The 43970-nt window shown below is 70.7% G+C and carries 39 protein-coding genes and 1 pseudogene; 25 read left to right on the forward strand and 15 right to left on the reverse strand.

Annotated elements, in window-relative coordinates:
- The 3 genes from ACFT9I_RS30820 to ACFT9I_RS30830 form a co-directional block, all read right to left on the reverse strand.
- Positions 1 to 184: DUF397 domain-containing protein (locus ACFT9I_RS30820; protein ID WP_382569722.1), on the reverse strand; the 184-nt coding region annotated here is incomplete at its 3' end.
- Positions 177 to 386 (reverse strand): DUF397 domain-containing protein, encoded by a 210-nt coding sequence (locus ACFT9I_RS30825; RefSeq protein ID WP_382569654.1) that lies wholly within the window; start codon positions 384 to 386, stop codon positions 177 to 179. The genes ACFT9I_RS30820 and ACFT9I_RS30825, both read right to left, overlap by 8 nt.
- A complete protein-coding gene (locus tag ACFT9I_RS30830) occupies positions 365 to 1210 on the reverse strand; it encodes a helix-turn-helix domain-containing protein (RefSeq protein ID WP_382569656.1) in 846 nt (281 codons plus the stop codon). Before ACFT9I_RS30830 ends, ACFT9I_RS30825 begins: the two co-directional genes overlap by 22 nt.
- 121 nt (positions 1211 to 1331) lie before the next feature.
- Here ACFT9I_RS30830 and ACFT9I_RS30835 point away from each other — a divergent pair, with 121 nt between their 5' ends.
- The 5 genes from ACFT9I_RS30835 to ACFT9I_RS30855 all read left to right on the forward strand — a co-directional run bounded on the left by ACFT9I_RS30835 (position 1332) and on the right by ACFT9I_RS30855 (position 4151).
- A complete protein-coding gene (locus tag ACFT9I_RS30835; RefSeq protein ID WP_382569658.1) occupies positions 1332 to 1514 on the forward strand; it encodes a hypothetical protein in 183 nt (60 codons plus the stop codon).
- Positions 1515 to 1549: 35 nt separating this feature from the next.
- Positions 1550 to 1780, forward strand: a complete 231-nt coding sequence (locus ACFT9I_RS30840; protein WP_382569660.1) for a hypothetical protein — start codon at positions 1550 to 1552, stop codon at positions 1778 to 1780.
- 85 nt (positions 1781 to 1865) lie between these two features.
- Positions 1866 to 2318 carry a hypothetical protein gene (locus ACFT9I_RS30845; RefSeq protein WP_382569662.1) on the forward strand — a complete coding sequence of 151 codons (453 nt, stop codon included), beginning with the start codon at positions 1866 to 1868 and terminating at the stop codon, positions 2316 to 2318.
- 47 nt (positions 2319 to 2365) lie between these two features.
- Entirely contained in the window at positions 2366 to 3001 is a 636-nt protein-coding gene (locus ACFT9I_RS30850) for an RraA family protein (protein WP_382569664.1), read from the forward strand.
- Positions 3002 to 3011: 10 nt separating this feature from the next.
- Positions 3012 to 4151 (forward strand): methyltransferase domain-containing protein, encoded by a 1140-nt coding sequence (locus ACFT9I_RS30855; RefSeq protein ID WP_382569666.1) that lies wholly within the window; start codon positions 3012 to 3014, stop codon positions 4149 to 4151.
- Positions 4152 to 4238: 87 nt separating this feature from the next.
- Here ACFT9I_RS30855 and ACFT9I_RS30860 read toward each other — a convergent pair whose 3' ends face one another.
- Together ACFT9I_RS30860 and ACFT9I_RS30865 are read right to left on the reverse strand one after the other, a co-directional pair.
- A complete protein-coding gene (locus ACFT9I_RS30860; protein WP_382569668.1) occupies positions 4239 to 5069 on the reverse strand; it encodes a polysaccharide lyase family 7 protein in 831 nt (276 codons plus the stop codon).
- 195 nt (positions 5070 to 5264) lie between these two features.
- Positions 5265 to 6680 (reverse strand): VWA domain-containing protein, encoded by a 1416-nt coding sequence (locus tag ACFT9I_RS30865; RefSeq protein WP_382569670.1) that lies wholly within the window; start codon positions 6678 to 6680, stop codon positions 5265 to 5267.
- A gap of 329 nt (positions 6681 to 7009) precedes the next feature.
- On the opposite strand from ACFT9I_RS30865, the gene ACFT9I_RS30870 reads away from it, so the two are divergent.
- On the forward strand, positions 7010 to 9082 hold the full coding sequence (locus tag ACFT9I_RS30870) for a PhoX family protein (RefSeq protein WP_382569672.1): 2073 nt from the start codon (positions 7010 to 7012) through the stop codon (positions 9080 to 9082).
- Between the two features lie 67 nt (positions 9083 to 9149).
- Here ACFT9I_RS30870 and ACFT9I_RS30875 read toward each other — a convergent pair whose 3' ends face one another.
- Positions 9150 to 10442: a sensor histidine kinase gene (locus tag ACFT9I_RS30875; protein ID WP_382569673.1), complete on the reverse strand. Its 1293-nt coding sequence runs from the start codon at positions 10440 to 10442 to the stop codon at positions 9150 to 9152.
- Between the two features lie 89 nt (positions 10443 to 10531).
- Positions 10532 to 11407, reverse strand: a complete 876-nt coding sequence (locus ACFT9I_RS30880) for an NAD(P)-dependent oxidoreductase (RefSeq protein ID WP_382569675.1) — start codon at positions 11405 to 11407, stop codon at positions 10532 to 10534.
- A gap of 383 nt (positions 11408 to 11790) precedes the next feature.
- Between ACFT9I_RS30880 and ACFT9I_RS30885 the strand changes: the two genes are divergently transcribed.
- From ACFT9I_RS30885 to ACFT9I_RS30895, 3 genes are all read left to right on the forward strand, one after another.
- Positions 11791 to 13479 carry an ABC-F family ATP-binding cassette domain-containing protein gene (locus ACFT9I_RS30885; protein ID WP_382569677.1) on the forward strand — a complete coding sequence of 563 codons (1689 nt, stop codon included), beginning with the start codon at positions 11791 to 11793 and terminating at the stop codon, positions 13477 to 13479.
- A gap of 10 nt (positions 13480 to 13489) precedes the next feature.
- The gene (locus ACFT9I_RS30890; protein WP_359771252.1) at positions 13490 to 13888 is read left to right on the forward strand and encodes an RNA-binding S4 domain-containing protein; all 399 of its coding nucleotides are present in this window, start codon (positions 13490 to 13492) and stop codon (positions 13886 to 13888) included.
- Between the two features lie 132 nt (positions 13889 to 14020).
- Positions 14021 to 14407 (forward strand): ATP-binding protein, encoded by a 387-nt coding sequence (locus tag ACFT9I_RS30895; RefSeq protein WP_382569679.1) that lies wholly within the window; start codon positions 14021 to 14023, stop codon positions 14405 to 14407.
- Positions 14408 to 14432: 25 nt separating this feature from the next.
- Here ACFT9I_RS30895 and ACFT9I_RS30900 read toward each other — a convergent pair whose 3' ends face one another.
- Positions 14433 to 16493, reverse strand: a complete 2061-nt coding sequence (locus tag ACFT9I_RS30900; protein WP_382569680.1) for an FUSC family protein — start codon at positions 16491 to 16493, stop codon at positions 14433 to 14435.
- A 250-nt stretch (positions 16494 to 16743) separates the two neighbouring features.
- Between ACFT9I_RS30900 and ACFT9I_RS30905 the strand changes: the two genes are divergently transcribed.
- Positions 16744 to 17067, forward strand: coding sequence for a hypothetical protein (locus ACFT9I_RS30905; protein WP_382569682.1), 324 nt, complete (start codon positions 16744 to 16746; stop codon positions 17065 to 17067).
- The gene (locus ACFT9I_RS30910; RefSeq protein ID WP_382569684.1) at positions 17068 to 17583 is read left to right on the forward strand and encodes an acyl-CoA thioesterase; all 516 of its coding nucleotides are present in this window, start codon (positions 17068 to 17070) and stop codon (positions 17581 to 17583) included. It abuts the gene before it with no gap.
- Between the two features lie 99 nt (positions 17584 to 17682).
- Here ACFT9I_RS30910 and ACFT9I_RS30915 read toward each other — a convergent pair whose 3' ends face one another.
- Positions 17683 to 20961 (reverse strand): BTAD domain-containing putative transcriptional regulator, encoded by a 3279-nt coding sequence (locus ACFT9I_RS30915; RefSeq protein WP_382569686.1) that lies wholly within the window; start codon positions 20959 to 20961, stop codon positions 17683 to 17685.
- Between the two features lie 146 nt (positions 20962 to 21107).
- Between ACFT9I_RS30915 and ACFT9I_RS30920 the strand changes: the two genes are divergently transcribed.
- The 5 genes from ACFT9I_RS30920 (at position 21108) to ACFT9I_RS30940 (ending at position 25836) form a co-directional block, all read left to right on the forward strand.
- Complete coding sequence (locus ACFT9I_RS30920; protein WP_382569688.1) at positions 21108 to 21872, forward strand: SDR family oxidoreductase; 765 nt, start codon at positions 21108 to 21110, stop codon at positions 21870 to 21872.
- A 128-nt stretch (positions 21873 to 22000) separates the two neighbouring features.
- Entirely contained in the window at positions 22001 to 22606 is a 606-nt protein-coding gene (locus ACFT9I_RS30925; RefSeq protein ID WP_382569689.1) for an NADPH-dependent FMN reductase, read from the forward strand.
- 123 nt (positions 22607 to 22729) lie between these two features.
- On the forward strand, positions 22730 to 23761 hold the full coding sequence (locus ACFT9I_RS30930) for an ATP-binding cassette domain-containing protein (protein ID WP_382569691.1): 1032 nt from the start codon (positions 22730 to 22732) through the stop codon (positions 23759 to 23761).
- Positions 23758 to 24618 (forward strand): ABC transporter permease, encoded by an 861-nt coding sequence (locus ACFT9I_RS30935; protein WP_382569693.1) that lies wholly within the window; start codon positions 23758 to 23760, stop codon positions 24616 to 24618. The genes ACFT9I_RS30930 and ACFT9I_RS30935 overlap by 4 nt, the downstream gene beginning before the upstream one ends.
- A 114-nt stretch (positions 24619 to 24732) precedes the next feature.
- Positions 24733 to 25836: a MerR family transcriptional regulator gene (locus ACFT9I_RS30940; protein WP_382569695.1), complete on the forward strand. Its 1104-nt coding sequence runs from the start codon at positions 24733 to 24735 to the stop codon at positions 25834 to 25836.
- Positions 25837 to 25851: 15 nt separating this feature from the next.
- Here ACFT9I_RS30940 and ACFT9I_RS30945 read toward each other — a convergent pair whose 3' ends face one another.
- The gene (locus ACFT9I_RS30945; protein ID WP_382569697.1) at positions 25852 to 26808 is read right to left on the reverse strand and encodes a LysR family transcriptional regulator; all 957 of its coding nucleotides are present in this window, start codon (positions 26806 to 26808) and stop codon (positions 25852 to 25854) included.
- A 72-nt stretch (positions 26809 to 26880) separates the two neighbouring features.
- Between ACFT9I_RS30945 and ACFT9I_RS30950 the strand changes: the two genes are divergently transcribed.
- Positions 26881 to 27837, forward strand: a complete 957-nt coding sequence (locus tag ACFT9I_RS30950) for a 4-hydroxy-tetrahydrodipicolinate synthase family protein (protein WP_382569699.1) — start codon at positions 26881 to 26883, stop codon at positions 27835 to 27837.
- On the opposite strand, the gene ACFT9I_RS30955 is transcribed toward ACFT9I_RS30950, so the two are convergent.
- The 3 genes from ACFT9I_RS30955 to ACFT9I_RS30965 form a co-directional block, all read right to left on the reverse strand.
- Positions 27821 to 31141, reverse strand: a complete 3321-nt coding sequence (locus ACFT9I_RS30955; RefSeq protein WP_382569701.1) for an AAA family ATPase — start codon at positions 31139 to 31141, stop codon at positions 27821 to 27823. The genes ACFT9I_RS30950 and ACFT9I_RS30955 overlap by 17 nt on opposite strands.
- Before the next feature lie 157 nt (positions 31142 to 31298).
- Positions 31299 to 31616 (reverse strand): SCP2 sterol-binding domain-containing protein, encoded by a 318-nt coding sequence (locus tag ACFT9I_RS30960; RefSeq protein WP_382569703.1) that lies wholly within the window; start codon positions 31614 to 31616, stop codon positions 31299 to 31301.
- Between the two features lie 147 nt (positions 31617 to 31763).
- Positions 31764 to 32300 carry a winged helix-turn-helix transcriptional regulator gene (locus tag ACFT9I_RS30965; RefSeq protein WP_382569704.1) on the reverse strand — a complete coding sequence of 179 codons (537 nt, stop codon included), beginning with the start codon at positions 32298 to 32300 and terminating at the stop codon, positions 31764 to 31766.
- Positions 32301 to 32386: 86 nt separating this feature from the next.
- Here ACFT9I_RS30965 and ACFT9I_RS30970 point away from each other — a divergent pair, with 86 nt between their 5' ends.
- Both ACFT9I_RS30970 and ACFT9I_RS30975 read left to right on the forward strand, forming a co-directional pair.
- Complete coding sequence (locus ACFT9I_RS30970) at positions 32387 to 33163, forward strand: SDR family oxidoreductase (protein ID WP_382569706.1); 777 nt, start codon at positions 32387 to 32389, stop codon at positions 33161 to 33163.
- Positions 33164 to 33206: 43 nt separating this feature from the next.
- Positions 33207 to 33560 carry a nuclear transport factor 2 family protein gene (locus ACFT9I_RS30975; protein ID WP_382569708.1) on the forward strand — a complete coding sequence of 118 codons (354 nt, stop codon included), beginning with the start codon at positions 33207 to 33209 and terminating at the stop codon, positions 33558 to 33560.
- A gap of 19 nt (positions 33561 to 33579) precedes the next feature.
- Here ACFT9I_RS30975 and ACFT9I_RS30980 read toward each other — a convergent pair whose 3' ends face one another.
- On the reverse strand, positions 33580 to 34005 hold the full coding sequence (locus tag ACFT9I_RS30980; RefSeq protein ID WP_382569710.1) for a universal stress protein: 426 nt from the start codon (positions 34003 to 34005) through the stop codon (positions 33580 to 33582).
- 187 nt (positions 34006 to 34192) lie between these two features.
- On the opposite strand from ACFT9I_RS30980, the gene ACFT9I_RS30985 reads away from it, so the two are divergent.
- Both ACFT9I_RS30985 and ACFT9I_RS30990 read left to right on the forward strand, forming a co-directional pair.
- Entirely contained in the window at positions 34193 to 34738 is a 546-nt protein-coding gene (locus ACFT9I_RS30985) for a GNAT family N-acetyltransferase (protein ID WP_382569712.1), read from the forward strand.
- Positions 34708 to 35355, forward strand: a complete 648-nt coding sequence (locus ACFT9I_RS30990; RefSeq protein WP_382569714.1) for a GrpB family protein — start codon at positions 34708 to 34710, stop codon at positions 35353 to 35355. The genes ACFT9I_RS30985 and ACFT9I_RS30990 overlap by 31 nt, the downstream gene beginning before the upstream one ends.
- 125 nt (positions 35356 to 35480) lie before the next feature.
- On the opposite strand, the gene ACFT9I_RS30995 is transcribed toward ACFT9I_RS30990, so the two are convergent.
- The gene (locus ACFT9I_RS30995) at positions 35481 to 36701 is read right to left on the reverse strand and encodes a cytochrome P450 (RefSeq protein WP_382569716.1); all 1221 of its coding nucleotides are present in this window, start codon (positions 36699 to 36701) and stop codon (positions 35481 to 35483) included.
- A gap of 327 nt (positions 36702 to 37028) precedes the next feature.
- On the opposite strand from ACFT9I_RS30995, the gene ACFT9I_RS31000 reads away from it, so the two are divergent.
- The 4 genes and pseudogenes from ACFT9I_RS31000 to dnaE all read left to right on the forward strand — a co-directional run.
- Positions 37029 to 38282, forward strand: a complete 1254-nt coding sequence (locus ACFT9I_RS31000; protein WP_382569718.1) for a cytochrome P450 — start codon at positions 37029 to 37031, stop codon at positions 38280 to 38282.
- A 129-nt stretch (positions 38283 to 38411) separates the two neighbouring features.
- Positions 38412 to 39359 (forward strand): GNAT family N-acetyltransferase, encoded by a 948-nt coding sequence (locus tag ACFT9I_RS31005; protein ID WP_382569720.1) that lies wholly within the window; start codon positions 38412 to 38414, stop codon positions 39357 to 39359.
- A gap of 97 nt (positions 39360 to 39456) precedes the next feature.
- A complete protein-coding gene (locus ACFT9I_RS31010) occupies positions 39457 to 40041 on the forward strand; it encodes a TetR/AcrR family transcriptional regulator (protein ID WP_382569721.1) in 585 nt (194 codons plus the stop codon).
- Between the two features lie 15 nt (positions 40042 to 40056).
- Positions 40057 to 43569 (forward strand): annotated as a pseudogene (gene dnaE / locus ACFT9I_RS31015) (DNA polymerase III subunit alpha); the annotation flags it as partial.
- Positions 43570 to 43970: the final 401 nt, after the last annotated feature.

A 43970-nucleotide genomic window follows, 5' to 3' on the forward strand; every position in this document is an offset into this window, starting at 1 on the left:
CGTAGGCGATGAAGTTGCTCCAGGCGGTGGGGGTGAGGAGGAGGACGGGGCCGGTGGGGGTTTTGCTGTCGCGTACGGGGATGACGCCGGGGTAGCTGTCGGCGACCTCGACGCAGTTGCCGCCGTCGGAGTTGCTGTAGCTGGACTTACGCCACTGCGCGGTGCTCAGGTCCGGGCTAGGCATGGGCATGGGTGCCGGCGTAGGCGATGAAGTTGCTCCAGGCGGTGGGGGTGAGGAGGAGGACGGGGCCGGTGGGGGTTTTGCTGTCGCGTACGGGGATGACGCCGGGGTAGTCGTCGGCGACCTCGACGCACTGGCCGCCGTCGCCGTTGCTGTAGCTGGACTTACGCCACTGGGCCGTGCTCAGGTCGGGTCGGGGGCGCATGGGTTTTTCTCCTCCAGCAGTCGCTCGATGAACGCCACGGACTTCCGGGGCGACAGGGCCAAGTCCCTCAGTAGATCGTAGGACAGGCGCAGTTTCTCGACGTCTGACGGATCCTCGATCAACTCTCCTGAGTGGGCGTCTTCCGTGTAGGCGACGGCCTTGCCGTCCGGGAGCCAGAGGACGGTGACCGACGTGCCCAACAGGCCGTGTGGCCCCGCATCGAAAGGCAACACCTGAAGCGTGACGTTTGGCAACTGGCCGGCCTCCAGAAGGTGTTCCAGTTGCCGCGTCCACTCCTGGGGTTCTCGCGTTTTGCGCCGCAGTACGGACTCGTCCAGGACCGCGCGGAAGTGCGGTGCGTTCTCGCGCCGTAGGAGCTCTTGTCGTCCCAACCGCGCCGCGATCTCTTCGGACAGGTCGTGCTCGTCGCGCGGACGTGTTGCCTCGAACACCTCGCGGGCGTAGCCCTCCGTCTGGAGGAGACCGTGAATGGCGCCCACGGAGTACGCGTACTGCACCGTCGCTTTCGCCTCCAACTGCATGAACCGCTTGTACTTGTCCGCGAACGCGTCCTGCCGTGCCAACTGCCACAGCATCATCAGTTGCTCACCCGTCCCGTACACCGCGCTCAACGCGGCGATGACCTCCGGGGACCCCACCCGCACACCCGTTTCGAGCTTGTGCAGATACGCACGGTCATAAGTCGTCTCCTCGCCCAGCGTGGCCAACGACTTGCCCGACTCCTCGCGCAGCCGCGCCAGTTCCTTCGCGAGCAGGAGCCGTGCCGACGGCCTCTGACCTGCGTTCGACTTCCGTTCCCCCATGACAACTCCCCTGTGTCCGACGGCAACCCGGCTACGCCCAAGCCCTTTTGGACACGGCCGCATCTGCCGATTCTTGATGCACGGAACGTAATTGCGCAATGACGGAAGGTGCGTCCTACTCATGTTCGAACCAGACGCTCGAACCGCGTCCCGCGTCGCCGCCGATGTGGCCGAACTCGACGCCGTCGTGCATGGCGGCGGCTTCTGGCGGCTCGTGCCCGAGTCCGTCCCCCGTGTGTACGCACCTGTGACACCTGAGCTGCTTCGGCGCGTTGAGCACGGACTGAAGCGGGTCGCGGAGTGACCGGCAGCGAGGCGCGACGGTTTCTGTCCCGGTTGATGAGTGCGTTCGGTACGGATGGGGTGTTGGTGGTGCGGAAACTGGACGGCTACGGCGAGGGCGACGGCGACACGGAACAGCTTCTCGGACCGGGTGCGGCGCTCGCGTGGCCCAAGTGCGAGTGCGGCAGCCCGAAATGCCCGGACTACGTACCGCCCGCACCGCCCCCGACGGACCTGAGCGTACGACTGGCGGAGCGCAACCAGCACAGTCGGCGGGGGCGGCCGTAAGCGCGTCGCGACCCGCCGCTTGCCCCGGTGACAAGGCGCAGTCGGTGTGCGAAGGTCGAAATCCTTCTCGTATCGGGGGTTTTGGATGGCGATCACCTTTGGATTACCGGTGGTGCTCTTATGGCTGATATTGGGGCTGCTGCCCGTTCGGAACCCCTCCGCGCGGCGGCTGTGGATCGGCATCTACATGGGCATTTCGATGCTTGTTCTGCTGATCGCGTACCTCTACAGCGCGGATAACCAGACGAGCGGTTGGGCCGATTCGGCCGACGATCAGTACTTCATGCTTCTGTACGCCGCCGTGTTGGTGGGACCGGGGATGCTCGCGGCGCTGGTACGTCTCCTGGTGTCCCAGCCCGACCCGCCAGCGCCGCCTCCGTACGCGCCGCAATACCCGCCGCCGTACCCGCCGCCGTATCCGCACCCGCCGCGGAACTACCCGCGGTTGCAATACCGTGGCCCGGAGGGCGGCCCGACTCCGCCGCCGGTGGATCCACCGCCGCCACCGCCTCCGCCGACCTCACCTCCCACGATCTGAGGATCGGGCGCCGCGCGGTCAGAGGACCAGAGGACCAGAGGACGCACATGAGCAACGACGTCACCGGATTCAAGGACATCTCCCCGACCACGCTCGCCGACTCCCTGGGCCGCGAGCAGGTCATGGACATCGGTATTCGCCCGCTCTGGCCCTCGATGCCGCGCATCGCCGGTCCGGCTTTCACGGTGCGGTGTCCGGCCGGTGACAACCTCATGCTGCACGCGGCGATCTACCGCGCGGAGCCGGGCTCGGTGATCGTCGTACAGGCGGGCGACGTGGATTACGCGCTGGCCGGTGGGAACGTCTGCGCCGTCGCGCAACGGCGCGGCATCGCGGGGTTCGTGCTCGACGGGGTGATCCGCGATCTGGCCGAGGTGCGCGAGTCGGGCTTTCCGGTCTTCGCGCGGGGTGTCATCCCCGTCCCGGGGACCAAGGCGGCGGTCGAGCCGCTGAACCGGGAGGTGCGATGCGGCGGGGTGGCGGTGAACGCCGGGGACATCGTGGTGGCCGACGAGGAGGGCATCGTGGTGACTCCGCGCGCCCGCCGGGACGAGGTGCTTTCCGCGTCGCGGGCGAAGCTGGCCAAGGAGGCGGCCGAATCGCTGGACGAGTGGGAGGCGGCGCACCGCGCCCGCATCGACAAGATCCTCGCCGACGGCGGCGGCGACTTCGAGTCCAAGTAAACGGCTGCAGGTGCTCGGTACCGACCTGCCGACCGGTGAGATGCCGCCCGAATGGGCTGACACGTTCAGGGCCGTACCGCGCGCGTGGTTTCTTCCCGGCCTCGTCTGGGCGCACGACATGGCCACCGGCCGCAGCGTCCCCGTGTCCCGTACCGACGAACCCGACGCGTGGGAGCGGGCCGCGTACGCGAACGTGCCACTGGTGACCCAGTGGGACGACGGCCGGCACACCGGCACCGAGCCGGGCGCCGTGCCGACCAGTTCCGCGAGTATGCCGTCGGTCGTGGCCGCCATGCTCCGGGACCTGGAGGTGAGCGACGGCATGCGCGTGCTTGAGATCGGTACCGGTACCGGCTGGAACGCCGCGCTCCTTGCCCACCGGCTGGGTGGCTCCGACGTGGTCAGCGTCGAGATCGACCCGGCGGTCGTCGCGCAGGCCCGCGCGGCGCTGACGCCGGTACGGCCGAGCCCCCAGGTGATCCACGGCGACGGCCGGGACGGGTGGGCGGACGCGGCACCGTACGACCGCGTGATCGCCACGGCAGGCGTACGCGCCCTCCCGTCCCGCTGGCTGGAGCAGACGCGGCCCGGCGGGATCATCCTTGCCCCGTGGGGCACCCACTACAGCGACCAGGACGCTCTCGTCCGGCTGACCGTGGGGGACGACGGGCGTGCGGTCGGGCCGTTCCTGCGCATGGTCGAGTTCATGAAGCTGCGGGACCAGCGGCTGGACTGGGACCGATTCCGGACGTACGTACCGGAGTACCCCGACTTCCCCGGCGACGCGGACGTGTCCCGAACACCGCTCGCGCTGGCCGACCTGGGACGCCGGTACGACTCCGTACGGTTCGTGATCGGGCTTCGGGTGCCTGATTGCGCCCACGTTGTCAACCAGACTGGCGAGGAGGCCGGCAAGGCGTGGTTCTTCGACCTGGGGAGTCGGTCGTGGGCCACTGTCGAGTTCCGCGACCGGGTCGGTGACGCCGCCACGGTCCACCAGTCCGGGCCACGTCGCCTGTGGGACGAGGTGGAGGCCGCCGTGACGTGGTGGGTCGACCGAGGCAGACCCGGCGTTGACCGGTTCGGGCTCACGGTCGGCCCGGACGGAAGCGCGCGCCCGTGGTACGAGGCCCCGTCTGACACGGCCTAGGGGCGCGGCCCGTACGACGGGCAGGGCGAGTTGACGAAGGCGCTCCTGCCCGCGATGGGGCAGGAGCGCCGGGCCACGCAGGACCGGTCAGCTGTGGGAGACCGTGAGGCCGTAGAAGCCGACCTTCGCGCCCTTCGTGGTGCTGTCGGACGACGACTGGTTGTACGAGCCCGCCTTGAAGTACTGCTTGTACTTGAAGAAGGACGACGGGATGTCGTAGTGCGTCGTGGAGCCGTTGACCGTGATGTCGAGCGTGTCGCCGCCCGAGACCGCGATCGTGTACGTCCAGGTCTTGCCCACCGGTACGTTGCCGACCGGGTGCAGCGTCTGGCCGCCGTCGGGCGAGTTCTCCGTACCGACGATGATGTCGCCGTTCGAGCGGTAGTACAGCTCGACCAGGGGCTTGGTGGACGAGCCGCCGCTGCCGAGGTGGATCTGTCCGACGGCGACGTTCTTCGTGACCGACACGACGCGCAGGGTCGCACTGAGCTTGTGGCTGCCGCTCAGTGACCAGTCCGCGGCGCCGCCGCCGCGCTTCATCTCGCGGAGTTCGGAGCGGGCGTACTTCGAGTTGGGCGTGGTGACGCCCTTCTCCGGTGCCCAGAACGTCATCGCGCCGTCGCGGGTGTCCGTGTAGAAGTACTTGTCCTGGAACCCGTTCTTTCCCTGGAGCCGGTCGGACGAGATCGTGGTCGGCGAGCCGGGAGAGCCCACGGGCTCCTGGAGTTGCCACACGGCGAGGTCGAAGTTGCCGCCGGGGGCGACATTCGGATCCGCGAAGACGCCGTTGGTGGATGTGGTGGATTTGGTGCTCTCCTGGACGGAGGGCGCGGCCGGTGCGGCCGGCGCCGCGAGGGCCAGGGCGGCGGTCGCGGCGGTGGCGGTGGCCAGGGAGGTGAGAAGCGGACGCATGCGCATGGGGGGTGCCTTCCCGCAGTCACTCGGTCAGCCTGCAAGTTCAGCATGCTGAACGATGTGTTCAGATATGAACATTGGCTGACGCTAAGGGGCTGGCGTGAGCGCGTCAATGCTGGGTCGAAGCTCATTGCCAAACAATGAGACGCGCCCTCCGTGGTCCACCGGAGGGCGCGTCTCGTGGTGTCTCAGTTGCGATCAAGCTGTGCGGGATGACCGCCAGGCCGGGAGCGCCGCGAGCAGCTTGCCGTAGACCTCCGCGTCCGGGAGGTCCTTCGGGGTCGGTCCCGCGTGGAAGAACGCCACGTTCGGAGCTTTCTCGTCCGCGCCCAGCTTGCGCGCGAAGTCGAACCCCTTCGCCTCGTGCTCGCCGAACGCCACGATCTGCCAGAACAGCGGCAGCTTCGCGGCGTCCGCGAACGACTTCTCCGCGACCTGCTTGGCCTCCGGCGCGCCGTCCGTCTGGAAGATCACCAGTGCCGGGCCGGGGTTGCCCGCCTTCTCATGGAGGGCGACGACCTCTTCCACCGCGCGGTGGTAGTTCGTCCGGCCCATGCGGCCGAGCCCGGCGTGCAGTTCATCCACCTGGTTCTCGTACGAGGAGAGGGACAGCTCCCCCGTACCGTCGATCTCCGTCGAGAAGAAGACGACCTGCACGGTCGCCTTCTCGTCCAACTGCGCCGAGAGCGCGAGCGCCTGCTCGCCGAGGCGCTGGGCGCTGCCGTCCTTGAAGTACGGGCGCATGGAACCCGAACGGTCGAGCACGAGGTAGACGGTCGCGCGCTCCCCGGCCAGGCCGAGGTCCTTGAGCGCGACGCCGGCCGCCTTGTACGCGTCGACGAGGCCGGGCGCGCGGGACTTGACCCGGGCGAGGGAGAGCGCGGGCTTGCCGGCCGCCTCCGGCTCGGGGGCAACCACTGCCACCGGCTCGGGTACGACGACGGGCTCGGCGGCGGGGGTCGGCTCCGGTACGACGACGGGCTCGACCTCGGCCACCGGTTCCGGTACGACGACAGGCTCGGGCTCGGGGGTCGGCTCGGGTACGACGACGGGCTCCGGCTCCGATACGACCTCCGCCACCGGCTCCGGTACGACGACGGGCTCCGGCTCCGATACGACCTCCGCCACCGGCTCAGGCTCCGGCTCGGGTGTGACGACCGGCTCAGGCTCCGCCGCCTTCACCGGCTCCGGCGCGGACTGCTCCTGTGCCTGTGCCTGCGCCGGGACCGTCGCCGTCTTCGGCTCCTCCCGCTTCGTCTGTGCCGGGACGCTCGGCTCCGGCGTCGACGTACGCGGATTGTCGAACGCCGCGGCGACCAGGTCGTCGGCCTTCTCCGCCTCCGACCTCTCGGACCTCTCCGGCCTCTCCGGCCGGTCCGTCTTCGTCGTGGACTTCTCCGCCGTCACTCTCGCAGCGGCGGGTGACGGCTCCTTGGCCGGTGCGGGCACCGTGGCCGCGGCCGTCGTCGTGGTCGTGGTCGTCGTGGTGACTGGCGTCGTGGGCTCTGGCTGATGCGTGCGCTCGGTCTGGGCCGGTACCGTCGTGGCCGCCGACTCGTCACGCTCCGCACGCTCGCGACCAAACACCTTGCGCAGCAAGCTCCGAATGCCCATGGGCGAGGCCTTTCAGATGAGTTGGGTGCGGCATATATCCGCACTTGGAACAGGGGATCCGGGGGCATACCCCGACCGGAACTCAACATCCCTGGCCACGGCGGATACGTAAGGTTAGCGGCCACCCGGCGCCCGCTCCGGCAGGGGCGCCCCGGGACCTGGAATGTGGTGACCGGGTGGCCCCCTCCGGAGCCCGGTCGACTCACATTCATGCCACGTTCACCTTGAGGCCGCTGAACCGCGTGCCTACGCGCATAGCGTCGCCGCCGTACATATCCCGACACATTGTCGGCGCAGGGCGCGCCGAGCATGGCCCATCGGAGGGGAAAGTGCGCAAACTGCTGCCGCTGCTGAACTCGCACCCGGGCGGACGTTCCGCCATGACCTGCCGTTACCGCTGTGGTGACGCGTGTTTCCACGAGACGCCCAACACCAGTGACAACGAGTACGTCGGCGACGTCATAGCCGGTGCCCTGTCCCGCCGTTCGATCATGCGCGGCGCCGCCGTGGTGACCGTCGCCGCCGCCGCGGGTACGGCCATCGTGGCCGGCACCGGCAACACCCCCGCCTCCGCCACTCCCCTCGTCGGAGGCGACAACGGCCACGGCAACGGCAACGGCGGCAAGAAGACCGACGGCGCGCGCGGACTGCGCTTCGCGCCCGTCGCGCCCAACACCGCCGACAAGGTGACCGTCCCCGACGGCTACACGCAGAACATCGTCGTCCGCTGGGGCGACCCGATCCTGCGCGGCGCCCCCGAGTTCAACCCGAACAAGCAGACCGCCAAGGCGCAGGCCGGCCAGTTCGGCTACAACAACGACTTCCTGAGCCTGCTGCCGCTCAAGCGCGAGCGCGGCAAGCAGCTCCTCGTGGCCAACCACGAGTACACCGACGAAATCCTGATGTTCAAGGGTTACGACGCCAACAAGCCCACCCGCGAGCAGGTCGAGATCGCCTGGGCCGCGCACGGTCTGTCGGTCGTCGTGGTGGACGAGCAGCCGCGCAGCGGAAAGCTCACCGTCGTACCGCGTCACGAGCTGAACCGCCGTATCACCGTCACGACCGAGTTCCGGCTCACCGGACCGGCCGCGGGCTCCGAGCTGCTGCGCACCTCGGTCGACCGTACGGGCAAGAAGGTCTACGGCACGCTCAACAACTGCGCCGGCGGCACCACCCCGTGGGGCACGATCCTGTCGGGCGAGGAGAACTTCAACCAGTACTTCGCCAACGGATCGAGCGCCACCGACAAGCGCTACGGCATCGGCACCGCCGCCACCGAGCGCAAGTGGGAGCAGTTCGACAAGCGCTTCGACCTGAAGCAGGAGCCCAACGAGGCGCACCGCTTCGGCTGGGTCGTCGAGCTGGACCCGTACGACCCCGATTTCACGCCGCGCAAGCGCACCGCGCTCGGCCGCTTCAAGCACGAGGCCGCGCAGCCGCGCCTCACCGCCGACGGCCGGGCCGTCGTCTACATGGGCGACGACGAGAAGTTCGACTACTTCTACAAGTTCGTGTCGTCCAAGGCGATGAAGAAGGGCGACAGCCGCGCCGCCCACCAGCACAACCTCACGCTGCTGGACGAGGGCACGCTGTACGTCGCGAAGCTGACCGGCGACAGCCCGGTCGAGGACGTCGACGGCAGCGGCAAGCTGCCCAAGGACGGCGAGTTCGACGGCTCCGGCGTGTGGATCCCGCTGGCCACCGGCGATGTCTCGCACGTGCCCGGCATGACCGCCGACGAGGTGTACGTGTTCACGCGCCTCGCCGGTGACAAGGTCGGCGCCACGAAGATGGACCGCCCCGAGGACGTCGAGCCCTCGCCGCGCACCGGTCGCGTGTACGTCGCGCTGACGAACAACACCGACCGCGGCGCGGCGGGCAAGGCCCCGGCGGACGAGGCCAACCCGCGCAAGGCCAACAAGCACGGCCAGATCCTGGAGCTGGCCGAGAACTGGGACGACCCGGCGGGCGACGGTTTCGCCTGGCGGCTGTTCCTGGTCGCGGGCGACCCGAAGGACCCGGCGACCTACTTCGCGGGCTTCCCGAAGGACAAGGTCAGCCAGATCTCCTGCCCGGACAACGTGGCGTTCGACTCGCACGGCAACCTGTGGATCTCCACGGACGGCGCCCAACTCGGCTCGCACGACGGCCTGTTCGGTGTGGCGACGCAGGGGGAGCGGCGTGGTGAGCTGAAGCAGTTCCTCACCGTCCCGAACGGCGCGGAGACCTGCGGCCCGATCGTTCAGGACCGGCGCGTCCTGGTCGCCGTGCAGCACCCGGGCGAGATCGACGGCGCGACGGTCGACAACCCGCTCAGCGCGTGGCCCGACGGGCGCGGCAAGATGGTCCGCCCGGCGGTCGTGGCGGTCTGGCGCAAGGACGGCGGCGACATCGGCGTCTGAGAAGACGACTGACAGCAGTGTGCTCAATCAATCGCCGGACGGGCTGCTCCAGCCCGTCCGGCGATTGTCATCTGCCCGGCGGTGAGTGCCACGGCAGCCGCGCGCTCAACGTGAACGTGCCGTCCACCGAGCCGTGCCGCAGCGTGCCGCCGTCGAGTTCGACCCGCTCGTGCAGTCCGGTGAGGCCCGCGCCCGCGCCGGGGATCGCCGACGCGGTCACGCCGACCGGCAGCGGATTGCTGACCTCGACCGTCACTTCGGTACGGGGGGAGCCCGCGTACACCCTGACCGTCACGTGCGAACCGGGCGCGTGCTTACGGGCGTTGGTCAGGCCCTCCTGCACCACGCGGTAGGCCGTGCGTTGGAGCTGCGGCCGGGGCGGCTCGGAGTCGACCTCCGCCCCGTAGTCCACCGTCTGGCCCGCCGCCCGCGCCTCGTCCACGAGACCCTTCAGGTCGTCCATCTTCGGCTGCGGCGGGGCGGTTTCGCCGCTGTCCGTGTCGGTGCGGAGCACGTACAGAACGTCGCGCAGCTCGTTCAGCGCCTGGTGCGCGTTGTCGCGGATGACCTGCGCGCTCTCGGCGATCTCCGCGCCGCTCAGCTGCACGCCGGACCCGGCTTCCGCCCGCCGTGTGCGGTACGCGAGCGCCCCGGCGTGCACGGAGAGCAGCGAGATGCGGTGCGCGAGGACGTCGTGCATCTCGCGTGCGATGGCGGTGCGTTCGGCGCGCCGGGACTCGGCGAGGCGGCGCGCGTGCTCCGTACGCTCCCGGTCGGCGTCCTCGCGCAGCTTCAGCACGAGCAGCCGGCGGGCTCGGAGCGCGCTGCCCCAGGCGAAGAAGACCAGGTAGTAGGCGAGGACGAAGACCGCGGCCGCCCAGCCGCCCTCGTACGGGACCGAGTAGATCAGTACGTACGGCGAGACGGCCGCGATCATCGCGCACAGCACCGGCAGCGAGCGCTGCCACGGGACGCGCAGCGCGAGGTTGAGGATGATCACCACGCCGGCGCCGGAGCCGGTGTTGGTCAGGGCGCCGACGGGCACCATGATCAGCCCCAGGAGGAGCGGGAAACGGCGCCGCCACCAGAGGGCGAGGCAGGCGACCGCGCCGAGCGGCGCGTCCAACGCGACGATCCAGTCCGGGAGATAGTCGTACGTGGAGAGCCGGGTGGCCATCAGCGCCCACACGGCCACGGCCCACGCGAAGGCGAGGGCGTCGACGGTCCAGTCACGGGCGGTGCGGCGGACGGGGCCGCGGAAGGCCAGTGCGCCGGGCAGTATCGACCTCGGTACGGAGTCGTGTTTGTCGCCGGCGCTGGTGTCGTCGTCTTCGCCGTCTGGATGGCCGGGGTCGGTCATGGTCCGAGCCTAAGCGGGCGCCGTCGGACGACGAAACGCCCCGCACGGGCGTCCGGAGACCGTACCGGCCACCGGACGGACCCGGCGGATCAAGAGGTGGTCGGCTTGCGGAAGCTCTCGATCAGGCTGCTGAAGCTGTCGTCGGCGTGCCCGGCCGTGATGCCCCGCTCGAAGATCGCCAGCACCGCTTCGGGCAGCGAGGCGTCGACCCCGGCGTCCTTGGACGTCTGCACGACGTGGTCGACGCTCGCGACGCCCATGGCGAGCCGGTCGACATCGCCCGGGTGCTCGCCCGCGTCGATGCGCGGGGCGTAGAAGCCGAAGAAGTCCGGCATCGTACGGGCTGTCTCGGAGACGTACGGCAGCAACTCCTCGGCCTTGATCCCGTGCGCCTCGGCGACCGCGAGGGAGTGCAGGAAAGCCAGCGAGGTCGTCCAGAAGACACCCATCTGGAGCTGGTAGTACAGCGCGGCCAGCCCCGGGTCCTCGCCCCGGTAGTCGGTCGATGTGAGGACTTCCAGGACCTCCCGGCTGTCCTCGAACACACTCTTCGGACCGCTGTAGAAGGTGACGGAATCCTGGCTTCCGATGCCGGTGGGCGGCACCGACACACCGCCCGTGAGGTACCGCGCGCCGTGGCCGGCCGCCCAAGTGGCCGCCGCGCGCGCCTTGTCGGGGGTGTCGGAGCTGAGGTTGACCAGGGTCCGTCCCGGCAGCGCGTCGGTGGCGGACCCGAGGACGGCGTACATCGCGTCGAGGTCGGTCAGGCTCAGGACGACGAACTCGCCGGCGGACAGCGCCTCGGCGGGGGTGGCGGCCAGGGTGGCGCCCCTGGCCACCAGGTCGTCGGCCCTGCTCCTGGTCCGGTTCCACACGGTCACGGGGTGGCCGCCGGCGAGGAACGTGCCGGCCATCGCACGCCCCATCGGACCCAGCCCGACGACGGTGATCGACTGCTTCCGCATCACAACTCCTTCTGTCCAGATCTCTAAAGCGATCGTTCTATTCAGCGATGAGGCTAGCACCTCACTAGAACGAGCGCTCTATTTAGTGGGAGTCGGAAACGCGTTGCCTTCTCCTGGCCGCCCCGCCTATCGTTGGCGGCGTCCTTGTTGTCTCCGATAGAGGTGGACGTTGCGCATCTGAGGTTCGCGATCATCACGCGGTACGGCCCCAGGCTCCGGCCTGCGCCTGTACGCCCGCGTGGATGCGACCTCGATGCATATGCCGTCCCGGGCCCTCCCACCTCTCGGACAGCCGCATCCTGTTAATCCCGGCTCAGGCCCGGTCGCCGCGTGGTCTTCGCATACGACGCCCCCATCCCACCGCGCCAGCGAGGACCACCACCATGTCCACCGCCCTGCCCCCCAGCGCTTCCCTGACCTGCTCCGCGCTCTCCTTCCAGTGGCCGGACGGCACCCCCGTGTTCGACGGGCTCTCCCTCGGCGTCGGCCGGGGCCGCAACGGTCTCGTCGGTGCCAACGGCACCGGCAAGAGCACACTTCTGCGGCTGCTGGCGGGCGAACTGCGGCCCTCGGCCGGTTCGGTCACCGTCGGCGGCAGCCTCGCCTACCTGCCGCAGAACATCACCCTCGACACCGCCCTCCGCGTCGACCAGGCACTCGGCATCGCCGGACGACGGGCGGCGGTGCGCGCCATCGAGAGCGGAGACGTGAGCGAGGAACACTTCGAGACGGTCGGCGAGGACTGGGACGTCGAGGAACGCGCCGTCGCCACACTCGGCTCCCTCGGGCTCGGCGCGATCGACCTGGACCGCACCGTCGGCGAGATCTCCGGCGGTGAGACGATCCTGCTGCGCCTGGCCGCGCTGCTCCTGGAGCGTCCCGACGTCCTCCTGCTGGACGAGCCGACGAACAACCTCGACCTGGCGGCCCGCGCCAGACTCTACGAAGCCGTCGACTCCTGGCGCTCCGGCGTGCTCGTCGTGGTGAGCCACGACCGTGAGCTGCTGGAGCGCGTCGACCGGATCGCGGAGCTGCGCGCCGGCTCGGTGAGCTGGTACGGGGGCGGCTTCTCCGCGTACGAGGAGGCGCTGGCCACCGAGCAGGAGGCGGCCGGCCGCATGCTGCGCACCGCCGAGGCGGACGTACGGCGCCAGAAGCGGGAGCTGGAGGAGACGCAGATCAAGAACGCCCGCCGGCAGCGCCAGGACAAGAAACTCAACGACCGGCGCAAGGCCTCCCGGATCGTCGCGGGCGGACTGAAACGTGCCGCGCAGGAGTCGGCGGGCAAGTCGCGGGTCCTGCAGGAGGAGCGGCTGAGCGACGCGCGCGAGCGGCGCGAGGAGGCGGCGGACGCGATCCGCGACGACGCCGAGATCCGGGTGAGCCTGCCCCGTACCGCCGTACCCGCGGGCCGTACGGTCCTGACCTTGCACGAGGTACGGCCCCGCTACGGGCGGCTGCGGGAAGGAACCCTCGACGTACGCGGCCCCGAACGGATCGCCCTCGTCGGACGCAACGGCTCCGGCAAGACGACCCTGCTGCGCACGCTCACCGGGGAACTCGCGCCGCTGTCGGGGGAGGCGAAGACCTTCGTGCCGTCGCGGTTCCTGCCGCAGCGGCTCGACGTGCTCGACCCGGAGCTGAGCGTCGCGGCGAATGTCGCGCACCTGGCACCCGGCACCACCGACAATCACATCCGCTCGCAGCTCGCGCGCTTCCTCTTCAAGGGCGCGCGGGCGGAGCAGCTCGCCGGCACGCTGTCGGGCGGCGAACGTTTCCGCGCGGCGCTGGCCGCGATGATGCTCGCCGCGCCTGCCCCGCAACTGCTGATGCTGGACGAGCCGACGAACAGCCTCGACATCGCGAGCGTGCGGCAGTTGACGGGCGCGCTGGAGTCGTACGAGGGCGCGCTGCTGATCGCGAGCCACGATCTGCCGTTCCTCGAATCGGTGGGGATCACGCGCTGGCTGGTGGTCGGGGAGGAGCTGCGGGAGACATCGGCGGACGAGGTGCGGGACGCGCTTTCGGATGCGGCGACCGATCCCTCGGCGCACGAGGAGGACACGCTCTAAGCTCGGCGGCATGGCTGCTGCTGAAGCTCACGCCGGGACCGGGGACCAGGGGACCGTACGCGCCGACGTCTGGATCTGGTCGGTGCGGCTGACCAAGACCCGCTCCCAGGCGGCGTCCGCGTGCCGCGCGGGCCACGTCCGCGTCAACGGGGAGCGGGTGAAGCCCGCGTACGCGATCAAGCCGGGCGACGAGATCCGGCTCCGGCACGCGGAGCGCGAGCGGGTCGTCGTACTGACCCGGGTCGTACGGAAACGAGTCGGCGCCCCGGTGGCGGTCCAGTGCTACGTGGACAACAGCCCGCCGCCCCCGCCCCGCGAGTTCGCGGGCCCGGTGGCCGTCCGGGAACGTGGCGCGGGCCGCCCGACGAAGCGCGAACGACGGGTGCTGGACGAACTCCAGGGCCACTGACCCGGACACTGATTCCAGAGGTGGTTCCAGGGCGCCGAAGCTTAACCGCACACAGTCACCTCATGTGCACGGAAAGTAAAAGTCGTTGTCGTGGGGAAGGTCATCTTCATGAACCACGACTGTGACCAGCACATGAGGCTTCGACTCCCCCGTCATCCCCGCAGCGTCGGCCGTGCCAGGAAGGCCCTGCGCGGGCTCATGAGCCCGCCGGGGGGCCTGCCGGGGGAGCTGGGCGACACGGCCGCGTTGCTGCTGTCGGAGTTGGTCACCAACGCGCTGCGGCACGGGTCGCCACCGGGGCGGGAGATCGTGGTCACCGTACGGAGGGCCGACGGGCTGCTGCGGATGGAGGTCGAGGACGCGGGGGACTCGCTGCCCCGGCCGCGTACGCCCGACCCCATCGACGAGTGCGGGCGCGGGCTGGCGCTGGTCGCCGCGCTCGCGGACGACTGGGGCGTGGCGCCGAGGCAGGGGCCGGGGAAGCGGGTCTGGGTGACGCTGAAGGCGCCGGACTACTGAGCCACTTGGCTTCTTCGTCGCCCGGTCACCGGCGGGGTGACGTGATCGCCTGCGCCGACCGGAGCTCCTGCCGCAGCGGTGCGAGCACCCCTTTCTCGTCGTCGGCCGCCGACCACCCCTTGCGTACGTCCACCAGGACGACACTGGAGCGCACCCGCGCCGCCAGTTCCCGCAACTGCTTCTCCACGTCCGCGATCTCGGCCGCGTCGGGCGGCGGCGCCCCGTGGTTGACGCGTACCCGCGCCGCCGTCGTCGCGTCGATGATCCGCTCCAGCGCGACGACCAGCGGCCACCAGGCGGCGGCGCGCGTGCCGGTGGGCGGTGGCTCGGTGAGCGCGCGCTGGAACTCGGTTCGTACGACGGACAGATCGCGGTAGATCACGCGCCGCCGCCGCACGCGCTCGGCCTGGTTCGCGGCCGGGGTCCCTGCCGCCGCCTCCTCCGTCTCCGTGTCCGTCTCCGTGTCCGTCTCCGTGTCCGTCCCCGACGCCGTTTCCGTACGGCCGGTGGTCGGGCCGAACGCGTACGCCAGGTAGTCCGCCGTGTCCTCGACGGCGTCCGCCAGCCGGTCGCCGATCCGGGTGTGCCAGCTCTCCGGCCAGAGCAGATAGCCCGCGATCAGCGCGATGGCGCAGCCGATGAGACTGTCCACGAGACGTGGCACCACCAGCGCGAACCCCTCGTGGTTGAGCACGTCGGAGAGCAGCAGGATCACGGGCGTGATGGCCGCCGTCTGGAAGCCGTAACTCTTCGCGGAGAGCGCCGGGATGAACGCGGCGAGCACCAGCATCACCGGCACGTCCCACCAGCCGCGCGGTACGTGCGACAGCACGGCCGCGGCGACGACGAGACCCGCCGCCGTACCGAGCGCGCGCAGGACGGCGCGCGAGAAGACCGAGCCGAAGTCCGGTTTGAGGACGAAGGTGACGGTGAGGGCGACCCAGTACGAGCGCGGTACGTCGATCAGCGACACCAGCGACTGCGCGAGACCGATGCAGAGCGCGAGGCGCAGCCCGTAGCGCCAGGACGTCTCGCTGAACAGCACGTCGCGCCCGGCGCGCCGGATCCGGACGCCGAGCGCGGCGGGGCGGCCGAGGCGGTCGTCGACGTTGTACGGGTCGGGGTCGGCCTTGTGCACGACGGACGCGGCGTGCCGCAGCGCGGCGTCGACGGCGCGTTCGGAGGGGGTTTCGGGCGCCGGCAGGTCGAGGTCGGCGCCGCCGAGCCTGCTCGCGTCGATCGCCTGCGCCAACTCCCTTACGGCGGCGGGGATATCGTCCGGCAGCGGGCGGCGCCGCAGATGCGCGGCGGGGGCGGCCTCGACCAGCGGGATGAGCACGTTGAGCTGCGAGAGCAGCCGTACGAGGGGGCTGCGCCTGCCGTGGTCGCGGGCGCGGCGGGCGAGGACGAGGTCGTACGCCTGGTTCAGCGCCTCGGTGACGGCCTGCCGCTTCGTGTCGTAGTCCCCGTCCGTGTCTTGGCGGCCCGCTGCCTCCAGCAGGTCGGCGCAGGCGCGGTAGGCGTCGGCGACGGCGGTCCGTTCGGCGATCCGGCCGCGGAAGGGCCAGCCGAGCAGGGACAGCACGAGCACGAAGAGGCCGCCGCAGGCGAGCAGCAGCGGGGCCACCCACCAGGGGTGGGGCATCGGGAGGCCGGCGCCGACGACGGCGTTGAGGAGCAGGAGCAGCCCGGAGACGGAGGCCACGGCCCCGATCGAGGAGATCATCCCGGAGACGAGCGCGACGAGGGTCAGCGCGACGACGGCGAGCCAGCCCCGGTCGAAGACGAGGGTGCCGAGGGTGACGCCGAGCGCGCCGAGGAGCTGGGGGATCGCGATGTTCAGTATCCGCAGCCGGTAGGCGTCGGCGGTGTCGCTGATCACGCCGGACAGGGCGCCCATGGCGGCGAGGGCGCCGTAGGTGGGCCGGTCGTAGGCGAGCCCCACGGCGAGCGGGGTGGCCAGCGCGACGGCGGCGCGGACGACGGCGGCCCAGGGGATGGGGGCGGCCTTCGGGCGCAGGCCGCTGAGCAGCCACTCGGGGGGCGCGAGCCGGGCCGTCGGACGGGCGGGGCGGGGAGGGATCACGGTGGCCACAGTGACGTATGGGGGGTGGGGCTGTCAGCCCTGGGGCTTCAGGGCCTGTCCGAGTTGCCGGGGGGCGTCGGCGGGTGTGCCCTGGAAGAGGGGCGAGCGGGAGGAGTTCTCTGCGATGGCCACACAGGCACCGACGTCCAGGCCCACAACCGGACCGCGGCACGCGCGCCCGTCGCGCTTCTCGCGTCTCCCAGGCCTCCCCGGGGGTACGGGGCTCCCGGTCCCCCTCCGTACCATCGCGGTGCCGGTCACGCTGGGCATCCTCTACGGCGTCTGGGCGCCGTTCATCCAGCGCCACGGCGGCCCGCTCAACGCCCTGCAGATCGCCCTCGGCCTGATCTCCGGTCTGGCGCTGGCCGGGCTCGTCTTCGTACTGATGTGGCTTCCCAAGACGATCGAGCCCGAACTGCGGGCCGCGGCCTTCGGCGTGGTGGCGGGCATGTCCGTGGGGTTCCTGCACAGCCTCACGTACGCGAGCGTGCTGCGGTCGTCCGGCATCGGGCTGGCGGTGGGCGGGGCGATGGCGATCGCGACGTTCTACTACTTCCACACGCGGGAGGCCTGAGTGGCGGGGGCGGGAGTGGAGCCCGCCGAGGAGCCGGCGACGGAGCGGGTGGCCGAGCGGGCGACGGAGTGGGTGGCCGAGCCGTACGGATTCCTGATCCCGGTGGCGGTCCACTTCGATGAGCTGGACTCCTTCGGGATGCTCTACAACAGCCGCTTCGGGGTGCTGGTGGAACGCGCCTGGATCGAGTACTGGCAGCAGCGGGAGCTGGCCTTCGCGAAGGACTGGACCCCTCTCCCGGACTCCTTCAACGTCGTCAAGGAATTCAGGATCACCTTCGAGGCGCCGATCGACCATCCCGGCGAGTACGGCGTCCGCATCTGGATCGAACGAGTCGGGCGTACGTCGCTCACGTACGGCTTCCGCGTCTGCTCGCAGGACGGCGGGCCGATGACGTACGCGCACGGCGTGCGCACGCTGATCCGCGTGGACCCGGAGACGAGGCGTCCCACGGAGTGGAGCGAGGAGGCACGGAAACTGACCGCCGAACTGCTCCGCCCGGCCCCGGCGGCCTGACGGCGGACTGACGGCGGACTGACGGCGGTCGGACGGGGGTCTGACGGCGGTCGGACAGCGGTCGGTCCAGGCGGTCGGTGAAGGCCGGCAGACGGACCGTCAGGGATGTCGCGGCGTGGCTGTCCCGGTCCGGGACAGCGCCTCGTCCGGGGTGAGCGTCGTGCCCCGGGCGAAGGTTTCCGCGAACGCGCCCGCGCCCAGGGCGGTTCGGGCCGAGTCCGTGATGCGGTCGACGTCGGCTCTTTCCGCCGGTGGGAGCGGGGCGCCCGTCCGTTGTCTGGCCTCCGCCGCCGCGCCCAGCAGCAGGGCCGCCGAATCGGGCCGGCCCGCGAGGGAGCGCGCGCCGGCCAGGCCCTCCAGCGCGAGCGCGACCGCGCGGGGGTCGCCGGTCGCGCGGGCCGCGGTGAGGCCGTCGAGGTGGGTGGTCAGGGCCGTCGTGGCGTCGCCGCGTTGCTCGGCGACGAAGCCGAGTTCGGCGAGGACGAGAGCGTTGCCGGCCTCGGTGGAGACCTCCGCGTACCAGTCGCGGATACGGACGAGACGCGCGTGGGCCTCGTCGAGGTCGCCCGTGCGGCGGGCGCCGAGGGCGAGGCCGATCTCCGCGTGGATCTCGCCGAACCGGTACCCCTGCTCGGCGGCCACCCGCCGGGCCCGCTCGTGCAACTCGCGGGCCCGGTCAGGTTCGCGTGTGAGCAGGGCGAGACGGCCGAGGCCGGAGAGCCGGGTGGAGACCTCCGTGTCGAGCCCCAACTCCTCGGCGATCCGCAGCCCTTCGTGGTGGACGCGGGCCGCCTCCGTGTAGTCGCCGTTGATCGCGGCGAGGTTGGAGAGTGGAATCACCGACCGCAACTCGCCCCAACGGTCGCCGAGTTCACGGAAGATCCGCGCGCTGCGTACGCCGTCGTCGCGCACCACGGCCAACTCGCCCCGGATGGTGGCGTGCATGGCCCGCCGACCCAGGGACGCGGCGATGCCCCACCGGTCGCCCAGGGTCTCGAAGCCGTGCAGGGCAAGGGCGTTGAGTTCCTCGGCCGCGGCGACAGCCCCGGCGTTGAACAGGCCGTACGCCCCGAGCCACTGCGCCGACGCGCGTCGGCGGGGCGAGTCGACGGCCGCGTGGTCGCGCGCCATCGCGTCCGTGGTGTCGGGAGAGACGGGCGCGCCGCCGAGCAGGGCGAAGGCGGCGTGGAGAGCACGGGCCTCGGCGTGGAGGGAGGGGGACGGCGGTGCGGCGGGCCCGGTGGCGTCGAGTGCCGACGCGAGGGCGCGGCGGGCCTCTTGGAGGCGGCCCGCGAGGAGCCAGTACCAGGAGAGCGCCGTGACGAGGCGGAGCGCCTCCGTCCTCCCTGTCGCCGTCGCCGTCGCCGTCGCCGTCGCCGTCGCCGTCGTCCCTGTCGCTGTGGTCAGCGCTGTGCGCAGGTTCGCCGTCTCCGCCCGCAGACGCAGCATCCGCACGCGCTGTTCCGGGCCGCGCAGGCGCGGCTCGGTCTCCTCCGCCAGCCGCAGGTAGTACCGGAGGTGTCGGTCGCGTACGGCGGTGAAGTCGCCCATCGCGTGGAGCCGTTCGGTGGCGTACGCGGCGACGGACTCCAGCAGGCGGTAGCGCGGGCCGGCGGGCCCGGCCACCCGTACCACCAGGGAACGGTCCACCAGGCGCGCCAGCAGGTCCAGCACCTCCTCGCGCGCCACACCGCCGCCCGCGCACACCGCCTCGGCCGCTTCGAGGGTGCAGCCGTCGGAGTGCGCGGCGAGGCGGCGGAGGACGATGCGTTCGGGGGCCGTCAGCAGCTCCCAGCTCCAGTCGATCACGGCCCGCAGGGTCTGCTGGCGCGCGGGCGCGCCGCGCCGGCCCGCCGTGAGGACGCGGAAGCGGTCGTCCAGCCGGGCGGCCAACTCGTGGACGCCGAGTGCGCGTACGCGGGTGGCGGCCAGTTCCAGCGCGAGCGGGATGCCGTCGAGGCGGCGGCAGATGGCGGCGACGACCTCTTCGGTCGCGGATACGTCCACCGCGAAGCCCGGGTCGGCGGCGGTGGCGCGGTCCGTGAACAGCCTTACGGCGGCTGCCTGTTGAAGCGGCTCGACCGGGAGAAGCGTCTCGCCGGACACACCCAGCGGTTCCTGGCTGGTCGCGAGCACGCGCAGGCCGGGCGCCGCGCGCAGGAGCTGTTCGGCGAGGTGGGCGACCGGCTCGACGATGTGCTCGCAGTTGTCGAGTATCAGGAGCGTTCGGCGGTCCCGCAGCGCGGCTGAGAGGCGGTCCTCGGCGGGCGCGGTCGCCGCCGCGTCGTCACGCAGACCGAGAGCCGACGCGACCGCCCCCGCGAGGTCGCCGGCGTGGCGGACCGATCCCAGTTCCACCAGCCGTACGCCGTCCCGGAAGTCGCTCGCGCAGGTGTCGGCGAGACGGCCGGCCGCCGCCAGCGCGAGGCGGGTCTTTCCGACGCCGCCCGCGCCGGTGAGGGTCACGAGCCGGGCGGTGGAGAGCAGCCGGCCGACCTCGTGCACGGCGTCGTCGCGGCCGACGAGGGAGGTGAGGGGGACGGGGAGCACGGACGCCGTCGGCGACTCGGGGGGCCCGGGGGCCCCGGGGAGTGCGGCGGGCTCGGCGGGTTCGGCGGACGTGCTCGCGTTCAGCGACGGGTCCTGGCGCAGGATCGCCGCGTGCAGCGCGCTCACCTCCGGGCCGGGATCGGCACCCAGCTCCTCCACCAGCAACGCCCGTAGCTCCGCGTACGACGCCAACGCCTCGCCCTGCCGCCCCGCCCGGTAGAGCGCCCGCATCTGTAGGAGGCGCAGCCCTTCGCGCAGCGGGTGGCGGGCGACCAGGGCGGTCAACTCCCCGGCCACCTGGGCGTGTTCGCCCAGGTCGAGCCGGGTCCGTGCCAGGTCCTCCAGGGCCGCGAGCCGCTGGTCCTCCAGCCGCCGTACGGCCGTGACCACGAAGGGCTCGTCCCGGAAGTCCGCGTACGCCGCCCCGCGCCACAGCCCCACCGCCTCCGTAAGGAGGTCGGCGCGCGCGTGCGCGGTGGCGGCGGACCGGGCCCGTACCAGCAACTCCCGGAAGCGGTCGGCGTCCACCTCGGCGCCGGTCAGGTCCAGCGCGTAGCCGGCGGGCCCGCGCACGACCCGGTCGCGGCCGATCGCGCGACGCAGTTGGGAGACCTTGCCCTGGAGGGCGTTCGCGGGCTTGCCCGGCGGCTCGGCGCCCCAGAGGTCGTCGACGAGCCGGTCGGGCGAGACGGGCCGGCCCTCGTGTGTGAGGAGGACGGCGAGCAGGGCGCGGACCTTGGCCTCGGGCACCCGTACGGCGGACCGCGCACCGTCTCCAGCGTCATCTCCGCTCCACACGGTCAGTGGACCGAGCACTCCGAACCGCATGTCTGAACCGTACCTACCGGCATCCGGACGCGGCTCCCGCAGCCGACCGTCAGCGGATCATCAGCGCCCCCGCGCAGCCTGGCTCCCGGAAACACCGGCGCCAATCACCGGCGCTGGCCACCGGTACCGCATACAGGGAGCGCGACATGAGTACGTACGAAGGTCTGAAGGCAGTCGTCATCGGTGGATCGATGGGCATGGGTCTCGCCATGGCCAAACGCCTGGTGGAGGGCGGTGCCGAGGTACTTGTCACCGGGCGCAACCCGGTGAATCTCAAGGAGGCGCGGAACGAGCTGGGCCCGTCGGCGCACGTCATCAGCTCGGACATCGCCGACCTCACCGCCGTCGCGGCGCTCGGCGATCTGATCGCCGAGAAGCTGGGCCGGGTCGACCACCTCTTCGTCAACGCGGGCATCGCGCGGCTCGCGGCGATCGAGACGGTCACGGAGGAGGACTACGACGCGCTGTTCGCCGTCAACACGAAGGGCGCGTTCTTCACCGTGCAGCGGCTGATCCCGCTGCTCAACGAGGGCGGTTCGATCGTCTTCACCACCTCCGTCGCCGACAGCACGGGCACTCCGGGCATGGGCGTCTACTCCGGTACCAAGGCGGCCCTGTGGTCGTTCGCACAGACGCTGGCGGCCGAACTGGTGCCGAGAGGAATCCGGGTCAACGCCGTGGCCCCCGGCTACATCGACACCGCGGGCTCGGGGATCCAGGGGCTGTCGGCCGAGGTCATCGAGGCGTTCCGGAGGAGCGGCGACGAGAAGACGCCCATGAAGCGGCACGGCACCTCCGACGAGGTGGCGAAGGCGGCGCTGTTCCTCGCGACGGACGCGACCTTCACGACCGGGCTGAAGCTGTCGGTCGACGGGGGTCTCGGCAAGCAGATCGCCACGCCGGAGAGCTGATACCGACAGGCGCCGTCTGACCTGCTGTTTCTCCATCCAGCGCGCCCGCCAGATCTGATCTGGCGGGCGCGCGGTCCTGTCTCGCGCCTGATGAGTGACGGTGACCGAGGGAGGGGGAGGCGACTCAGATGCGGCAGCGCGGCGAGGGGGAGCGGGACAGCGCGTCGGCGCCGCTGCGCGTCGCGGTCATCATCGGCAGTACCCGCGAGGGCCGCCTCGGTGACGCGATCGGGCGGTGGTTCGTCGAGCGGGCGGCCAAGCGGGACGACCTGGCGGTGTCGGTCGTCGACCTGGCCGACTTCGACTTCCCCGCGCGCTACCCCGACCGGGTCACGGAGCCGATGGCGGACTTCACGGCCGAGGTCGGCCACGCGGAGGCGTTCGTGGTGGTGACACCGGAGTACAACCGCTCGTTCCCCGCCTCCCTCAAGCAGGCCGTCGACTTCGCATACGACGAGTGGCAGACCAAGCCGGTCGCGTTCGTCAGCTACGGCCACGGGTCGGGCGGGCTGTACGCGGTGGAGGCGCTGCGCTCGGTCTTCACGGAGCTGCACACGGTCACCCTTCGCAACGGGGTGTCGATCAACCTCTTCGACTGCGGCGACGACGGGCTCGACGCCGACGCGGCGACGGAGGAGAACCGGGACCGCGAGGCGAGCGTGCTGCTCGACCAGCTGGAGTGGTGGGGCCTGGCCCTCCGCGAGGCGCGGGCGGCGCGACCGTACATCTGCTGAGCGGCCCGGCTGATGAGTTTCCGGCGCCCACGGAGTCACAAGGAAAAACCCCGCCGCACGAATGATCCAGAACCACGACGAAGTACGACTACGAACGACGACGCAGAACGACAAGGACTGATGATGAGTAAAGATCTCGCGATCGAGACCACAGGGCTGGTGAAAGTCTTCGGCTCGAACCGCGCCGTGGACGGAGTCGATCTCGCCGTGCCGACGGGCACGGTCTACGGAGTGCTGGGTCCGAACGGCGCGGGCAAGACCACCGTCGTACGGATGCTCGCGACGCTGCTCCGCCCGGACGGCGGCGAGGCCCGAATCTTCGGCAAGGACGTGGTGAAGGACGCCGAGTCCGTCCGCAGCCGGGTCGCGCTCACCGGGCAGTACGCGTCGGTGGACGAGGACCTGACCGGTTCGGAGAATCTGGTCCTGCTCGGCAGGCTGCTCGGGCACACCAAGCCCGACGCCCGCGACCGTGCGGGGCAGTTGCTGGACGCGTTCGGTCTCACGGAGGCGGCGGGCCGGCAGGTGAAGAACTACTCGGGCGGTATGCGGCGCCGTATCGACATCGCCGCCTCCATCCTCAACACCCCGGACCTGCTCTTCCTCGACGAGCCCACGACCGGCCTCGACCCGCGCAGCCGTAACCAGGTGTGGGACATCGTGCGGGCCGTGGTCTCGCAGGGGACGACGGTGCTGCTGACGACCCAGTATCTGGACGAGGCGGACCAACTGGCGTCCCGTATCGCCGTGATCGACCACGGCAAGGTCATCGCCGAGGGCACGAAGGGCGACCTGAAGGCGTCCGTCGGCTCCGGTGCCGTGCATCTGCGGCTGCGCGACGCGGCCCAACGGCCGCACGCCGAGCGGGTGCTGGCCGCCGCGCTGAGCGCGGAGATCGTGCTGGACGCGGACCCGCTCGCGCTGACCGCCACCATCGGGGGGGGCGGCACCGACCAGGGCGCGGCCGAGCAGGCCGGGCGGGCGCTCGCCGAGCTGGCGCGCGAGGGGATCGTCGTGGACAACTTCTCCCTCGGCCAGCCCAGCCTGGACGAGGTCTTCCTCGCCCTCACCGACAAGAAGAAGCAGCAGCAGTCGCCGCCGTCCGGACAGTCGTCCGAGACCACCACCGATGTGAAGGAAGGGGCGGCGGCATGACCACCGTAGCCACGAAGACCCAGGACCTCGACGACCTCGAACTCGCCACGCCCACGGCCGACGACCTCGCCGCGCTGCTGGTGAACAAGGAACGGCCACCGAGGCCCAGCGCGCTCTCCGCGTCGCTGACGTTCGGCTGGCGGGCGATGCTGAAGATCAAGCATGTGCCCGAGCAGCTTTTCGACGTGACCGTCTTCCCGGTCATGATGGTGCTGATGTACGCGTATCTCTTCGGCGGTGCGCTGGCGGGGTCGGTCTCCGAGTACATCCAGTTCCTGCTGCCCGGTGTCATGGTGATGAGCGTCGTGATGATCACGATGTACACGGGCGTCGCGGTCAACACCGATATCGCCAAGGGCGTCTTCGACCGTTTCCGTACGCTCCCGATCTGGCGCCCGGCCCCGATGGTCGGCTATCTCCTCGGTGACGTGATCCGCTATGTGATCGCCACGATCGTGATCCTCGGCGTGGGTCTGGCCATCGGATACCGCCCCGACGGCGGTGTGCTGGGCATCGGGGCGGGAGTGCTGCTGCTGCTCATCTTCTCCTTCGCGTTCTCGTGGATCTGGACGATGTTCGGGCTGATGCTGCGCACCGAGAAGTCGGTGATGGGCGTCAGCATGATGGTGATCATGCCGCTGACCTTCCTGAGCAACGTCTTCGTCGACCCGAAGACGATGCCGGGCTGGCTCCAGGCCTTCGTCAACAACAGCCCCGTCTCCGAACTGTCCAGCGCGGTACGCGAGTTGATGGCCGGCAACTGGCCGGCCCACGACATCGCGGTGACGCTCGGCTGGTCGGTCGGCCTGATGGTCGTCTTCGGTACGTGGACGATGCGGCTCTACAACCGCAAGTGAGCGGGTGCGTCCCACCGCCGCCGCTCGGGTGTTGACTCTGCCCAAAGGGCAAGCCCCAGCATCGGCCGTGCCGGGCGACGCGCCCGGTACGAGGAGAGGGACGGCGGTGACGGCATGGCGGGCAAGGGCGAATTCACCATCGGCGCGTTCGCCCGCGCGTCCCGGCTGTCGCCGAAGGCGCTGCGCCTCTACGCCGAGCTGGGGCTGCTGACACCGGCTCGTGTGGACGAGTCGACCGGCTACCGGTATTACGCCGAGGCGCAGTTGGAGCGGGCCCGGCTGGTGGCGTGGCTACGGCGCGTCGGGATGCCGCTGGCCCGGATCGGTGAGGTCTGCGCTCTGTACGAGACGGATCCGCCGGCCGCCGGCCTGGACATCGGGGCGTACTGGGCGCGGGTGGAGACGGAGACCGCCGCGCGCCGGGACCTGGTGACCTTCCTCGTCGGCCATTTGTCGGGAAATCCGGCAGGGAAGGACGTCGAAGCGATGTCTGACATGAGGATGCTCTACGCGGCGGGGTCGGACCGAGGGCTGGTCCGGCCGGTCAACCAGGACACGGCGTACGCCGGTTCACGGCTGCTGGCGGTGGCGGACGGGTTCGGGGACGACGGGGCACGGGCGAGCGGGGCGGCGGTCGACGCGCTGGTGGCCCTGGAGGAGTCGGTCCGGGGTGCTGATGTGCTCAACGGGCTGGCGGACGCGGTGGATCGGGTGAACCGGGCGGGGGCGGCGGCAGCCGGGACCGGCGGGGACTCCGGGGGGTCCGGTGGCTCCGGGACCACGCTCACGGCGATGCTGTGGACCGGCTCCCGGCTGGCGCTCGTGCACGTCGGCGACACCCGCGCGTATCTGCTGCGCGGCGGTGAGGTCTCCCGGATCACGCACGACCACACCCTCGTACAGTCGATGATCGACGCGGGCAGCCTCACCGCCGAGGAGGCGGTGTCGCACCCCCGACGGGCGCTGCTGCTGCGCGCCCTGGACGGCAGCGAGGACCACGCCCGGCCCGATCTGCGGCTGCACGACGTGGAGCCGGGCGACCGCTATCTGCTCTGCTCCGACGGCCTGTTCACGGTCGTACGCCCCGAGGACATCCGGCACGTCCTCAGTACGGCGGCGGAGCCGGCGGACGCCGTACGCGAGCTGATCGCGCTGGCCCTCGCGGCGGGCGGACCGGACAACGTGGCCTGCGCGGTGGCCGACGCCGTCACGGTGTGACGGCTCCGGGCCCGGTCAGGTCGGCTCGGTGGCGAGTTCCGTGGGCAGCGCTTCGCGCAGCGCGGCGATGAACGCCTCGACGGCCGGGTGGGCCGCCGAGCCGCCGCGGAACGCGACCTCGCTCCGCCGTCGCAGGGGGAGCGGGGTCAGCACCACCCCGGGGGGTGGGTCCTGCGCGCTGAGGTCGGGGACCACGGCGACGCCCGCGCCCGCCGCGACCAGGCCGAGCGCGGTGTCGTAGTCGTCCACGCGGTGCCAGGAGTCGACATGGAAGCCGCTCGCCTCGCAGAGCCGCGTCACGCTCGTATGGCACAGGGTGCCGGGCGTGGGCAGGATCCAGGGGGCGTGGCGCCACCTCCGTACGGGATCGTCGTCCGGAGCGGGAGCGGGAGCGGGAGCCGGGTCCGGAGTCTGGTCCGGAGCCATGGCCGGGTCCGTGGGGGTGGCCAGGCGCATGCGTTCCGTGAACACCGGGCGGCTCTGGATTCCGGGCTCGACAGGCCTCGGGCGGCCGTCGCCGGAGTCGTAGTAGTGGGTGAGGGCCAGGTCCAGTTGGCCGGCGCGCAGGGCGTCCGGCGCGTCGGCGGGGTCGACCTCCCAGACCCAGGGCTCCAGCCTCGGATACGCCCGGCGCAGGGAGACGACCAGGCCGGAGGCCAGGGCGCGGGCGGCGGACGGGTAGATGCCCAGGCGGAGCGGAGCGGCCACTTCCCTGCCTTCGGCCAGCTCCGTCCGTGCCGTCTCCAGGCGCTCCAGGATGACCTCGGCGTGGCGCACCAGATTCGCGCCCGCCGGGGTCAGCGCCACGCGTCGGCCACTGCGTTCCAGGAGGGGCACGCCCGCGTTGCGTTCCAGGAGCGACAGCTGCTGGGAGACGGCGGACGGGCTGTACGACAGGGCCTCGGCCACCGCGGCGATGGTGCCCCGGTGGGCCAGCTCCCGCAGGAGGCGCAACTGGTGCAGATTGAGCATCGGCTCAGCTTACGAGCGGCGTCGGTTTTTCCCGCTGGACCGGAGCGGTCGGGCGGGAAGAGGATCCGGACCATGACGAGCGACAGAGCGGCGGCCGGAGCGGCGGCCAGGATTCCGAAGACCGGCGGCGTTCCCGCGAGCGGGGTGTACGTCCCGCTGATCACGCCCTTCGACGGCGCCGGCGAGGTCGCCATCGACGCGCTGGAGGCGCTGGCCCACGAACTGCTTGACGCGGGAGTCACCGGTCTCGTCGCGCTCGGGACCACCGCCGAGGTGGCGAGCCTGAGCGCGGCGGAGAAGGACGCCGTCGTCACCGTGCTCGCCCGCGTCTGCCGGGAGCGCGGCGCGCCCCTCGTGGTCGGCGCCGGGAGCAACGACACCGCCGCCAGCCGTGACGCCCTCGCCGCCCTCGGGAAGGTGCCGGAGGTCGCGGCGGCGCTGACGCTCGTGCCGTACTTCACCCGGCCCTCCGAGGCGGGCGTCGTCGCCCACTTCACCGAACTGGCCGCCAACAGCCCTGTGCCGCTGGTGATTTACCACATTCCCTACCGCACCGGTCAGGAGCTGGGCGCGGACACGCTGCGGCGGCTCGGCGCGCTGCCGGGCGTCGTGGGCGTGAAGTACGCGACCGGTGGGATCGGCGCGGCCACGGTGGAGCTGTTCGCCGAACTGCCTCCGGGCTTCGCCGTGTTCGCCGGGGACGACGCCTTCTTCTCGCCGCTGCTGGCGATGGGCGCGCACGGCGGCATCCTGGCGTCCGCGCACCTGGCGACCGGCCGGTTCGTGGAGCTGGCCGACGCCTGGCGAGCCGGCGACGTCGCCCGCGCCCGGGATCTCGGGAACCGGCTTGGCGCTCTGTCGGCCGCCGCCTTCGCCGAGCCGAACCCCGTGGTGACCAAGGGGGTGCTGCACGCTCAGGGACGTATCCCCACGGCGTCCGTACGGCTGCCGCTGCTGCCCGCAGCACCGGCGTCGGTGGACCAGACGCTGCGGCTGCTGGCCGGGCCGGGGCTCACAGCCGCCAGTTGAGCCGGCCGGATCCACCGGATCCACCGGATCGGCCAGATCCGCCGGACTCGCCGTCGTCCGCGAGTTCCGGACGGTACGCGCAGGTCGAGCCCGTGGTCACCGACTTCCGCAGATGCGCGGCCAGTTCGGGGTGGCGCGCGTCGAGCTTGCGCAGGGTGTCGCGGATCCGGGCCGTGACCGTCTTACGCGCCCGCTCGGCCTCGTCGCCCAGCCGCCGGGTGCGCCCGCCGAGACCGGCGGCGGTGCGCAGCTCGTCCAGGAGGGCCTGCCGCTCCCTGTCGTACGCGGCGGCGCGCGCTTCGTCGCCCCGCTCGCCCGCCCGGTCTATCTCCAGGTCCAGTTGGTCGAGCCGTCGTCGGTACTCCGCCTTGGCCCGTTCGTCCAACACCGGGTCGCCGCCCATGGCGTGTGCGGCGACGGCCGTCTCGCCGCCGTCGGGGGCGAGCAGCCGGACGGCGGGGAAGTCGGTGCCCGGGTGCGAGAGCAGCGTGTGCAGATCGCGCAGCCCCTTGGCGTCGGGCACATGGACGGCCCGCCCGTCGAAGGCCAGTGCCCACACGGCCCCGTCCCGTCTGAACTCCGGTCCGGGCGGGGCCGGTTGAGACTCCTCGGCGGCCGGGGCGCCCTCGGGGCCCAGGGAACCCACGGCCGATTCGGCACCGGCGTCCGGCAAAGCCCCCGTACCGCGCTCGTCGGCGGCTCCCGGCGCCGGCTTCTCCAGATGCCGCAGCCCCATCGCCTTCGCCGCCCGCGACGTCTCCACGCGCAGGGCCGCCTCCGCGGCGGCGTCCCCTTCCCTGTCGCGCGCTCGCAGCGCGTCCGCCAACTCCAGGCCCGCGCGCAGCGACCACGGTCTCGCCTGGAGGCGGTCGGCGGAGTCGCGCGCCGACGTGAACGCCGCCACCGCCGCGTCCCAACGCCCCTCCGCCGCGTCCAGCATGCCGAGCCAGAGATCGACAGGTCCGCTGACGTCGCAGCCGTACAGCGCGACGAGCCACCGGCCGCTGTGCGCGCCGAGCGCGTCCCGGGCCTCGGCGATCAGCGCGGGATCACCGGTGGCGGCGGCAGTGTGTGCCAGGAAGCGGAACCACAGCGGCGCGAAGATCCGCGGGACCGGCTCCGGCCGGTCCGCCACCTCCCGCAGCAGCCGCAGCGCCCGCGCCGTCTCGCCGCGCTCGATCGCGGCGATCCCGTCGAGCAGCACCGGGAGCGGGTAGTCCACGCCGTCGAGGGTGGGCGTGATGGCGTCGGCCTGCTCGAAGTGACCCTGGATCATGTGCAGGGACCAGCGCAGATGGGCGGCGAGATAGTCGTACGGTGTCTGTTCGCGCGCCACTTCGATGGTGTCGGCGTACCACTTCTCGGCCTGCTGGAAGTCGCCGGTGAGCCCGGCGACGATGCCCAGGTCGACGGTCTTGCCCAGCTCGTACCTGCGCTTGCCCGCCCGCTCGGCCACTGCCGTGTACGTACGCAACTGGCTCAGGTAGAGCGGATCGCCCAGCTCCAGCAGCGTCACCCAGCGCATCGCCGACGCGTGCACCTCCATGTCCAGATTCTGGGTGCGGCGGGCGACGGCCGACATCTCGGCGGTGAGAGCGAGCCGTTCGTCGGACGTCCCGAGGCCCCAGATGGTGTCGTGCCGTGCCCAGAGTGAGAAGGCGAGCGCCTCGTCGTCCTCCTCCTGTCGGGCGAGGTCGGTGACGCGGACGGCGAGGTCCTGCGCCATGCGCTCCCTGGCCCTGCCGCCGGTCCCGTCCCTCTCGGTCCCGTCCTCGCCGTCGTCGCCGATCAGTGCCCGGTACGCCTCGTGCAGCAGGTCCCCCGCCTGCGGGCCGTGGCCGGGGATGTCCTGCTGCTGGTGGAGCGTGAGCGCGACGCGGGCCAGCAGCGCGGGATCGCCCAGCTCGCGCGCGGGTGTCACCGCGCGGTCGAAATACCGCCCGGCCTCCTCCTCCATGCCCTGGTGCCGCAGCTCGCCGGCGAGGTCGAGCGCGATGACGACGGCGCGGCGCGGATCGCCCTCGCCGGCGGTCTCGGCCACCTCCAGCGCGCGCCGGTAGTGGCCGACGGCCTCCTCGGCCGCGAGCCTGCTCGACGCGTCCCGCGCGGCCGCGAGCAGCAGATCGATGCGGTGGCCGCGGTCCACGGTGTCACCGGCGAGATGGGCGTGCCGGGCCAGCTCGGCGGGGAAGATCTTCTCGCCCAGCGCCGGGGCGGTGTCCAGGGCCCGTACGACCGCGCCGTGCAGCCGGTCCGCGTCCGTTTCCTCCAGCGAGTCGTAGAGGGTTTCGCGGACGAGATCGTGGGCGAAGGCGAACCGGCCGCCGCCGCGCGTCGCCACGAGTCTGGCCGAAACCGCACGGTCCAGCAGCCGGTCCACGTGCGGCACGGGCGCCGCCGTCGCGGCGGCGAGGACCTGCCGGTGGAACTCCCTGCCCAGCACGCTGGCGATGATCAGCAGGTCGCCGACCGGCTTCGGCAGCATCGACAGCCGCCGTCGCACGGCCTCGCGCACGCCGGGTGCGATCGTGCTGACCGGGCTGCCGCCGTGCCAGAGGCGGGCGGTCTGCTCGACGAAGAACGGATTGCCGCCCGTACGACGGTGCACCTCGTCCACCAGGGCGGGCTCCGGCTCCAGCCCGGTGGTCAGCGCGAGGAGCGCGCCCACGTCGTCCCTGTCCAGCCCGGTCAGCGTGACGGCCGTGGTGGCGCGGGCGACGAGCGGGAGGATGAGCTGCTGGAGCGGGTGGCCGGGCGCCTCCACCTCCACGTCGCGGTACGTCCCGATGAGCAGCAGCCGCTCGAACCAGGCGTGCTGGGCGGCGAATTCGAGGAGTTTGAGCGAGGCGGTGTCCGCCCAGTGCAGGTCGTCCAGGACGACGACGACCGGCCGTCGCTGGGAGATGGTGACGAGGGCGGTTGTCACCGCGTCGTACACGGAGAAGGCGTCCTTGGCGTCCTTGGCCTCGTCGTCCCCCGCGGCCTCGCCGAGCAGCACCCCGAGCCGTCCGCCCGCCGCCTTCTCGGCCTTCGCCCACTCCTCCTCGTCGAGGCCGCGCCGCATCCCGCGCACGACCTGCACCCACGGCCAGTACCCCGGGGCGCTGCCCTCCCAGCAGGAGCCGCCGAGCACCAGCGCCCCGCGCTGCCGGGCCTCCTGGGCGGCGGCGGTGACGAGCGTGGTCTTGCCGATGCCCGCCTCGCCCGCGATCAGCACGAGACCCCCGTGGCTGTCCGTCGCCCGGCCGATCTCCGCGCGGAGGACGCCTGCGGGGTGGTCACGCCCGATCAGTGCAGGGGTCATGACCAAAACCATAGAAGGCACCACTGACAATCGGCATACCAAATCTTTGCCGACGGTCTGACCAGGTCACTCTTCGAGGCGGGCGGCGGACGCGGGTGGGCCCGCGGTCGCAGAAGCGGCCACGGGCCCACTCGGATCAGGCGGTTCAGGCGGTGGTTCAGGCCGGGAACAGCACGCTCAGCTTCTGGGCGAGCACCGGGTCGCCGTCTATGCGGAGCTTGCCGCTCGCGAACTCCTTCGCCCCGTCGGTGGTTCCCGACTGGATGGCCTTGAGGGTCTCCGCGTCCAGCACGAGGGTGCTGTTGGCGTCCGGGTTCGTCCCCTCCTGCAGGGCGCAGGTTCCGTCCTTCACGGTCAGCGCGAACTGCTTGCCCTCGTCGGTGACGTCGAAGCCGAAGACGAGGTCCAGGCCGGCGGCTGCCGCCGGGTCGAACCTCGCGGCCAGAGCCTTCAGGGTGGTGTCGGAGGTGCTCAAGGGTTTCTCCATCTTTCAGTGTGCGTGGTCGGGTCCATTGAACCCCCGGGGCGGACCACCTGAAGCGGCTTCGCGATGAATTTATACAGAATCCGTCAAGACTGGCCATTTATCGCGGTCGATGCGCCAACTCCTTTTATCCCGGCCTTATTTGGTGGCCTGCCGGAGGGATTCGCGCCGCAAGCGCGGCCCGGCCGCGCCGTACCGCGCCAGCATCCCGCCGGTCGCCGCCGGGCCGGCCGTGAAGACGTACGCCTCGCTGTCGTCCAGCCGGTGCCCCGTCGCCGCGTCGACCACGACCGGCTCGACCTCCTCGCCCGTCGCCGCGTCGACCAGGACCATGGTCCGGTCCTCGGCCGCCAGCCGCGAGTTGCCCCACGCGGCGAGGGCGACGAGCACCGGGCGCAGCGAGCGGCCGAGGTCCGTGAGGACGTACTCGTGGCGCGTCGGCCCCTGTTGGTACGGGCGCCGCTCCAACAGTCCGTCGGCGACGAGGGTCTTCAGGCGCGTGGTGAGCATGCTGGAGGAGATGCCGAGGCTCTCCTGGAACTGGTCGAAGCGCGTGTAGCCGTCGAACGCGTCATGAAGGATCAGCAGCGTCCACCACTCGCCCACCTGCCGCACGGTCGTGGACAGCGGACACGTCCGGTCCTCCAGTCGCATCCGGTTCACTCGCGCCGCCATGTGTCCCGCCCCATCCGCTCGTCCAGTTACTGCTAAAGTCGAAGTTACTCACTTCTATTTTAGCATCGAGGAGGGTCGGGACAGGTATGGACGAGTCACTGGAGGGCAGGCGTGCGCTGGTCACCGGCGGTACGAAGGGGGCAGGCGCCGCCATCGCCGCGCGGCTCGCGCGGGCCGGTGCCACGGTGCTGGTGACCGCGCGCAGCCGTCCTGAAGAGGTCGAGCCGCAGACGTTCGTCGGCGCCGACCTCACCACGCCCGAGGGCGCCCGTACGGTCGTCGCCCAAGTGCTCGACCGGGTCGGCGGGATCGACATCCTGGTCAGCAACCTCGGCGGCTCCAACGGGTCGCCCGGCGGCTTCGCGGCGATGGACGACGCCGCGTGGGACGCCGAACTCAACACCAACCTGCTGGCAGCCGTACGGCTGGACCGCGGCCTGCTGCCGGGCATGATCGAGGCCGGCAAGGGCGCGATCGTGCACGTCACCTCGATCCAGCACCGGATGCCGCTGTACGACGCGACGCTGGGCTACGCGGCGGCCAAGGCGGCGCTCGCGACGTACAGCAAGGGCCTCGCCAACGAGGTCGCCCCGCACGGCGTCCGCGTCAACACCGTCTCGCCGGGCTTCATCAGGACCACGGCGGCGCAGGCGCTCGTCGAGCGCATCGCGGCGGGCGCGGGCATCGAGACCGACGCTGCGCTCCAGCGGCTCATGGACTCACTCGGCGGGATCCCGCTGGGCCGGCCTGCGGAGCCCGAGGAGGTCGCCGAGCTGGTCGCCTTCCTCGTCTCGGACCGCGCGTCGTCCATCGTCGGCGCCGAGCACGTCATCGACGGCGGGACGCTGCCGACGGCGAGCTGAACCATCCCACCTGCCTCACCACCAACCGCAAGGAGCGAACACCATGGCCGCCACTCCCGTCCCCGCCCTCCCCGTCCTCCCCGACGTCATCACCCGCTATCTGGCCGCGCACGACGCCCGTGACGCCGGTGCCGCCCTCGTGACCATGCACGAGGACGCCACCGTCACGGACGACGGAGCGACCTACGCGGGCGCCTCCGAGATCGGGCGGTGGCTCGGTACGGCGGCGAGCGAGTACACGTACACGACCCAACTCCTCGCCGCCGAGCGCGAGGACGACGCGCACTACGTCGTCACCAACCGCCTGGAGGGGAACTTCCCCGGCGGGCGCGTCGACCTCCGTTTCCGGTTCACGCTGCGCGACGGCCTGATCGAGGACCTGACCATCGCGCCGTGACCCCGGCGCGGTGCGCGGCTCACTCGCCGCGGACGACGACCACCGGCACGGTGGCGTGCTGGGTGACATGCAGGCTGACGGAGCCGAGCAGCGCCGCCTTGAACCCGCTGTAGCCGCGGTCGCCGACCACCAGCAGTACGGCGCCTTCGGCGCGGTCGAGCAGCGCCTGGGCGGCATGCCCGCCGACGACCTGCCGGTCGACGGCCGCCGCGACTTCCTTACCGAGGGCGGACTCCAGCGTCTCGTCGAGGATCTGACCCGCCAACTGCTCCGGGTCGAACTCCGGCGGAATGCCGGGAGCCATCGTCGCCCACGCGCTCGCCGGGTACTCCCAGCCGATCGCGGCCTCCACCGTGTCTCCGGTGAGCCCCGCCTGCCGTACGGCCCAGTGGAGCGCCTTCACCGAGGAAGCCGATCCGTCGACTCCCACCACGATCCTGCCCATGACATACCTCCGTCGTGCTCGGTCGTTCTGTTCAGCCGCGGTGCGTCACAGGGATCCGCTCGTGCTCGCTCGAACATCGATTGTTGAAGCTTCTACCAGCCCCTGTCGGCGGCGATAACCGCTGGCGGCACGCGACTATTCCGGCGTACGGTCCACGCGCCCCGGCCCCCTTCTTCAGGAGACATGTGTGTCCGACCTGATCACCGACCGTCTTGTCCTGCGCCCCTGGCCCGCCGCCGAGGTCTCCGCCGTTGTCGGTGACAGTCGGCTGCCGCACTGGGCCGAGGACTTCCCCGCCGAGGGCGACCGCGTCATCGCGGGCTTCATCGCCGAACAGCCGGACGCCCTGGGCCCGTACGGCCAGCGCCAGATCGTCGAGCGCGCGACCGGCCTGGTCGTCGGGGCCGTCGGCCTCTTCCCGCCGACGGAGGGCACGATCGAGTTCGGCTACGGGGTCGTCCCCTCCCGCCGGGGCAGGGGTTACGCCTCCGAGGCCGCCCGCGCGATAGCCGCGTTCGCCCTGACCGCGCCGGGCATCCACACGGTGCGCGCGCACGTGGAGCTGTCGAATCCGGCCTCGGCCCGCGTACTGGAGAAGGCCGGGCTCAGCCGGGTGGGCGACGACGGTGAGACGGCACGGTTTCTCAGCCGTGCGCCCGTTGAACATGTAGACGTACAACAGAGGGACAGAGGGGAAGAGACATGGCGGACGACAACGGGCAGACACCCATGACCGACGAGGAGATCGAGGCGGCCAGCCTCGGCGCGGCCCAACAGGTCAACGGGCAGGTCACGTTGGGCGAGTACGACCCGCGCTGGCCGGGGGTGTACGAGCGGGAGGCCTCGCTGATCGACGCGCAGTTCGACACGGACTTCTGCGCGCAGATCGGCACGGCGGGGGCGGCGGGCGGCGGCGCGTCCAAGCGGCCCCGCCTCGAACACGTCGGCTCCACCTCGGTGCCCGGCCTTCCCGCGAAGCCCGTCATCGACATGCTGCTGATCGTCTCCGACCCCGGGGACGAGGCGAGTTACGTCCCCGCCCTGGAATCCGTCGGCTACACGGTCGCCATCCGGGAACCCGGCTGGTACGAGCACCGCGTGCTCAGGAAGCCGGACCTCGACCCCTCGGCCGCCTCGGCCAACTTGCACGTACTGCCCGCCGGTTGCCCCGAGGCCGACCGCATGCTGCTCTTCCGGGACCGGCTGCGTACGCATCCCGGCGACCGTGAGCTGTACGCGGAGACGAAGCGGGGGCTGGCGCGGCAGGAGTGGAAGTACCTGCAGAACTACGCCGACGCCAAGACCGAGGTGGTCGAGCGGATCCTGGAGCGGGCGCGCCCGGCCCGCTAGGCCCTGTCCGGGCGATCTTGCCGGGCCCGCTAGTCACCGGCAGGACATCGACGTTCCCACCGGCCGCCACCGCTCCGGCAATGGGGGCGGACCCTCTCAGCCTGTGCGACCTTGTGCGCCGTGCCTCACCACCGCACCGGGATCTTTCGTTCGCCGCGGGCCAGGAGGCCGGAGATCCGGTCACCCCGCGCGCCGTCCAGGACGAGTCCGGGGCAGCGCCGGAGTAGCGTGCGGAAGACGATGCGCCCCTCCATCCGGGCGAGCGGTGCGCCCAGGCAGAAGTGCACCCCGTGGCCGAACGCGATGTGCCCCCGGTCTCCCGCCTCGGTGCGGCGGATGTCGAACCGGGTCGGCTCGGTGAAGCGGGCCGGGTCCCGGTCGGCGTCGGCGAGGGCGATGAGGACCACGCCGCCGGCCGGGACGACGCTGCCGCCGATCTCCACCGTCTCCCTCGCGACGCGCGGGGGCGCGGTCTCCACCGGGGCGTCGTAGCGCAGCATCTCCTCGACCGCGCCGTCGATCAGGCCGTCCAGGTCGGAGCGGAGCAGAGCGAGCTGGGCGGGGTGGGCGAAGAGAGCCTGGATGCCCTTGCAGATGAAGTTCACCGTGGACTCGTGGCCGGCGAGGAGCAGCAGGAGGGCCATGGAGAGGAGTTCGTCCTCGCTCATGCGGTCGCCGCCCTCGTCGACCGTGTGGATCAGTGCGCTGAGCAGGTCGTCGCCCGGAGCCGCACGCTTGGCGGCGATGAGCGTGTTCAGATACGGCACCGCCTCCGCCTGGGCGGCCCGTGCGGCCGCCGCGCCGGTGGGTGCGGCGATCTCGTCCGACCACCCCCGGAAGGCTTCCCGGTCGAGATCCGGTATGCCGAGCAGTTCGCAGATGACTGTCATGCGCAGCGGGTAGGCGAGGGCGTCGACCAGATCGGCTCGGCGGTCCTCGGCGGCCAGCATGACATCGAGCAGCCCGTCGGTGACTTCCTGGATACGCGGGGCGAGTGCGGCCACCCGACGGGGGGTGAACTCGCGGGTGGCCAGGCGGCGCAGTCTGGTGTGGTCCGGCGGGTCGCGCAGCAGCATATGGGCGGTGCCGGGACCGTCGGTGGCGGGCGGCGGCGCCGCCAGGCCCGTGGCCAGATGGCCGTTGCGGCGCCAGTCGCGGCTGAGTCGCGGATCGGTGAGTGCTGCGCGGCAGGCCTCGTGTCCGACGACGAGCCAGAACCGCTCGCCCCCACCGCCGCGTATGTGATGAACCGGGCCCTGGGCACGCAGCTTGGCGTAGGCGGGGTACGGGTCGGCGTCGAAGTCCGGGTCGATGGCGAGCAGATCGACCGCGGGCAGGTCCGGCACATCGTCTCCCTGGGGTTGACCCGGGACGTCACACTAGCATCGGTGATTAACAGTCAACTCGTACAACTCCGTTTATTTGCAGGCGCGTTGGGATACCTCTCGAAAAAGAGGACGCTCGAACCGTCGACGTTCTCCAGATGTGAGAGGAGTGCACCATGGCCAAGCGCATTCTGTACAAGGTCGCGGGCAAGCTCGGCTTCACGACCAAGGGGGCCGCCGGGGCCTACCCGTGGATCCCGTAACCAGTCCAGCTTCATGAGGCCGGCTCCATGACGGCCCGGCCCCGCGTGTCGGGGCTGGGCCGTCCTCATCCCCGGGGGCGTTACGTTGACCGAACAGACCGTGCCGCGATCCCCGGTCCGGACGGGTGCCACCCAGGCCGGGCTGATGGAGCACTACGAGAACGATCGCCTCGGCCATCTGCTGTCGTCGGTCGAACGGCACGGTCCGGTGGTCGAACTCACCGAAGGCACCGTGCTCGTCAATGACCCGGCCGCCGTCCACGAGGTACTGAGCCGCACCAATACCGACTTCCTGGTTACGAGCAACATCCGGCGGGACGAGGTCAGCGGTGTGCGTGGCGATCCGGGAACCGAGGCATGGATGCGGGGGCGCCGCGCCACGCAGAAGGGCATGTCACCCCAGGCACTGGACGCTCACCGGGCCTGGCTGACGGAGGAGATCGACCAGCTCTGCGCCGACTGGCGGACCCGCTCCTCGGTCACCGACCCCGTCCGCGAACTCGAACAGTTGTCAGCCCGTTCATTCGCCCGGTTCTGCTTCGGCACCCGGGACATGGGGGCGGCTCCGCAGCGGACCGGCGACCTGCTGAACTCACTCACGCCGCTCATCAGCAGCCCGTTCCACTTCCCTCCGGCGGTGCGCCGCTTCCTGCCCCGCTATCGCCGGTCGGTCACCGCCCAGAAAACGCTCGAACAGGAGCTGCGGCGGGCGATGGACGCTCCGGGCGAAGGCGGTCTCGTCGAATCGCTCGCCGCGGCCGGACTCGACTCCGAGGCCACGGTGCGCATGTTGGTGTCCAACGGGCTCGCGTCCTACCGGGTCCCCGCCGCGGCCGTCACCTGGGCCCTGGTCGCGCTGGCCCGCCATCCCGGCATCGCGGACGAGTGCGCCTCCGCGGCCACCGAAAGCGGCGGGGACGGAACGCCGGAGATCCTGCGCGGGACGATCGCGGAGTCGCTGCGCCTGTGGCCGCCCAACTGGCTGATCCTGCGCACCGCGAACGGCGAACAGACGTGCGGCGACTGGATCATTCCTGCCGGAGCGGCGGTCATGATCTCGCCGTACGTCGTGCATCGCACCGCACCGGTGTTCCAGGACCCGCTGGAGTTCCGCCCGCACCGCTGGGCTTCCCTGAAACCGTCGGCCGGGGAGTATCTGCCGTACGGAATCGGCAGCCGCTGGTGCGTGGGCAAGGCACTGGCCGACCTGGAACTGTCGACGATCGTGTCGGCCCTGGCGTCACGGTTCCGCTTCACCGTGCAGCGCATGGATGAACTCCCGAACGTGCGCACCACGCTGCTTCCGGGAGATCTCACCCTCGGCGTACAACCACGCTGAGGCGCGGGCCGCTCGCAGCGAAGCGAGTACTGCCCGTCGGTGCCGACGGGCAACCGAAACGGCGAGGCCGGGCCGTGTCTTCACAAAACGGTTCGACGGCTTCACACGCTCCTGGCACCGTGACGCGGCATGACGAACTTCGAGCGTGTGACCGCCGCCGACATGCAGCTCATGCAGGGTCTGGCGCAGCGTGTCACCGCCACCCGCCCCGACCTGGTGAACAGCGACGCGGCGTTCGGCGAGCTGGCCTGGAACTGGGGCAAGGGGCACGCCGGCGACGGCGCGAGCTGGACGCGTCGGCTGTGGTTCGCCGGCGGGGAGCTGGTGGCGTGGGGCTGGGCCCAACTTCCGCACCGGGTGCGGCGGAGCGACGGGTCGGTGAAGGACGTCACCGGCGCCTATCTTGCATATCAGGTCCATCCCGCCCACGCGGGGCTGGTCGACGAGGTGATCGACTGGTACGACGGTACGGCGCCGGGCATCGAGCGCACGGTGATGGCGAGCGCCGCCGACGAGTTCGCCCTCAAGCGATGGGCGGCGCACGGCTATGAGCCCGACCCGGCCTCGCTCGGCGACACCGGTTCCTGGACCCAGCTCAACGAGCGGGACCTCACCGACCTGGAACAGCCGGTACTGCCGGACGGATTCCGTTTCCGCACCGCCGACGAGGCCGGGCCGGAGGCCGCGGTCCAGGCCCATCTGGACGCGTGGGCGCCCACGTCGTACACGGCCGAGAGCTACGAGGGCGTCCGGCGGACGGCGGCGTACCGCGGCGACCTGCACGTCCTGGTGGAGGCGCCGGACGGGACGATGGCCTCCTCGACGATCATGTGGCTCGACGAGGCGAACAGGACCGCCGAGTTCGAGCCGGTCGGGACGCATCCGGACTACCGGCGCCTGGGGCTGGCGAGGGCGATGCTGCTGCACGGGATGCGTCTGGCCCGGGCGGCCGGGGCCACGCACATGACGGTCGCATGCCTGGGCGCGCCGGGGCACCCGCAGGCGCGCGGGCTGTACTACGGCGTCGGTTTCCGGCAGTTGTCGCGGGACGTGCCGCTCATCAGGACCACGCCGTAGGGCGGATCCGGAGAACAGCGGCGTCCGCGCGGTCGTTGAACGAATGTTCTGAACCGACGTTCTGAACGGATGTTCAAACCTGAGGTACGGTGTCGCCATGGGACACCGCGAAAAGCTGATGGCCGGGGCCAGGCGCTGCCTGGAGGAGCGTGGCTACGCGCATACGACCTCGCGCGACATCGCCGCCGCCGCCAACGCGCCGCTCGGCACGATCAACTACCACTACGGCTCCAAGGAGGCGCTGCTCAACGCCGCCATGCTGGAGTCGATCCACGAATGGGGCGCCAAGGTCCAGGAGTCCTCGCCGGAGGCGACGGTCGGGGCCCGGCTGGAAGCCATGTGGGCCCGCGTCATCGAGTCCCAGGTCACCGACCGGCCCCTGCTCGTCGCCGCGACCGAGGCGCACGTGCAGGCCGAGCGATTCCCCGAGGTCCGGCAGCAGATCGCCGAGGCCTTCGAACGTGCCCGCCCCCAACTCGCCGCCGATCTGCACGACATCGGCGGCGAGGAGGGATCGCCCGACGCCGCGACCGCCCGCGCCGTCGGATCGGTGCACATGGCGCTGGTCGCCGGCCTGACACAGCAGTGGCTCATCGACCCCGAACACGCGCCGTCGGCAGGCGAGATCGCCGCCGGTCTGCGGGCCATCGCCCGCAGCCTCGACGCCGACGCCGACGCCTGAACGGATCAGGTAGGAATGCGGCGGCCGTTCACGCATCTGCATGTCCACACTCAGTACTCGCTGCTGGACGGTGCGGCGCGGTTGGGGGACATGTTCAAGGCGTGCAATGAGATGGGGATGTCTCATATCGCGATGACGGACCATGGGAATCTTCATGGTGCGTACGACTTCTTCCATCAGGCGAAGAAGGCGGATGTGACGCCGATCATCGGTATCGAGGCGTATGTGGCGCCGGAGTCGCGGCGGAACAAGCGGAAGGTGCAGTGGGGGCAGCCGCATCAGAAGCGTGACGATGTTTCCGGTTCGGGTGGTTACACCCACAAGACGATCTGGGCGGCCGACAAGACGGGGTTGCACAATCTGTTCCGGTTGTCGTCGGACGCGTATGCGGAGGGGTGGCTGACGAAGTGGCCGCGGATGGACCGGGAGACGATCGCGAAGTGGTCGGAGGGTCTGATCGCGTCGACGGGGTGTCCGTCGGGTGAGTTGCAGACGCGGCTCAGGCTCGGGCAGTTCGACGAGGCGGTGCAGGCGGCTTCGGACTACCAGGACATTTTTGGCAAGGACCGGTATTTCCTGGAGTTGATGGATCACGGTATCGAGATCGAGCGCCGGGTGCGGGACGGTTTGCTGGAGGTGGGGAAGAAGCTGGGGATTCCGCCGCTGGTGACGAACGACTCGCATTACACGTACGCGAACGAGGCGACGGCGCATGATGCGTTGCTATGTATTCAGACGGGTAAGAATCTGTCGGATCCGGACCGGTTCCGGTTCGACGGGACGGGTTATTACCTGAAGTCGACGGATGAGATGTATGCGGTCGATTCGTCGGACGCGTGGCAGGAGGGGTGTGCGAACACGCTTCTGGTGGCGCAGCAGATCGACACGGAGGGCTGGTTCCAGGAGCGGAACCTGATGCCGAAGTTCGACATCCCCGACGGCTTCACCGAGGTCACCTGGTTCCGCGAGGAAGTCGCCCGCGGACTCCGCGCCCGCTTTCCGGGCGGTGTGCGCGAGCAGTATCAGCGGCAGGCCGAGTACGAGATGGGCATCATCATCGAGATGGGGTTCCCGGGGTACTTCCTGGTCGTCGCGGACTTCATCATGTGGGCCAAGAACAACGGCATCGCGGTCGGCCCGGGGCGGGGCTCCGCGGCCGGGTCGCTGGTCTCGTACGCGATGGGCATCACCGACCTCGACCCGATCGAACACGGCCTGATCTTCGAGCGGTTCCTCAATCCCGAGCGTGTGTCGATGCCGGATGTCGACATCGACTTCGACGAGCGCAGGCGGGTGGAGGTGATCCGCTATGTGACCGAGAAGTACGGCGCCGACAAGGTCGCCATGATCGGGACGTACGGCAAGATCAAGGCGAAGAACGCCATCAAGGACTCGGCGCGTGTGCTGGGTTATCCGTACGCGATGGGTGACCGGCTCACGAAGGCGATGCCCGCCGATGTCGGCGGGAAAGGCATCGAGCTTTCCGGCATCACCGATCCGACGCATCCGCGCTACGACGAGGCGGGCGAGATCCGGGGGATGTACGAGAACGAGCCGGACGTCAAGAAGGTCATCGACACGGCAAAGGGTGTCGAGGGTCTGGTGCGGCAGATGGGTGTGCACGCGGCGGGCGTGATCATGTCCAGCGAGACGATCACCGACCATGTGCCGGTCTGGGTCAGGCACAGCGACGGTGTCACGATCACGCAGTGGGACTATCCGCAGTGCGAGTCGCTCGGCCTGCTGAAGATGGACTTCCTGGGTCTGCGAAATCTGACCATCATGGACGACGCCGTCAAAATGGTGGGCGCCAACAAAGGCATCGACCTGGAGCTTCTGGCACTGCCGCTCGACGACCGGAAAACCTTCGAACTCCTCGGCCGGGGTGACACGCTCGGTGTCTTCCAGTTCGACGGGAACGCGATGCGCTCGCTGCTGAGACTGATGAAGCCCGACCATTTCGAGGACATCACCGCCGTCACCGCGCTCTACCGGCCGGGCCCGATGGGCATGAACTCGCACACGAACTACGCGCTCCGCAAGAACGGGCAGCAGGAGATCACCCCGATCCACCCGGAGTTGGCGCAGCCGCTCAAGGACGTACTCGGGATCACCTACGGACTGGTCGTCTATCAGGAACAGGTCCAGAAAGCCGCACAGGTGCTGGCCGGTTACACCCTGGGCCAGGCCGACCTCTTGCGCCGGGCCATGGGCAAGAAGAAGAAAGAGGTCCTGGACAAGGAGTTCGCCCCGTTCCGCGACGGCTGCCGGGAACGCGGGTATTCGGACGAGGCGGTGCAGGCGGTGTGGGACGTACTGGTGCCGTTCGCCGGATACGCGTACAACAAGGCGCACGCGGCGGCCTACGCGCTGGTGTCGTACTGGACGGCGTACCTCAAGGCGAACCACCCCGCCGAATACATGGCCGCGCTTCTCACGTCCGTACGGGACGACAAGGACAAGTCGGCGGTCTATCTCAACGAGTGCCGCCGGATGGGCATCAAGGTGCTGCCGCCGAATGTGAACGAGTCGGTGGCGAACTTCGCCGCGCAGGGCGACGACGTGATTCTCTTCGGACTGACGGCGGTCCGGAACGTCGGCACGAACGTGGTCGATTCGATCATCCGCTCGCGCAAGACGAAGGGGAAGTACGCCACGTTTCCCGACTTCCTCGACAAGGTCGAGGCGGTCGTCTGCAACAAGCGGACCGTTGAATCCCTCATCAAGGCGGGCGCGTTCGACGAGATGGGGCATACGCGGAAAGGGCTGGCCGCCCATCACGAGCCGATGATCGACAACGTCGTGCAGATCAAGCGCAAGGAAGCGGAGGGGCAGTTCGACCTCTTCGGCGTCGATCCCGCCTCAGCGGCCGTCGGGCCTGGTCCTGGCCCTGGTCTCGGTCTCGACGTGGAATTCTCCGACGTGGAGTGGGACAAGTCGTATCTGCTCGCGCAGGAACGGGAAATGCTCGGTCTGTACGTCTCCGACCATCCGCTCCTCGGTATCGAGCATGTCCTCGCCGAAAGGTCGGACGCGGCGATCTCGCAGCTCACCGGTGGTGAGCACGTGGACGGCGCGGTAGTCACGATCGGCGGCATCATCTCCGGCCTGCAGCGGAAGATGACCAAGCAGGGCAACGCGTGGGCCATCGCGACGGTCGAGGATCTGGCCGGGTCCATCGACTGCATGTTCTTCCCGGCGACGTACCAACTGGTGGCCACCCAACTGGTCGAGGACACCGTCGTCTTCGTCAAGGGACGGCTCGACAAGCGCGAGGACGTCCCGCGCCTTGTCGCGATGGAGATGCGGGTCCCCGACCTGAGCGACGTCGGCGCGTACGCGCCCGTGCGGCTCGACATGCACGAGGCGCACGTCACGCCCGAGTCGGTCCGCCAGCTGAAGGAGATCCTGAAGGCGCACCCGGGCCCGACGGAGGTACGGCTGCGCGTACGGCGGCGGGCCACGACCACTGTCTACCGGCTGGGCTACGGGGTCGCCGTCACCCCCGAGTTCTGGGCCGACCTGAAGGCGGCGGTCGTGGTGACACGGAGATCTCCCTCTCCCGAACAGGTCGGTGGACCGGCGCCGGGAGATCGCGGGCCGGCTACATCAAGGAGCTCGATCAGGTTCGGCCCGAGGGCATGAAACTGTCCGACGCCGACCGCCTCGCCGACTTCTCCGCGCGGGAGAAGATCGGTCGCGCCGAACGCGTCACCGCGCTGGTGGCGGCGATCGGGCACCCGACTCCAGCGCGGACGCCTTGGTGCAACGGGACGGGCGGTTCGAGGTCGCCTTCAACTCGCCGGGCTGTGTTGAGTCGAGAAGGGCCGCGCTCTAGGGGGTGTCTTGTCGATCTTGCCGGGCTCGCGGTCCCTGGCACCGCGCCTCGCCGCGTTGTCGTCGGTCGGCATGGCTCCGCCATGCCTCCC

Source organism: Streptomyces sp. NPDC057137 (assembly GCF_042670825.1).
Lineage (GTDB): Bacteria > Actinomycetota > Actinomycetes > Streptomycetales > Streptomycetaceae > Streptomyces.

What these genes read in the sequence shown, in the direction of transcription:
- ACFT9I_RS30875 (WP_382569673.1), bottom strand. Translation starts at nt 10,442, where the DNA reads ATGACCGACCCCGGCCATCCAGACGGCGAAGACGACGACACCAGCGCC.
- ACFT9I_RS30865 (WP_382569670.1), bottom strand. Translation starts at nt 6,680, where the DNA reads ATGGGCATTCGGAGCTTGCTGCGCAAGGTGTTTGGTCGCGAGCGTGCG.
- ACFT9I_RS30850 (WP_382569664.1), top strand. Translation starts at nt 2,366, where the DNA reads ATGAGCAACGACGTCACCGGATTCAAGGACATCTCCCCGACCACGCTC.
- ACFT9I_RS30895 (WP_382569679.1), top strand. Translation starts at nt 14,021, where the DNA reads ATGAGGCTTCGACTCCCCCGTCATCCCCGCAGCGTCGGCCGTGCCAGG.
- ACFT9I_RS30955 (WP_382569701.1), bottom strand. Translation starts at nt 31,141, where the DNA reads ATGACCCCTGCACTGATCGGGCGTGACCACCCCGCAGGCGTCCTCCGC.
- ACFT9I_RS30975 (WP_382569708.1), top strand. Translation starts at nt 33,207, where the DNA reads ATGGCCGCCACTCCCGTCCCCGCCCTCCCCGTCCTCCCCGACGTCATC.
- ACFT9I_RS30950 (WP_382569699.1), top strand. Translation starts at nt 26,881, where the DNA reads ATGACGAGCGACAGAGCGGCGGCCGGAGCGGCGGCCAGGATTCCGAAG.
- ACFT9I_RS30885 (WP_382569677.1), top strand. Translation starts at nt 11,791, where the DNA reads ATGTCCACCGCCCTGCCCCCCAGCGCTTCCCTGACCTGCTCCGCGCTC.
- ACFT9I_RS30915 (WP_382569686.1), bottom strand. Translation starts at nt 20,961, where the DNA reads ATGCGGTTCGGAGTGCTCGGTCCACTGACCGTGTGGAGCGGAGATGAC.
- ACFT9I_RS30860 (WP_382569668.1), bottom strand. Translation starts at nt 5,069, where the DNA reads ATGCGCATGCGTCCGCTTCTCACCTCCCTGGCCACCGCCACCGCCGCG.
- ACFT9I_RS31010 (WP_382569721.1), top strand. Translation starts at nt 39,457, where the DNA reads ATGGGACACCGCGAAAAGCTGATGGCCGGGGCCAGGCGCTGCCTGGAG.
- ACFT9I_RS30980 (WP_382569710.1), bottom strand. Translation starts at nt 34,005, where the DNA reads ATGGGCAGGATCGTGGTGGGAGTCGACGGATCGGCTTCCTCGGTGAAG.
- ACFT9I_RS30835 (WP_382569658.1), top strand. Translation starts at nt 1,332, where the DNA reads ATGTTCGAACCAGACGCTCGAACCGCGTCCCGCGTCGCCGCCGATGTG.
- ACFT9I_RS30940 (WP_382569695.1), top strand. Translation starts at nt 24,733, where the DNA reads ATGGCGGGCAAGGGCGAATTCACCATCGGCGCGTTCGCCCGCGCGTCC.
- ACFT9I_RS30990 (WP_382569714.1), top strand. Translation starts at nt 34,708, where the DNA reads ATGGCGGACGACAACGGGCAGACACCCATGACCGACGAGGAGATCGAG.
- ACFT9I_RS30880 (WP_382569675.1), bottom strand. Translation starts at nt 11,407, where the DNA reads ATGCGGAAGCAGTCGATCACCGTCGTCGGGCTGGGTCCGATGGGGCGT.
- ACFT9I_RS31005 (WP_382569720.1), top strand. Translation starts at nt 38,412, where the DNA reads ATGACGAACTTCGAGCGTGTGACCGCCGCCGACATGCAGCTCATGCAG.
- ACFT9I_RS30845 (WP_382569662.1), top strand. Translation starts at nt 1,866, where the DNA reads ATGGCGATCACCTTTGGATTACCGGTGGTGCTCTTATGGCTGATATTG.
- ACFT9I_RS30830 (WP_382569656.1), bottom strand. Translation starts at nt 1,210, where the DNA reads ATGGGGGAACGGAAGTCGAACGCAGGTCAGAGGCCGTCGGCACGGCTC.
- ACFT9I_RS30925 (WP_382569689.1), top strand. Translation starts at nt 22,001, where the DNA reads ATGCGGCAGCGCGGCGAGGGGGAGCGGGACAGCGCGTCGGCGCCGCTG.
- ACFT9I_RS30945 (WP_382569697.1), bottom strand. Translation starts at nt 26,808, where the DNA reads ATGCTCAATCTGCACCAGTTGCGCCTCCTGCGGGAGCTGGCCCACCGG.
- ACFT9I_RS30970 (WP_382569706.1), top strand. Translation starts at nt 32,387, where the DNA reads ATGGACGAGTCACTGGAGGGCAGGCGTGCGCTGGTCACCGGCGGTACG.
- ACFT9I_RS30920 (WP_382569688.1), top strand. Translation starts at nt 21,108, where the DNA reads ATGAGTACGTACGAAGGTCTGAAGGCAGTCGTCATCGGTGGATCGATG.
- ACFT9I_RS30840 (WP_382569660.1), top strand. Translation starts at nt 1,550, where the DNA reads ATGAGTGCGTTCGGTACGGATGGGGTGTTGGTGGTGCGGAAACTGGAC.
- ACFT9I_RS30930 (WP_382569691.1), top strand. Translation starts at nt 22,730, where the DNA reads ATGAGTAAAGATCTCGCGATCGAGACCACAGGGCTGGTGAAAGTCTTC.
- ACFT9I_RS30825 (WP_382569654.1), bottom strand. Translation starts at nt 386, where the DNA reads ATGCGCCCCCGACCCGACCTGAGCACGGCCCAGTGGCGTAAGTCCAGC.
- ACFT9I_RS30965 (WP_382569704.1), bottom strand. Translation starts at nt 32,300, where the DNA reads ATGGCGGCGCGAGTGAACCGGATGCGACTGGAGGACCGGACGTGTCCG.
- ACFT9I_RS30890 (WP_359771252.1), top strand. Translation starts at nt 13,490, where the DNA reads ATGGCTGCTGCTGAAGCTCACGCCGGGACCGGGGACCAGGGGACCGTA.
- ACFT9I_RS30935 (WP_382569693.1), top strand. Translation starts at nt 23,758, where the DNA reads ATGACCACCGTAGCCACGAAGACCCAGGACCTCGACGACCTCGAACTC.